Origin of the sequence: Streptomyces sp. NPDC001222 (assembly GCF_042896945.1) — a bacterium.
Classification (GTDB): domain Bacteria; phylum Actinomycetota; class Actinomycetes; order Streptomycetales; family Streptomycetaceae; genus Streptomyces; species Streptomyces gibsoniae.
In genome coordinates this window covers 284,754-341,228 of sequence record NZ_JBIAXT010000002.1, presented here as the reverse complement: position 1 = coordinate 341,228, position 56,475 = coordinate 284,754, and the positions used below count along the sequence as shown (strand labels likewise).

Genomic DNA, 56,475 nt, shown 5'->3' with positions numbered 1-56,475 from the left:
GGCCACCGAGGCCACGGGGTTGGTGCACATGATCCAGCAGGCCTTGATCTCTCCCTCCGCCGTCTTCCGGAACATCTCGACGGTCCCGCGCCCGGTCCCGTCCGCGCGGAGCGTGCCGGCGGGCAGCCCCCACAACTCCTCGACGAACGCCCGCTCCTCGGTCACCAGCACGGACCGCTGCCCCGGGAGTCCGGGCCCCATGTAGCCCATCTCGCGCCCGCCCATGGCATTGGGCTGTCCGGTGAGCGAGAACGGACCGCTGCCCGGGCGGCAGATCGCACCGGTCGCCAGATGGAGATTGACGAGCGCGTTGGTGTTCCAGGTCCCGTGCGTGGACTGGTTGAGCCCCATGGTCCAGCAGCTCGTCCACTCCTTCGCCTCGCCGATGAGCCGCGCCGCCTCCCTGATGTCCCGCTCGGCGAGACCGGTGATCTGCGCGACGGTCGCGGGCGGATAGTCGGCGAGGAAGCCGGGCATCGCCTCCCAGCCCTCGGTGTGCCGGGCGATGAAGGCGTCGTCCGTGTGACCGGACTCGTGCAGGAGCCGCAACAGACCGTTGAGCAGGGCGAGATCGGTCCCGGGCCGGATCTGCAGGAACAGATCGGCCTTCGCCGCGGTCGCGGTGCGCCGGGGATCGACCACGATCAGTTTGGCGCCCGCCTTGACCCGGTCCATCATCCGCAGGAAGAGGATCGGGTGGCAGTCGGCCATGTTGGAGCCGATGACGAGGAAGACGTCCGCCTTGTCCAGGTCGTCGTACGACCCCGGAGGCCCGTCGGCCCCCAGCGACAGCTTGTAGCCCGCCCCCGCGCTCGCCATGCACAACCGCGAGTTGGACTCGATCCGGTTCGTCCGTATGAAGCCCTTGGCGAGCTTGTTCGCCAGATACTGCGCCTCCAGGCTGAGCTGCCCCGAGACATAGAAGGCGACCGCGTCCGGACCGTGCCGGTCCACGATCTCCCGCAGCCGGTGTGCGGTCGCCCGGACCGCCGAGTCGACGGACGCGGGCACCGGCTCCGCACCGCGGTCCGCGCGGACGAGCGCCGTGGTCAGCCGCCCGGGGGCGGCCAGCAGGTCCGCGGTGGTCGCGCCCTTCGTGCACAGCCGGCCGCGGTTGGCGGGGTGCTCCTTGTCGCCGGACGCCTTGACGACGCGACGGCGGCCGTCGGCGCCGGTCGCGACGTCGAGCACGATCCCGCAGCCGACGCCGCAGTACGAGCAGACGGTCCGTATCTGCCGCGCTCCGGGACTGGTGGTCATGACGACGACCGTAGGAACCGGTGGTTACGCGGATGTTATGCGCCTCGATCTTGAGGGGTTACGGGCACTGCACAAGGGGCGCCCGGACGCTGTGAGGGGGCGCGCGGACGGTGCCCGGGGAGCGCGGTGCGGCGGAAGCGGCCACTTCGGTCGGAGTGACCTGTGGGGCCGGAGTGGACGGTGCGGTGGAAGCGGCCACTTCGACGCGGGCGGCGGCCGGAGCGGCGCAAACGGCCACTTCGGCCTCGGTGGGCGGAGCGGCGGAAGGGCCCGAGCGGCCGCCCGGGGCGCCGTGGTCCGGGTCGCGGTCCGGGTCGCGGCCCGTGTCGCTGTTGGGCCGAACGGGTGACCATGCGTAAGAATTGGCCGGTGCAGACGATGAGTGCGAGCCAGCGGGGAGGGCCGGTGAACAGCCACGATGTCACCGACGAACAGTGGGAAGGGCTCGCTCAGGTCGTTCCGTTGCGTGGCCGGGACGCCTGGCCGTCCTCGGTCGGCCACCGGGCCATACCCGAGGCGCCGACCGAGGCGCGCCGCCGTTTTGTGGTTCTGCGGGTCAATGTGTTCGCGGACGCCCGCGAGGTCGCCGAGACACTGATGGGGGGCGTGCCCGTGCTGCTCGACCTCACGGGTGCCGAGACCGAGGTGGCCAAGCGGGTGCTGGACTTCAGCACGGGTGTCGTCTTCGGCCTGGCCAGCGGGATGCACCGGGTCGACCGCAATGTCTTCCTGCTGACCCCGCCCGGGACCGAGGTGCGGGGGCTGATCGAGGGGGCGGGGGTTCCCGGCGTCTGAATCCGGGGTCCTGGCGGTTGAGGGCAGGGCGCCGACGGGGCGTCGGTGGAGAGCGGGCTGGCGTTCATGGGACGCCGACGGTCGTCGGGATGATGTCGGTTGTCGACGTGCGGGTGCTTCGGTCGCCCGATCGTAGGAAGGCCGCGGAGGCGGAACGGTTCGCCCGGCCCGCGGGCCCCTACGGTCCCGGACATGACCGTCTTACCCCCGCTGTATCTGCCGGACGGGTCCGGCTCCGCCGATCCGGGGCCGGGCCGGCCCGAGGCCACCGATCCGGGTACGGACCGGCCCGGGTTCACCGATCCGGGTACGGACCGGCCCGGGTTCACCGATCCGGGTACGGACCGGCCCGGGTTCACCGATCCGGGTACCGACCGGCCCGGGTTCACCGATCCGGGTACGGACCGGCCCGAGGCCACCGATCCGGGTGCGGACCGGTCCAGGACCGCGAGCTCGGTTCCGCACCGGTCCTGCGTCACCGAGCTGCGGTTGTCCGCGTTCGGCGGACACCGGCGGGCCGCCTTCACCCTGGGGCCGTTGACGCTCTTCACCGGTCCCAGCGGCTCGGGCAAGTCCCGGGTGTTGCAGGCCTACGAGGCGCTGGCGCGGCTCGGCGGCGGAGCGGAGCTGGCGGAGGCGTTCCCGGACCCTGCGGGCTGCGTGCCCGAGCGGGCGCGGCCCGACGCCCAGCGGCGGCGGGGCTTCCGCATCGGCTGCACGGCCGACGGCCCCGAGGGACCCGTGCGGCTCGACCTCGCCGTGCAGGCCGAGCCCGAACTGCGCATCGTCGGGGAACGGCTGACCTCCGGCCGGCTGGTCCTGCTGGAGACGGCCCTGCGCGATCCGGGCCGGTCGGCGGTGCAGGCGGCCTGGCACACGGCCGGCTCCGCACCGGTCACCCGCGGCCCGCTCCCGGACGACCGTCTCGGTACCGCCCTGCTGCCGCTGCGCGTGGCGGGCAAGACCGAGGGGCAGCGCCGGGTGCTCGCCGCGGCCGAGCAGATGGTGGTCGCCCTGCGCTCGGTCTTCGCGTGCGATCCGCGCCCCGGCCGGATGCGCGCCCCCGTCCCGGCGGGCGCGGGCCGGCTCCTGCCGGGGTGCGACAACCTCGCGGACGTCCTGTGGCGTACCCGCGCGGAGTGTGCCCGACGGCATGCGCTGCTGGCCTCGGCGGTCGCGGCCGGGTGTGCGGGACGGGTCACCGATCTGCTGGCCGAGCCGCTCGGCGACGGCAGGGTGCGCGCCCTGCTCGACCGGGGTGACGGGCTGCGGACGCCCCTGGAACTGCTGGGCGACGGCGAACTGCGCTATGTGGCCCTGGCGCTGGTGCTCCTCACCGGTCCGGGCGTGCTCGACGTGGACCCGGTGGGGGAGGTCCCGGCGGCGATGCAGACCCTCACCGTGCTGGCGGACGGCCTCGACCGGTGCATGGACCCCGCGCAGACGCGGGAACTGCTGCGGCTGGCGGCACGGATGACCGAACGCGGCCATGTCCGCCTGGTGGGCGCGGTGAGCGAGGCGCGCTGGGCGACGGAGGCGGACGGGGTGACGGTGGTAGACCTGAGCGCGTGACATCAGAGTCCGAGCCCGTGACACCGGAACCCGAGCCCGTGAGACGAGAACCCGAGAACCTCACACCGCGACCCGAGCACCCGACATCGCGACCGGAGAACCTCACACCGCGACCCGAGCACCCGACATCGCGACCGGAGCATCCGACATCGCGGCCCGAGCCCGCGGCACCCGAAGCCGGACGGGGCGAGGGGCTCGATGTGGCCGGGCTGCAGCGCCGCCTCGCCGACTTCGCCGCGGCGCGCGACTGGCAGCCGTACCACACGCCCAAGAACCTGGCGTCCGCGCTGAGCGTCGAGGCCTCTGAACTGGTCGAGATCTTCCAGTGGTTGACGCCGGAGGAGTCGGCGCGGGTGATGGACGACCCGGCGACGGCTCATCGGGTGACGGACGAGGTGGCGGATGTGTTCGCGTATCTGCTCCAACTGTGCGAGGTGCTCGGCATCGACGCGCTGGCGGCGCTCGACGCCAAGATCGACCGCAACGAGGAGAGGTTCCCGGCGCCAGGGACTCACTGAGACGAGACCACCCCGGCCGGATTGGGCGACGCCCGAGCCTCCGCCCCCGGGGGTGAGGGAACCCAGTCCGTCACTCTACGGAGTCATGGGGTTGTCCTCATCTCCCAGGTTGTCCACAGATTTCGGTTCAGCTCTGGCTTTTCGTCCCGCGAGCATTCACTCTGGGTAGTGGACAACGGAGTTCGGGCCAGACGTGCGCAAGCGCGTCGGAACAGAGCGGGGGCAGCGCATGGACGCGGTGCGGCTCATCGTGATGAGCAGGCGCGCCCTGTCGGGGAGTGAGGACGGGGCGAGGATCATGGCGGAGGCGTGGCAGGCCTACGCCCTGGCGCAGGCGATCGGCAGCCGCCTGGCGGTCTCGGGCCCACCCGAACTACGCGGCGAGGCACTGGGGTTGACGGAACTGGCGGGCAGGGGCTGTGGCGTGCTGGACACACCCTCCATCGACGTGGCCGATCTGCGAGCCGCTCAGCTCACGGAGCTGGGCGACGCCCGCAAGGCCCTTCTCGACCTCGGCACGCTCCTCACGGAGCTCGGCATGGCCCTGGTCGCGGTCGCGAGCGCGGCGGGCGAGGAGGGCACGTACTGGCAGTGCATGGAGGCCATAGACGCGGCCGACGAGTCGAGGGACCGGGTCAGAGAGATGCTGCGCAGACTGGCGGCCAAGGACGGGGAGATACGGGAGCGGTACAGAACGGCGGGCTGAGCACACCCTCCGTGGCCCCGGCCAGGCGCGCAGGCTGAGGGTCTCGCGGATGTTTCACCCGACCGATTCCACGGGACCCCGGTGGGACTGCCGAGGCCGCAGGGCGTTCGAGCGTGCAGGATGGAGGCATGGATCTTCGCATCTTCACCGAGCCCCAGCAGGGGGCGAGCTATGACACCCTCCTCTCCGTCGCCAAGGCCACCGAGGAACTGGGCTTCGACGCGTTCTTCCGCTCGGACCACTATCTGAAGATGGGCGACGTGGACGGCCTTCCCGGTCCCACCGACGCCTGGATCACCCTCGCGGGACTCGCCCGCGAGACCAAGCGCATCCGCCTCGGAACCCTGATGACCGCCGCCACCTTCCGTCTCCCCGGTGTCCTCGCCATCCAGGTCGCGCAGGTCGACCAGATGTCCGGGGGCCGGGTCGAACTGGGCATCGGTGCGGGCTGGTTCGACGACGAGCACAAGGCCTACGGCATTCCGTTCCCGAAGGACAAGTTCGCCCGCCTCGAGGAGCAGCTCGCGATCGTCACCGGGCTGTGGGCGACCGAGGCCGGCAAGACCTTCAGCTTCCACGGGAAGTACTACGACCTGACCGACTCGCCCGCTCTGCCCAAGCCCGCCCAGTCCAGGGTCCCGGTGCTCATCGGTGGCCACGGAGCGACCCGCACCCCGCGGCTGGCCGCGCAGTACGCCGACGAGTTCAACATGCCGTTCGCGTCGATCGAGGACAGCGAGCGCCAGTTCGGCCGGGTCCGTGCGGCCGCCGAGCAGGCCGGACGCGCCGCGGACGCACTGACGTACTCGAACGCGCTGGTGGTCTGTGTCGGCAGGGACGACCAGGAGGTGGCCCGCCGCGCCGCCGTGATCGGCCGTGAGGTGGACGAGCTGAAGACCAACGGCCTGGCGGGCACCCCGGCCGAGGTCGTCGACAAGATCGGCCGCTACCAGGAGATCGGCTCCCGCCGTATCTACCTCCAGATCCTCGACCTCGCCGACCTGGACCACCTGGAGCTGATCTCCGCGCAGGTCCAGTCCCAGTTGCGGTAGTCGAAACGAGCCCCCTGCCCGGTCCGGGGCCTCGCCCCGGACCGGAAGGAGCCGGTGGTGGGACAAGCGGTCAGGCCACCGTGCGGATCCGACCACCGGTCCGCTCCCGCAGTGCGGCTTCGAGCCGGTCGCGGGCCTCCGTCTGGGCGGCGATGCGTTCGTCGATGACCGCCAGCCGCTCCAACGCCACCCGCAGGCCCTTGTCCGAGGGCGCCGAGGCAGCCACATCGCCGTCCAGACACGGCAGGAACGCGCGCACGTCGTCCAGGGTGAGCCCGGCGGAGATCAGATGGCGGATGTTGCGGACCCGGACCGCCGCCCGCTCGTCGTAGATGCGGTAGCCGTTGGACGCACGCTCGGAGGAGATCAGCCCGGCCTGCTCGTAGTGCCGCAGCGCACGAGCGGTCGTCCCGGTTGCCCTGGCCAGCTCACCGATCCGCACCCGCTCCACCTCCTGGGCCACTCCTATCACGCGACGACCGCTCCACCGTCGACCGGGAGCACGACTCCCGTGACGAACGACGCCGCCGGTGCGGCGAGCCGGGTGATCGCCCAGGCCACCTCCTCGGGACGGCCGATCCGGCCCAGCGGGGTGTGCGCCAGCTGCCATTCCCGTACCGCGGCCATCCGCTCCGACGTGAGCCCCTGGTGCTGGCCGATGGGGGTGTCGATCGCACCGGGGGCGACCGCCACCACCCGGATGCCGCGAGGTGCCAGCTCCACCGCCCAACTGCGTGTCAGGAGTTCCAGGGCGGTCTTGGTCGCGGCGTAGACCGCGCTGCCGGGCCAGGCCCGCTGCCCCACTGACGTACTGACATTGACGATCACTCCGCGCGCCGTCTCCAGAGACGGCAGCGCGGCCTGGGTCAGCAGAACGGGAGCTATGAGGTTCGTATCGAGCTGGGCTCTGATCAGCTCCGGGCTCAGTGAGCCAAGGGCGCCGCCGCGCACGATGCCGGCGTTGTTGACCATCACGTCGATTCGGCCGTAGGCCTCCGACACGACCCGGACGATCCGTTCGGGTTCCCCCTCGGCGGTGATGTCGGCCGACAGCGGCATGATCCGTTCGTGCCCGGCCGCCGCCTCCTCGAGCGGTTCGCTGCGCCGTCCGATCGCGATCACATGGGCACCCTCGGCGGCAAAGGCACGGGCGGTTGCCCGGCCGATACCGGTGCCGGCCCCGGTGACGACGACAATCCTGCTGCTCTGCGGTGCGGTGAGCTCCATGCCGGTCATCGTGCGACCCTGACGCCGACGGCAAGGTCAAGATCCCGTCGCGGCGGAGGCTCTCCGAACCCCGTCAGGCCGCGCTGTTCGAAATCCGGTGGTCGCGGTGCCCCGGAGCCGGAAGACTCGGTGCATGTTCCTGACGATCAGTACCACCGGCACGGCCGAACGCCCCGCGACCGACCTGGGTTTCCTGCTGCACAAGCACCCCGGCAAGGCGCAGGCGTTCTCGACCTCCTACGGCACCGCGCACGTCCTCTACCCCGAGGCGGACGTCGAGCGCTGCACGGCGGCGCTGCTGCTGGAGGTCGATGCGGTGGCACTGGTCCGGCGCGGCAAGACCAAGGGCCGGGGCGGCGCTCCCGACGCGGCCCTGGCGCAGTACGTCAACGATCGCCCGTACGCGGCGTCCTCCCTGCTCGCCGTGGCGCTGAGCGGTGTGTTCTCGACCGCGATACGGGGCGTGTGCACGACCATGCCCGAGCGCGCCGGGGAGCCGCTGCCCCTGCGCATCGAGATACCCGCCCTGCCCGCCCGGGGCGGCCCAAACCTCGTACAGCAACTGTTCGCGCCGCTCGGCTGGGCGGTCACCGCCGAACCGGTGGCGTTGGACGCCGAGTTCCCTCAGTGGGGTGACTCGCGGTATGTGCGCCTGGTGCTGGAGTCGGAGGCCCTGACCCTGGCCGAGGCCCTGCGCCATCTGTATGTCCTGCTCCCGGTTCTCGACGACGCCAAGCACTACTGGGTCTCCGCCGACGAGGTCGACAAGCTGCTGCGGGCGGGCGAGGGCTGGCTGCCCGGCCATCCGGAACAGAAGCTGATCACCAGCCGCTATCTGTCGCGCCGCTGGTCGCTGACCCGGCAGGCGATCGAGCGGCTGGAACTGGTGCGGCTCGCGGAGACCGACGACAGCGAGGTCGAGGAGATCGACAACGCGGTCGAGGAGATCCAGGACGACGACAGCGACAACGAGACAGGGACCGAGGCAGGGACCGAGGCAGGGGCCGAGACCGGGACCAAGACCGGGACCGAGACCGGGGCCAAGACCGAGACCGACGAGAGGCCGACCCCGCTCGCGGTGCTGCGCCGGGAGGCGATCATCGCCGCGCTCCAGGAGGCCGGTGCCGCCCGCGTCCTCGATCTGGGCTGCGGACAGGGCCAGTTGGTGCAGGCGCTGCTGAAGGACCCCCGGTTCACGGAGATCGTGGGCATGGACGTCTCGGTGCGGGCGCTCACCATCGCGGCCCGGCGCCTGAAGCTGGACCGTATGGGAGAGCGGCAGGCGTCGCGCGTCCGGCTCGTCCAAGGGTCGCTCGCGTACACCGACCGCCGGCTCAAGGGCTATGACGCCGCCGTGCTCAGCGAGGTCGTCGAGCACGTCGACCCGCCGCGGCTGTCCGCCGTGGAGTACTCGGTGTTCGGCGCGGCCCACCCCCGGACGGTGCTGGTGACGACCCCGAACGTCGAGTACAACGTCCGCTGGGAGAGCCTGCCGGCCGGGCATACCCGCCACGGCGACCACCGATTCGAATGGAACCGCGAGGAGTTCCGCGCATGGGCGGACACGGTGGCCGGACGGCACGGCTACGACGTGCGGTTCGTCCCCGTGGGACCCGACGACCCCGAGGTGGGGCCGCCCACCCAGATGGCCGTGTTCACGCTCACCACGAAGGAGGAGAAGGCTTCCCAATGCCGAAATCAAGTCGGCGCAGTGACGGGAGGTGTCACTTGGTAGCACCGTCGGTCACGGATCAGGGCCCACAGAACGTTCACGCGCCGACGGGCGAGAGCGAGCACGGCCTGGACATGGCGTTTGCCCTCGGCACGTTTGCGGTCGTAGAACTTCCGCGAGTTGGGGTCGAACCGGATGCTGACGAGTGCCGAGGTGTAGAAGACCCGCTGCAGGCGTCGGTGGTAGCGCTGGGGTCGGTGGAGGTTACCGATGACCTTGCCGGAGTCGCGTGGTGCGGGGGTCACGCCGGCGAATGCGGCAAGCCGGTCAGGGGTGGGAAAAGCGTCCAGGCTGCCGCCGATGCCGACGAGGAGCTCCGCGCCGAGGATCGCGCCGATGCCGGGCATGGACTGGATCACTTCGGCGAGTTCGTGCTCGCGAAACCGGCCCTCGATGAGCTTGTCCGTCTCGGCGATCTTCTCGTTGAGGGTCATCACCTCCTGCGCGAGGGTGTGCACCATCTTCGCGATCGCCGTCTCGCCTGCGACGGCGGTGTGCTGCCGCTCAGCGGCCTCGACGGCCTTGACGGCAAGAGCCTCGGGGTTGCGGGCCTTGCGGTTGCGCAGCCAGGCAGTGAGTCGGGTCAGGCCGGTGCGGCGGATCGCCGCCGGGGTCTGGTAGCCCGTAAGAAGCAGCAGTGCTCCGGCTGTGCCGATGTCCAAGGCGCGTTCCAATGCGGGAAACATGCTGTTCAGCAGGCCCTTGAGCCGGTTGGTGGTGCGGGTGCGGTCGGCGACCAGATCGACACGGCGCTCGGTGAGCAGCCGCAGCTCGATGCCCGCATCGTCACCGGGCCGAATCGGCTGCAGGTCGCGTCGCATGCGGGCCTGATCGGCGATCACCCGCGCGTCACGGGCGTCGGTCTTGCCCGTCCCGCGGTAACCGTCGGAGGCCCGGTTGACCGCGATGCCGGGGATGTAGACCAGTTCCTGGCTGTGGTTGACGAGCAGGGCGATCAGCAGGCCGGGGCCGCCGCCCGCCATGTCCAAGGCCCAGGTGACCTCTCTGCCGTCTGCGACGTCCAGGACATCTCCGACCAGCTTCAGCAGCTCGGGCTCGTCGTTGGCAACCCGTCGGGACAACAGTGCGTTGCCCTCGTCGTCCAGGACCAGGCAGTGGTGATGGGTCTTGCCGCAGTCGGTCCCGGCCCATATCCGGTTCATCGTGCTCCAGCTCGTCGTGCGTGCAGTACGTACCACGGACGACCTCGCCGGCATTGCTCTACACAGCGACCTGTTCGCATTTCCCAATCGGCGGCCGAGTCGTCGTGGGGAGCCGGGCGGCCAAGCCTACCGAGCCACAGCTGGCAGCCGCATGAAAGCCACACCCAGCTCCCCTGGGTGCCACAACCCTACGAATGGCTGGGGCGGACCCAGGAAGAAGGTAGAGCCGCATGACCGAGACCGACGCCAAGGGGCGCGCCCTGCCCGTGACCGACCTCTCCCTGGTGGTGCTGATCGGCGCGTCCGGATCGGGCAAGTCCACCTTCGCCCGCCGGCACTTCCGGCCGACCGAGGTCATCTCGTCGGACTTCTGCCGCGGGCTGGTCGCCGACGACGAGAACGACCAGAGCGCGAGCCGGGACGCCTTCGACGTGCTGCACTACATCGCGGGCAAGCGCCTCGCGGCGGGCCGCCGCACGGTGGTCGACGCCACCAGCGTGCAGCAGGAGAGCCGCCGCCAGTTGATCGAGCTGGCCAGGCAGTACGACGTGCTGCCGATCGCGATCGTGCTCGACGTGCCGGAGGACGTGTGCGCCGAGCGCAACGCGGCCCGCATCGACCGGGCGGACCTGCCGCGCCGGGTCATCCAGCGTCACACCCGTGAACTGCGTCGCTCACTACGGCACTTGGAGCGCGAGGGCTTCCGCAAGGTGCACATCCTGCGAGGCGTGGCGGAGGTCGAGAACGCGACCGTCGTCACCGAGAAGCGCTTCAACGACCTGACCCACGTCACCGGCCCCTTCGACATCATCGGCGACGTCCACGGCTGCGCGTCCGAACTGGAGGCGCTGCTCGTCAGGTTGGGCTACGTCGACGGCACGCACCCGGAGGGCCGCACCGCCGTCTTCGTCGGCGACCTGGTCGACCGCGGCCCGGACAGCCCGGGCGTGCTGCGCCGGGTGATGTCGATGGTGGCGTCCGGCGACGCGCTGTGCGTGCCCGGCAACCACGAGAACAAGTTCGGGCGCCATCTGCGCGGCCGCAACGTCCAGCACACCCACGGCCTCGCCGAGACCGTCGCGCAGATGGCGGGCGAGAGCGAGGAGTTCAGGCAGCAGGTACGGGAGTTCATCGACGGACTGGTCAGCCACTACGTCCTCGACGGCGGACGGCTGGTGGTGTGCCACGCCGGGCTGCCGGAGAAGTACCACGGCCGCACCTCGGGCCGGGTCCGCTCGCACGCGCTGTACGGTGACACCACGGGCGAGACGGACGAGTTCGGCCTGCCGGTGCGCTATCCCTGGGCGGAGGACTACCGGGGCCGGGCGGCCGTGGTGTACGGACACACCCCGGTCCCGGAGGCAACCTGGCTCAACAACACCATCTGCGTGGACACCGGTGCCGTCTTCGGCGGCAAGCTCACCGCGCTGCGCTGGCCGGAACGGCAACTGGTCGACGTACCGGCCGAGCGGGTCTGGTACGAGCCGGCCCGGCCGCTGCGCAGCGAGGCGCCCGGCGGGCACGACGGCCGGCCGCTGGACCTCGCCGACGTCCAGGGCCGCAGGGTGGTCGAGACCCGGCATGCGGGCCGGGTCTCGGTCCGCGAGGAGAACGCGGCGGCGGCCCTGGAGGTCATGAGCCGCTTCGCGGTGGACCCGCGGCTGCTGCCCTATCTGCCCCCGACGATGGCACCGACCGCGACCAGTCGCGTCGAGGGCTATCTGGAGCACCCGGCCGAGGCCTTCGCGCAGTACCAGGAGGACGGGGTCGCGCGGGTCGTGTGCGAGGAGAAGCACATGGGCTCGCGGGCGGTGGCCCTGGTGTGCCGGGACGCCGAGGCGGCACGGAAGCGCTTCGGTGTCGGCAGTGCCTTCGGTCCGGACGCGGACGGCAGCGGGGACGGCCCCACCGGGTCGCTGTACACCCGTACCGGCCGCCCCTTCTTCGACGACGACACGGTCACCGAGGAGATCCTCGCCCGGCTGCGCGCGGCCATCGGCGAGGCGGCCCTGTGGGAGGAACTCGAGACGGACTGGCTGCTGCTCGACGCCGAGCTGATGCCGTGGTCGCTGAAGGCCTCCGGGCTGCTGCGCTCGCAGTACGCGGCGGTGGGCGCGGCGTCCGGGGCGGTGTTCCCCGGTGCGCTGGCCGCACTGGAGGGCGCGGCGGAGCGGGGCGTGGACGTGACCGGGCTGCTGGCACGTCAGCGTGCGCGGGCGGCGGACGCGGAGGCGTTCACGGCCGCGTACCGCCGCTACTGCTGGACGACCGAGGGGCTGGACGGCGTCCGTCTGGCCCCGTTCCAGCTGCTGGCGGTCCAGGGCCGCAGTCTCGCGGCGGTGCCGCACAACGAGCAACTGGCGCTGATCGACCGGCTGGTCGAGCACGACGGAAGCGGGCTGCTGCAGACGACTCGCCGGCTCTACGTCGACACCGGCGACCCGGAGTCGGTGCGCGCCGGGATCGACTGGTGGCTGGAGATGACCGGGCGCGGCGGCGAGGGCATGGTCGTCAAGCCGGTGGAGGCGGTGGTCAGGAGTGCGGCCGGCCGTCTGGTGCAGCCGGGCGTCAAGTGCCGCGGCCGTGAGTACCTCCGGATCATCTACGGCCCCGAGTACACCCGCCCGGAGAACCTCGCCCGGCTGCGCAACCGGTTCCTGAACCACAAGCGCTCCCTCGCGCTGCGCGAGTACGCCCTCGGCCTGGAGGCCCTGGAGCGCCTCGCGGAGGGCGAGCCGCTGTGGCGGGTCCATGAGGCGGTGTTCGGGGTGCTGGCCCTGGAGTCGGAACCGGTGGACCCCCGGCTGTGACGGAACCGTACTCCTCGGGCCTGGCGTGCCTGCGGACGAGCAGGCCTGAGGAGTACGCACTGTGCGGATCTACATCAGCGCCGACATGGAGGGCATCACCGGACTCGTCGACCGTGACGACGTCCAGCCCACGGACGGGACTACGAGCGCGGCCGGCGCATGCCTGTCGTCGGCCCACCCGTCGCCGTACCGCCGACGGCCACCGGTCGTCAGCCCACCAGCCGCAACCGCTCCCCGCACACCCCCACGCGCACCGTCTGCCCCCACGTCAGCTCCACCGCGTCGCTCTCCATGCCGTCCCCGAAGGCGATCAGCCGGTCCGACTCCACGGTGACCCGGAGCCGCGCGGAGTGGGCGAGTTCGCCGGCCACCAGGGACGTCCCGGTGGCCGGCGACGGCCAGGCCTCGCGGACGAACCACAGCAGGCGTGGCTCCGTGACGCCGGGGAGCGTGAGGGCGCTGCCGCGTTCCTGCCACACCGAGCGAAGCCATCCGGTGGCGCCGGTGCCCGTGCCCACGAGCACCCCGGAGGAGGCCTGGGCCTCGACGACACCCCTGTCGCCGTCGAGGCCCAGGCGGTAACGGGCGGTCTGGTGACCGGCGGCTCCGAGATAGATCTCGTTGAGCGCGACGAGTCGCTGTGTGTCGTCGGCGACGGCCTCGACCATGGTGAGTTCGTCGACCCCGCCGTCCCGGGCCAGGGCGGCGGGCAGCAGGGAGCCCGCGTCCCGCGGCCGGTGCCGTACCAGCACGCCCGGGTTGCGCCCGGGATCCGTGTCGATCCCCACCACCGGCTGGCCCGCGAGATACTTGGCGACGTTCGCCACCAGCCCGTCCTGCCCGACCACGACCACCACGTCCTCGGGCGCGAACAGGAACCGGTCCAGGTCGCGCCGTTCCACCCGGGCCTGCCGCCAGGTCAGCGGCACCGCGGCCGCCACCTCGGCCAGCGCCTGATGTGCCCGCCGGTGGCGCTCCGCCACCTCCTCCAGCGACCGCCCCCGGGACGCCAGGAAGAACGCGGCCTGCCCATGGGTGCCGTGCCGCGCCACCAACTCCTCGTACTCAGTGGCGCGATGGACCAGCACGGCGCGTGGGGCGAGACTCACGCCTGCTCTCCCGAGGACCCGCCCAGCCGGGACAGCAGCCCGGTGAGCACATCCGGCGAGACCGTGACGCTGTCGATGCGCGGCAGGTTCTCGGCCAGCCGGGTCCCGGTCAGCGCGTGCAGCGTCGCGACATCCACCTCCGCGTGCACCCGTAGCCAGGCCGCCTGCGCCTGGGCCCGCGCCTCGCCGACCTCGCGCGCGCCCTCGGCCTCGGCACGAGCGAGCCGTACGGAGCGCGCCGCCTCCGCCTCGGCGAGCCGCTCGGTGCGCCGCGCCTCGGCGTCCGCCAGCCGTACCGTCCGCGCGGCCTCCGCCTCGGCGCGCACCGCGTCCGCCGCCGCCTGCTCCTCCGCCTCGCGCCGTGCGTTCGTACCCCGCTGCTCGACCAACTGCTCCTCGCGCCGGGCCAGTTCGATCCGGCTGGCCAGCTCGTTCTCGGCGATCGCACGTTCCCGCTCGACGGCCACGGCCCGGCGCTCGTACGTCGCCCGGTCCGCGTCCTGCTGGATACGCTCGCGCGCCGGAGTGCGCAGCGCCCGCTCCACCTCGGGCTCCGGCCGCAGCGCGACCACCCGGACCGCGACGACCTCGATCCCCGTCGCGGGCAGCCGGGGCTCGGCGGCGAGCCCGGCCGCGACCCGCTCCCGTACCGCCGCGACGCCGTCGACGAGGGCCGCCGACAGCGGCGTACGGGCCAGGACGTCCAGGGCGTGCTGCTGGGCCGCCTCCGTCAGCAGCGTGGAGAGCTGTTCCAGCGGCGCGCCCCGCCACACTCCGGTGTCCGGATCGACGGAGAAGTCCAGCCGCTCGGCGGCGACGCCCGGGTCGCTGATCCGGTAGGTGACGGTGGCCTGCACCGCGATGTCCTGGAAGTCGGACGTACGGGCGCGGAACGTCATCGCCAGCTCGCGGTCCTCCACCGGGATCTCGGAGAGCGCGGCGGTCAGCGACCGGTACCAGAAGCTGAGCCCCGGCCCGTCGTGGACCAGACGGCCAGCCCGGTGGTGACGGATGTGCGCGGTCGGTGCCCCGCGGAGATGACGCCAGCCGAAGCGTCTGGTGATGTCGGCCATGTGTGCCCAGCCCCCTTGTTCGCAACCCAATTCTCGTCACGGGGACGATAATCAAGGAGGCGGCTTATCGTCAAGTAGACGACATCAATAAGTCCGGCCCGGGCGAACCGAACCGCCCGGTTCTGCAGGAACGAAGGGTGAACACGCGCCCGAATGGTCAGGATGGAGGCATGGGATTCCATGTCGACTCCGAGGCCGGGCGTCTGCGCCGCGTCATCCTCCACCGGCCGGATCTCGAGCTGAAACGGCTCACGCCCAGCAACAAGGACGCGCTCCTCTTCGACGACGTGCTGTGGGTGCGCCGGGCCCGCGCCGAGCACGACGGGTTCGCCGACGTGCTGCGCGACCGCGGGGTGGAGGTCCATCTCTTCGGTGATCTGCTCACCGAGGTCCTGGAGATCCCCGCGGCCCGGGCTCTCGTACTGGACCGTGTCTTCGACGAGAAGGAGTACGGGCCGCTCGCCACCGACCATCTGCGCGCCGCCTTCGAGGCCATGCCCGCCGCCGAGCTGGGCGAGGCCCTCGTCGGAGGCATGACCAAGCGGGAGTTCCTGGAGGTCCACCCGGAGCCGATGTCCGTGCGGTTCCATGTGATGGATCTGGACGACTTCCTGCTGCGCCCGCTTCCCAACCACCTCTTCACCCGCGACACCTCCGCCTGGATCTACGACGGTGTCTCCATCAACGCCATGCGCTGGCCCGCCCGGCAGCGGGAGACCGTCCACTTCGAGGCGATCTACCGGCATCATCCGCTGTTCCGTGACGAGGCCTTCCATCTCTGGTCCGAGGGGCAGGCCGACTACCCCTCCACCATCGAGGGCGGTGACGTGCTGGTCATCGGCAACGGCGCCGTGCTCATCGGCATGAGCGAACGGACCACGCCCCAGGCCGTCGAGATGCTCGCGACCAAGCTCTTCGCCGCGGGATCGGCGCGCTCCATCGTCGCGCTCGACCTGCCCAAGAAACGCGCCCTCATGCACCTCGACACCGTGATGAGCATGGTGGACGCGGACACGTTCACCCAGTACGCGGGGCTCGGCATGCTCCGCTCCTACACCATCGAGCCCGGCGCCGGCGACAAGGAGCTGAAGGTCACCGACCATCCGCCGGAGCACATGCACCGGGCCATCGCCGCATCGCTGGGCCTGAGCGAGATCCGGGTGCTGACCCCGACGCAGGACGTGCATGCGGCCGAGCGGGAGCAGTGGGACGACGGCTGTAATGTCCTCGCCGTCGAACCGGGAGTGGTCATCGCCTATGAGCGGAACTCGACCACCAACACCCATCTGCGCAAACAGGGGATCGAAGTGATCGAGATCCCGGGGAGTGAGCTGGGCAGGGGCCGGGGTGGGCCACGCTGTATGAGCTGCCCGGTGGAGAGGGACGGCGTCTGAGGAGGCCGGAGCGGCCGGGGCGGGCCAAGAGCCGTATATAAATGTGGGGCGTCGTATAGACTTCCATTCGTCCTCTTGTTCGTCCTGCCTCTCGCAACCCCTGGAGCGCCCCATGGCGACAGTCCCGACCGCCCTCGCCGGCCGCCACTTCCTCAAGGAGCTGGACTTCACGGCCGAGGAGTTCCGCTTCCTGGTGGAGCTGGCGGCCGAGCTCAAGGCGGCCAAGAAGGCCGGGACCGAGACGCGCCGTCTGAGCGGCAGGAACATCGCCCTGATCTTCGAGAAGACCTCGACCCGCACCCGGTGCGCCTTCGAGGTCGCCGCCGCCGACCAGGGCGCCCACACCACCTGTCTGGACCCGTCCGGCTCGCAGATCGGGCACAAGGAGTCGGTCAAGGACACCGCCCGGGTGCTCGGCCGGATGTTCGACGCCATCGAGTACCGGGGGCACGGGCAGCGCGTGGTCGAGGAACTGGCCGCCCACGCGGGGGTCCCCGTCTACAACGGCCTCACCGACGAGTGGCACCCCACCCAGATGCTCGCCGACGTGCTCACCATGACCGAGCACTGCACCAAGCCGCTGACCGGCATCGCCTACGCCTACCTCGGCGACGCCCGCTCCAACATGGGCAACTCCTACCTCGTCACCGGCGCCCTGCTCGGCATGGACGTCCGTGTCGTAGCCCCCCGGGCGCTGTGGCCGGACGGGACGGTGGTCGAGGAGGCCCGGCGGCTCGCCGCCGTCTCCGGCGCCCGGATCACGCTCACCGAGGACGTGAAGGACGGCGTGCGCGGCGCCGACTTCGTCGCCACCGACGTATGGGTGTCGATGGGCGAGCCCAAGGAGGTCTGGGACGAGCGCATAGCGCTGCTCGGCCCGTACGCCGTGACCATGGACGTGCTCCGCGCCACCGGCAACGACGACGTGAAGTTCCTGCACTGCCTGCCGGCCTTCCACGACCTCGGCACCGAGGTGGGGCGCGAGATCCACGAGCGGCACGGACTGACCGAGCTGGAGGTCACCGACGAGGTGTTCGAGTCCGCGCACTCCGTCGTCTTCGACGAGGCGGAGAACCGGATGCACACGATCAAGGCCATCCTGGTCGCCACCCTCGCCTGACCGGCGTGCCCGCCGCCACAGCGGAACCCGGCACCCTTCCCGTACGATCCTCGGCGAGCCCGGAACCACCCCTTCCGCGGTTCGTCACGCGACCTCCCCCAAACAGCGCCCGGCAGGCTCTCGGCCTCGCCCGGCCAGGGGACATCCCCCGGTCGCCCCGCACCACGGAAAAGAGCACCACCTTCATGCCCGGCAGCCCCGCCAACCCCTTCCGCATCAAGTCACCCGAGCTGCTCGTCGCCGAGGCCGGCGCCGATCTCGCGGGTCATGGCCTCAAGCGCCATATGGGCCTGTTCCAGCTCGTCTGCTTCGGCGTCGGAGCGATCGTCGGCACCGGCATCTTCGTCGGACTGTCCGACTCGGTCGCCCAGGCCGGGCCCGCGGTCGTGGTCTCCTTCCTGCTCGCGGCCCTCACCTGCGTCTTCACCGCCTTCGCGTTCGCCGAGCTCGGCGGCGCCATCCCGGTCTCCGGGTCCTCGTACTCCTTCGCCTACGCGGGCCTCGGCGAGGGCACGGCGTTCCTCGTCGGCTGGTGCCTGCTGCTGGAGTACGGCGTCTCCGTGTCCGCCGTCGCGGTCGGCTGGAGCCAGTACGTGAACGAGCTGCTGGCCAGCCTCACCGGATGGCAGCTGCCCGCGGCGCTGTCCGCCGGGCCGGGCGACGGCGGAGTGATCAACCTGCCCGCCGTGATCGTCATCGCCCTGGCCTCCGTCCTCCTGGTGCGCGGCGTACGCGAGAGCGCCCGGGCCACCGCCGCCATGGCGGTCCTCAAGCTCGCGATCCTCGTCGCCTTCTGCGCCATCGGCTTCACCGCCTTCAAGCACGGCAACCTGACCCCGTTCACGCCCGCCGGCCTCGGCGGCATCGGCGCCGGCACCACGGCCGCGTTCTTCTCGTACATCGGCTTCGACGCGATCACCACCGCCGGCGAGGAGGCCAAGAACCCCCGCCGGAACATCCCCATCGCGATCCTCGTCTGCATCGGCCTGGTCACCGTGCTGTACTGCGCGGTCGCGCTCGCCGCGATCGGCGCCATCGGCGGCCCCGGGGTCGGCGGCCGGCCCGCGGCGCTGTCGTACGTCGTCAACCAGGTCACCGGCTCCACGGTCGGCGGCGGTGTCATCGCCTTCGGCGCGGTCGTCGCCATCGCCTCGGTCGTGCTCGCGGTGATGTACGGCCAGACCCGCATCCTGATGTCGATGTCCCGCGACGGCCTCGTCCCGCGCGTGTTCGAGCGGGTCTCCCCGAAGACCGCGACCCCGGTCAGCGGCACCCTGATCGTGGCGGTCGTCTTCGCCGTCCCGGCGGCCTTCTCCTCGCTGGACGCGGTGGTCAACCTGTGCACCATCGGCACCCTCGCCACCATGGCCGTGGTCAATGTCGCGGTGATCGCGCTGCGCCGCCGCGAACCCGGCCTCGCCCGCTCCTTCCGGGTCCCGCTGTACCCCGTGATGCCGCTGCTCGGCGTGGGCTTCTGCCTCTACCTCATGTACGAGACCGGCTGGACGACCTGGATGCAGTTCGCGGCCTTCCTGGCCGCCGGCTGCCTGGTCTACGCGTTCTACGGCCGCCGCCACTCCCGGCTGGTGTGCGCACCCGTCACCGCGGACGACGCTGTCGCGGAACCACAGGCAGTCTGAACCACACCGCCTTGCCGGACGCGGTGGGGCGGTGACCGCAGGACGAGCTGAGACTGCGGATCAGCAGCAGCCCGCGCCCGTGCTCCTGCCAGGGGTCGGCGGGCGGCAGGGCGGGCCGGGTCAGATCGCCGGGCGGCACCGGGTCCGGATCGTGCACCTCGACCGTGCAGCCGGTCGGCATCAGCTCGACGACCAGCTCGATCGGTCCCTCGCCCGCCGCGTGCTCCACGGCGTTCGCCACCAGTTCCGCGGTGAGCAGTTCCGCGGTGTCGCTGTCGGCCGGGTGCTCCAGCTCCGCCAGAGCCGTACGGACCAGGGCGCGGGCGACCGGCACCGCCGCGGCGGTGTGCGGCAGCGCGACGCGCCAGGAGGCGGGGGCGGGGGGTTCGTACACGGCGGGTCCGTTCATGGCGCAGGCGGTCCTGCTTTCGATACGAGGCAGCATGGTACGGCGCGCCCCTTACGGGGCGGTCGGCGGGCTTCGCCCGGGACCTGAGAGCTCCGGACAAGAGGTGAGTCCGATCCATCTTGTTCGGAGCTCTTCCGCCCCGGTATCCGGCTGCGTACCCCGGATGACGTCCCGCCGCGCCCACGGGTGGTCGTCGTTACCCGGTTGTCGACGAGGCGTGACGACCTGCGGGCGGCTGTCACAGCGCGCCGTACGACCTGTGTCTCCCCGTTCGGGGTATCGCGCACTCGTGACGACAGTCACCGATCGGTGATAACTTCATCACAGAGCAGCAGTGCGGACAGCCGCCCCCCGACCGAGGAGGCCGCACGTCATGAGTCCCTTCACCGGCTCCGCCGCCCACACCTCCGAGTGGCGTCACCTCAGGTACACCCAGTCCGACGGGGTGGCCACGGTCACCCTGGCCCGCCCCGAGAAACTCAACGCGCTCACCTTCGGCGCCTACGCCGACCTGCGTGATCTGCTCGCCCAGCTGTCCCGGGAGAGGTCCGTGCGGGCCTTGGTGCTGGCCGGCGAGGGACGCGGCTTCTGCTCGGGCGGCGACGTCGAGGAGATCATCGGCGCCACCCTCTCCCTGGACACCGCCCAGCTGCTCGACTTCAACCGCATGACCGGGCAGGTCGTCCGGGCCGTGCGGGAGTGCCCCTTCCCGGTGATCGCCGCCGTGCACGGAGTGGCCGCGGGCGCGGGCGCGGTGCTCGCGCTGGCCGCCGACTTCCGGGTGGCGGACCCCTCCGCCCGCTTCGCGTTCCTCTTCACCCGGGTCGGGCTCTCCGGCGGCGACATGGGTGCCGCCTATCTGCTCCCCAGAGTCGTCGGACTCGGCCACGCCACCCGGCTGCTCATGCTCGGCGAGCCGGTGCGGGCCCCCGAGGCCGAGCGGATCGGACTCATCAGCGAGCTGACCGAGGAGGGGCACGCCGACGAGGCCGCCCAGGCGCTGGCCCGCCGCCTCGCCGACGGCCCGGCACTGGCGTACGCGCAGACGAAGGCGCTGCTCACCGCCGAGCTGGACATGCCGCTCGCCGCGTCCGTCGAACTGGACGCCTCCACCCAGGCCCTGCTGATGAACGGCGAGGACTACGCCGAGTTCCACGCGGCCTTCACCGAGAAGCGGCCCCCGAAATGGCAGGGGAGGTAGCCATGACGACGGCCCCCCGGCCTCTGCGCGTCGCGGTCGTCGGCGGCGGGCCCGGCGGGCTGTACTCCGCCGTCCTGCTCAAGCGTCTGGACCCGGCGCGGGAGGTCACCGTCTGGGAGCGCAACGCCCCCGACGACACCTTCGGCTTCGGTGTCGTGCTGTCCGACGAGACCCTCGGCGGCATCGAGCACGCCGACCCCGTGGTGCACGCGGCCCTGAAGGACGAGTTCGTGCGCTGGGACGACATCGACATCGTGCACCGGGGAGTGCGCCAGACCTCCGGCGGCCACGGCTTCGCCGCACTGGGCAGGCGGCGGCTGCTCCAGATCCTGCACGAGCGCTGCCGCTCGCTCGGCATCGAGCTGCGCTTCAGCACCGAGGCCCCGCACCCGGCCCGGCTGATGAAGGCGTACGACCTGGTGATCGCCGCCGACGGGGTGCGCAGCACCGTCCGCGAGGCCTATGCGCAGGTGTTCCGGCCGACCGTCGAGGAGCATCGCTGCCGGTACATCTGGCTCGCCGCCGACTTCGCCTTCGACGCGTTCCGCTTCGAGATCGCCGAGACCGAACACGGCGTGATGCAACTGCACGGCTACCCGTACGCGGCCGACGCCTCGACCGTCATCGTCGAGATGCGGGAGGAGGTGTGGCGGGCCGCCGGGTTCGACGAGTCGGAGACCGCCGAGACGATCGAGCGCTGCGCCAAGATCTTCACGGACGCGCTCGGCGGCCGGCCCCTGCGCTCCAACAACTCCACCTGGACGACGTTCCGCACGGTGGTGAACGCCCGCTGGTCGCACGACAACCTGGTCCTTCTCGGCGACGCCGCGCACACCGCCCACTTCTCGATCGGCTCCGGCACCAAACTCGCGGTGGAGGACGCGCTGGCGCTGGCCGCCTGCCTGGAGGAGCACACCTCGCTGCGGGACGCCCTCGTCGCCTACGAGGAGGAGCGGCGCCCGGTCGTCGCCTCCACCCAGCGCGCGGCCCGGGCCAGCCTGGAGTGGTTCGAGGACCTGCGGCTCCATCTCGACCAGCCCGCCCGGCAGTTCGCGTTCAATCTGCTCACCCGCAGCCGCCGGGTCACCCACGACAATCTGCGGCTGCGTGACGCGCGCTTCACCGAGGCGGTGGAGGAGGAGTTCGGCTGCCCGCCCGGCACCCCACCCATGTTCACCCCCTTCCGGCTGCGCGGTCTGACCCTGCGCAACCGGGTCATCGTCTCGCCGATGGACATGTACTCGGCGGTGGACGGCGTCCCCGGCGACTTCCACCTCGTCCACCTGGGCGCCCGGGCGCTCGGCGGGGCCGGCCTGGTGATGACCGAGATGGTGTGTGTGAGCGCCGAGGGGCGCATCACCCCGGGCTGCGCCGGTCTCTACACCGGGCGGCAGGCCGAGGCCTGGCGGCGGATCACCGACTTCGTGCACGCCCAGGCACCGGGCACCGCGATCGGCGTGCAGCTCGGACACAGCGGCCGCAAGGGCTCGACCAAGCTGATGTGGGAGGGCATGGACGAACCGCTGGACGAGGGCAACTGGCCTCTGGTGGCCGCCTCCCCGCTTCCGTACAAGACCGGCAGCCAGACGCCCCGCGAGCTGACCCGTGCCCAACTGACCGACATCCGCGAACAGTTCGCGTCCGCCGCCTGCCGGGCCGCCCGCAGCGGCTTCGATCTGCTCGAACTGCACTGCGCCCACGGCTATCTGCTGTCCGGCTTCCTCTCGCCCCTCACCAACCGGCGCACCGACGCCTACGGCGGCAGCCTCGCCGGGCGGCTGCGCTTCCCGCTGGAGGTCTTCGACGCCGTACGCGCGGTGTGGCCCGAGGAACGGCCCATGACCGTACGGATCTCCGCGACCGACTGGGCCGAGGGCGGCACCACCGCCGAGGAGGCCGTCGAGATCGCCCGTGCCTTCGCCGCGCACGGCGCCGACGCGATCGATGTGTCGACCGGCCAGGTGGTGGCCGAGGAGCAGCCGCAGTTCGGACGGTCGTACCAGACGCCGTACGCCGACCGGATCCGTCAGGAGACGGGCATCCCGGTGATCGCGGTGGGCGCGATCTCGTCCTGGGACGACGTCAACTCGCTGATCCTGGCCGGGCGCGCCGATCTGTGCGCCCTCGCCAGACCGCATCTGTACGACCCGCACTGGACGCTGCACGCGGCGGCCGAACAGGGGTACAGCGGACCGGCCGTCGCATGGCCCGCGCCCTATCGCGCCGGCAGCCGCCGCCCGCAGACGGGACGCACGGATGCGCCCAAGCCGCGTCTGGCCTTGGGTGGTTGAGGAGCCGGTCGCCCGGTGGATGAAGCGAGCGTCGCGTCCCGCGGCACCGCCGCGTCATGCCTACGGGCCGGCTCCCGCGAAGACCGCTCCCGCGTCCCGCAGCCGCTCGTGCAGCGCGCGGAAGACCGCGGCGGAGCGGGTGCCCGGCCAGTCCCCGGGGAGCAGCTCGGTGGGCAACCCGGGGTCGACGTACGGCAGATGACGCCAGGAGTCCAGGGCGAGCAGATAGTCGCGGTAGGCCTCCTCCGGCGGGGTGTCCCCGCGGGCCTCCCAGTCGTGCAGCACCCGCGCGTGACGGTCGAGGAACGCCTCGTGCTGCTTGGCGATCCCGGCCAGGTCCCACCAGCGTGCCGCCGCCTGAGCGGTCGGGGTGAAACCGAGGTGCTCACCGCGGAAGAGGTCCACATACGGGTCCAGGCGCAGCCGCTCCAGGGTGTGCCGGGTCTCCTCGTACAGCCGGGCCGGAGCGATCCACACCCCCGGGGCCGCGGTGCCGAAGCCGAGCCCGGCGAGCCGGGAGCGCAGCAGATGCCGCTTCTGCCGCTCCGACTCCGGTACCGAGAACACCGCGAGCACCCAGCCCCCGTCGTCGGGCGGCGTCGTCGCGTACACGCGCCGGTCGCCGTCGTCGAGCAGTTGCAGGGCGTCCGGTGACAGCGCGTACCCCGCCGCGCCCGCGGCCGTGCGCGCGGGGACCAGCAGCCCGCGCCGCTTGAGCCGGGACACCGACGAGCGCACGGAGGGCGCGTCCACCCCGACCGCGGCGAGCAGTCTGATCAGCTCGGCGACCGGCACCGGTCCGGCTGTGAAGCGGCCGTAGGCACCGTAGAACGTCACGATGAGGGAACGGGGAGCGTGCTGATCGGACACGATGATCACTCTAGAACGTCCGCGTCACTCGTGATCACCAAGTGGCGGTACCGGGTGATTGTCCGTCCGCAGCCGGAAGCGCTGGAGCTTGCCCGTCGCCGTGCGGGGCAGCGCGTCCAGGAAGACGAACTCGCGTGGGCACTTGTACGGCGCCAGCTCGGACTTGAGAAAGGCGCGCAGCGCCTCCGGGTCGCGCCGCGCCCCCGGCCGGAGGACCGTGTACGCCACCACCACCTGCCCGCGCGTCTCGTCGGGCCGGCCGACGACCGCCGTCTCGACCACGTCCGGATGCCGCAGCAGCGCCTCCTCGACCTCGGGCCCGGCGATGTTGTACCCGGCCGAGATGATCATGTCGTCGGCGCGCGCCACATAGCGGAAGTAGCCGTCGGGGTCGCGGACATAGGTGTCGCCCGTGATGTTCCAGCCGTCCCGCACGTACTCCCGCTGCCGGGGGTCGGCGAGATAGCGGCAGCCGACCGGGCCGCGCACGGCGAGCAGCCCGGGCTCGCCGTCGGGCAGGGGCGTGCCGTGCGCGTCCTGCACCCGGGCCTGCCACCCCGGCACGGGAACTCCGGTGGTCCCCGGGCGGATCCCGTCGTCGGCGGCGGATATGAAGATGTGCAGCAGTTCGGTCGCGCCGATGCCGTTGATGACGCGCAGTCCCGTGCGCTCGTGCCAGGCCCGCCAGGTGGCGGCGGGAAGGTTCTCCCCGGCCGACACGCACCGCCGCAGCGACGCGATGTCGTGCCGGCCGTGCCCGTCGGCCCTGTCCTCGCTGGTCAGCTCGTCGAGCATCGCGCGGTAGGCGGTCGGGGCGGTGAACAGCACGGAGACCCGGTGCTCGGCGATCGCGGGCAGCAGCTGCCGGGGGCCCGCCTGCTCGAGCAGCAGGGCGCTCGCGCCGGCCCGCAGCGGAAAGACGACGAGCCCGCCGAGCCCGAAGGTGAACCCGAGCGGGGGACTGCCCGCGAAGACGTCGTCGGGGCGGGGCCGGAGCACATGCCGGGAGAAGGTGTCCGCGATGGCGAGCAGATCGCGGTGGAAGTGGATACAGCCCTTCGGGCGGCCCGTGGTGCCCGAGGTGAAGGCGATCAGCGCCACGTCGTCGGCCGCCGTGTCCACCGGTGAGTAGGGTTCCCCGGACGCCGGCAGCCGCAGCAGATCGTCGGGGGAGTCACCGCCGTAGGGCGTGATGCACAGCCCGGGGACCTCGGCCTTGACCAGGTCGTCGACGACGCGGGCGTCGCACAGGGCGCGCCCGACCCGCGCGATCTCGCACAGGGTGCGCAGCTCGTGCGCACGCTGCTGGGCGAGCACGGTGACGGCGACCGCGCCCGCCTTCAGCACCGCGAGCCAGCAGGCGGCGAGCCAGGGAGTGGTGGGCCCGCGCAGCAGGACGCGGTTGCCGGGGACGACGCCGAGGCTGCCGGTGAGCGTGTGCGCGATCCGGTCGACGCGGGCCCGGAGCTGACCGTACGTCCACACGTCCCCGTCCGCCGTACGGAACGCGGGGCGCTCGGCGGCGGTGTCCGCCAGCAGCTCGACGGCGGCGTTGAGCCGTTCGGGGTACTGGAGCTCGGGCAGGTCGAAACGGAGTTCGGGCCACTGCTCGGGCGGCGGCAGGTGGTCCCGGGAGAAGGTGTCCAGGTGGGCGGTGGGGGCGCCGACCGGGTTGGTCGTGCCGACGGCCGCGTGGGCCGTGCCGGTTGTCTCCGCGATACCGGAGGTGTCCGTGGTGCCGACGGCGTCCGGGGCGCTGTCGGGGTCCCTCGGGTCCGTGGCTTCCCTGGCTTCCATGGCGTCTCGCCCCCTTGTCGTGGTGGGCTCGCGCATCGAGCGTATCGTGTTGGTGACGACAGTCAACGGTCCGCGATACGCTCGGGTGGGCAGCCCACCCGCCCCGGTGCGCCGTCAGGGAGAGGGACCGGCAATGACCGCATTCTCGCTCGATCCGGCACAAACCGCCTGGTGCACGGAACTGCGCACCCTGGCCGAGCAGCGGCTGCGCCCGCTCGCGGAGAAGGGTGAGCCGGGCCGCGTCAACCGGGACCTCGTCGCGGAGCTCGGCCGACTCGGACTGCTGGACCGGCTGTTCACCTCGGGCGCGCTGGAGCTGTGCCTGATGAGGGAGTCGCTGGCCCATGCCTGCACGGAGGCGGAGACGGCCCTCGCCCTTCAGGGGCTCGGCGCCCACCCTGTGCACGCCTACGGCACCCCGGACCAGCGCGCCCGCTGGCTCCCCGGTGTCCGTGCGGGGACGACGGTGGCGGCCTTCGCCCTGACCGAGCCGGACGCGGGCTCGGACGCCGCGGCGCTGGCCCTGCGCGCGGATCCGGACGGCACCGCGAACGGCGCGAACAGGAACAGCGACAGCGCCGCGGAAACCGACGACAGCGGTTCCGTGCACGCCGAGCGTGACGGTGAGCGGGGCTGGCGGCTCACGGGCGAGAAGTGCTGGATCTCCAACGCCCCCGAGGCCGACTTCTACACCGTCTTCGCCCGCACCACCCCCGGCGCGGGCGCGCGCGGCGTGACCGCCTTCCTCGTCCCCGCCGACCGTCCCGGACTGACCGGCTCCCCGCTGGAGATGCTCTCGCCGCACCCCGTCGGCGCCCTGGTCTTCGACGCCGTGCCCGTGACCGCCGACGACGTCCTCGGGGAACCCGGCCGGGGCTTCCGGGTCGCCATGGGCACTCTCAATCTCTTCCGGCCGAGCGTCGGCGCCTTCGCGGTCGGCATGGCGCAGTCGGCCCTCGACGCGACCCTGGCGCACACGGCGCGGCGGGACGCGTTCGGCGGCAAACTGAAGGACCTCCAGGCTGTCGCGCACCAGGTCGCCGAGATGGCCCTGCGTACGGAGGCGGCCCGTCTCATGGTCTACGCGGCGGCGACGGCGTACGACGAAGGCGCCCCGGACGTCCCGAAACGGGCCGCGATGGCGAAGCTGCTGGCCACCGAGACCGCGCAGTACGTCGTCGACGCGGCCGTCCAGTTGCACGGCGCCCGCGCCCTGCGCCGCGGCCACCTCCTCGAGCACCTGTACCGCGAGGTGCGCGCGCCCCGGATCTACGAGGGTGCGAGCGAGGTCCAACGCGGCATCGTCGCCAAGGAGTTGTACGCCACCGTGGAGGCCCCGTGACCGTCGAGCACACCGACCCGCCCGAGAGGTCGGTCGGCAACCCGCCCGACCTCTCGCGTATCAACCCGCCCGACCTGTCCCCTCCGGCGGGCTTCTCCCACGCGGTGGTCGCGACCGGGTCCCGGGTGGTGTTCCTGGCCGGGCAGACCGCCCTGGACACGGACGGCAAGGTCGTCGGCTCCAACCTCCCCGAGCAGTTCGAGCGGGCGCTCACCAATCTGCTCACGGCCCTGCGCGCCGCCGGCGGCACCCCCGGCGACCTCGCCCGTGTCACCGTCTACGCCACCGACGTCGCCGACTACCGCGCCCGCGCCCCCGAACTCGGCCGCATCTGGCGGCGACTGGCGGGCCGCGCCTATCCCGCGATGGCCGTCGTGGGAGCGGTGCGCCTCTGGGACGAGGAGGCCCTCGTGGAACTCGACGGCTTCGCGGTGCTTCCGTAATCGTCACCTGCGAGGAACCGGCATACCGTCATGCCCTGCGCGGGGGAGTTTGACAAGTAACTTGGCAAAGTTGCTTGTCGAGTTTTAGGGTGGCGGTCATGAACACGGACCCCGGGCCGCAGCAGTCCACCGTGACCGCGCAGCGCCTCAACGATGCGATGAAGCGACTCCGCGCACGCCTGCGCACGGAATCGGGGCAGCATTCGACCGGTCTGACCGTCACCCAGCTCACCGTGCTCGGCAGCGTGCTGCGGGAGGGCCCGGTCACCGCGGCCCGGCTTGCCGCACTGGAGCACGTCAGCCCGCAGTCCATCGCGCAGAGCCTGGCGGTGCTCAAGGCCGCCGGGCTCGTCCACAGCGAGCCCGACCCGCAGGACGGCCGGAGAAAGCTCATGACGGCCGATCCCTCCGCGACCGAACTGATCGACAATCTGCTCGCGGGACGCGCCTCCTTCCTCGCGCGGGCCATCGACCAGGTCGTCGCCCCGGACGAGCGCAAGGACGTGGAGAAGGCCATCGAGCTGCTGGAGCGCCTCGCCGCGGCCGACCTGAGCGACGGCGGCATATGAAGGCCACCACCGGCCGGGCCGACGCCACGGCGCGCGGTCTGACGCGCAGGCCCTTCGCGTGGACGTTCACCACCCCGCTCTACGTGGGCTCCAGCCTCAACCCGATCAACAGTTCCCTCATCGCGACCGCTCTGGTGCCCATCGCCGGCGAACTGCACATCTCCGTGGGCAGCACCGCCGTGCTGGTCTCCTCGCTCTACCTGGCGAGCGCCGTCGCGCAGCCCACCGCGGGCAAACTGGCGGAGGTGCTCGGCGCGCGCCGGATCTTCCTCTCCGGCATCGTGCTGGTGCTGCTGGGCGGCCTGGTGGGCGGCCTCGGCCGGAACCTGGCGATGCTGACCCTGGCCCGGGCGCTGATCGGCATGGGTACCTCGGCCGGCTTCCCCTGCGCCATGGTGATGATCCGGCGCCGTGCCCAGGAGACCGGTCTCGACGCTCCGCCGGGCGGGGTGCTCGGCGGCATCGCGATCGCGGGCATGGCCACCGCGGCCGTCGGCCCGCCGATCGGCGGACTGCTGGTGGGCGCAGCTGGCTGGCGCTGGGCCTTCCTGATCAACATCCCGGTCACCGTGATCACGCTGGTGACGGCCATGCGATGGCTGCCCGAGGATCCCGCGCTCGACCGCGGGCGCAGCGGCTTTCGTCAGGTCGCCGACCGGATCGACCTGCCCGGCATCCTCGGCTTCGCGGTGTCGATGAGCGCGCTGGTCATCTTTCTGATGGGCCTGCCGCATGCCGACTGGCTCGCGCTCGCCGCCTCCGTGCTGATCGGCGCGCCGACGGTCGTATGGGAGCTACGCAGGGCCGCGCCCTTCTTCGACCTCCGCAGCCTCGCCGCCAACGGCCCCCTCGCCCGCACCTATCTGCGTCAGGCGCTCACCCTGCTCGGCGCCTACACCGTGTTGTACGGCATGACTCAGTGGATGGAGGCCGCGCACGGGATGTCCACCGTCACGGCGGGCCTCCTGCTGCTGCCGATGGGCGCCGTGTCCGCGCTGCTCTCCCGGCCGCTCGCCAGCCGCAACCTGGTGCGTGGACCGCTGATCGCCTCGGCGGTGACCATGCTGCTCGGCTCCGCCGGGATCATGCTGCTCACCTCGCACAGTGCGCAGATCGAGATCGTGCTGGTGTCCCTGGTCTTCGGCGTCACGTCCGCCACCACCACGATCGGGAACCAGACCGCCCTGTACCTCGCGGCACCCCCCGACCAGATCGGCACGGCCTCCGGGTTGTTCCGGACCTTCGGATACCTCGGAACCATCACCTCCGCCGTGATCGGCAGCATCGTCTTCCGCGACGGGGCGAGCGACCACGGCCTGCACGCCCTCGGCACGGTCCTGGTCGTGGCGGGCCTGGCGGTCCTGCTGCTGACGGTCCTGGACCGCCGTCTGATGGGCCGCGACACGAGCCGGTAGACCCATACCTCCGAGCCCCCGACCAACCCGGCAACCAAGACAAATCCAACAACAAAGCCAGAACTCGAGAGCTGAACTCGAGAAGCCACCGAGGAGAACCCGAGTGAGCACCCCCACCCTCCCCCCGATCACCGCTGAGCGCACCGCGCTGCTGGCCATGGACTTCCAGAACGGGATTGTCCCCCTCGCCCCCGACGCCGACGCGCTCGTCGAGCGGGTCAAGGGCGCCATCGCCGACGTCCGCGCCGCCGGCGGCACCATCGGCTACGTCCGCGTCGCCTTCACCGAGGACGACTGGAGCGCGATCCCCGAGACCAACAAGACCTTCAGCGCCGTCGCCGCGGCGAAGATGCTGCACCACGAGGACCCGGCCACCCAGATCGACGAGCGCATCACGCCCGAGGAGGGCGACGTCGTCGTACGCAAGATCCGCTTCGGCTCGGTCTCCACCACCGATCTCCACCAGCAGCTGAGCGACCGCGGCATCGACACCCTGGTGCTCACCGGGATCAGCACCAGCGGCGTCGTCCTGTCCACCCTCATCGACGCCGCCGACCGCGACTACCGCGTCTACGTACTGACCGACGGCATAGCCGACTCCGACCCCGAGACCCACCAGGTGCTGGTCGACAAGGTGTTCCCGAGCCGGGCCCACCTCATCGACACCACCGGACTCCGCGAGCTGCTGCGGTCCGCCTGACACACGGCGACGCAGGGCGGTCGGCTGTCCTGGTGGAGGAACTCGCGTGCGCCGCGGAGCCGGGTCCGCAGTCGCTCCTGTGTGGCGCGACTGTCGAGGCGCACGTCGAGGGCCCCCGGCAGTGAGGTGTCGGCTCGTCGCCCGGCAGGAAGCCGTGTGCTGTCAAGCGCTTCCCGCCGGGCGACGAGCACACCGAGGTCGTGACGGCTCAGGGCGTCCGGCCCGGCGAGGTGGAACACGCCGGCCGCCTCGGACAGCGCGAGCTCTCACAAGGCGGCGGCCAGGTCGACTCCGCGCTTCTTCCGGAAGAGCCGAGGAGACCGGCCGCCTTCACCGCCGGTCGGTGCGACCGGGCGCCGCATCGGCGGGGTCCGACCACACGTCGGGTGGCACAACGCCGACGGATCGTCCGTAGGGGTCGAGGACGTGACCCATGATCTTGTCGTATCGCAGGGTGATCGCCCGGTCGGCGATTTCGAGGCTGGGACAGGTGGTGGCGATCTGGTGCTCGAGGTAGAGGACGTCTTCGACGGAATGCAGTGCGGCCTGCAGGACGAGGTTGTGGGGGCCGCTGATCGCGGCGCAGTTGCGGGTCTGGGGCAGCCGGATCAGGTCGTGGCCGATGTCCGCCAGGTCAGCCGTGGGGACCGTGGCCCAGAAGGTGACGCCGACCGGCCAGCCGCCCAGCGGGCGGGCGAAGTCGCAGCGCAGACGCAGCAGGCCCAGCCGGGTCAACTGGTCCATGCGCCGCTTGACGGTGGAGGCACTGGTGGACAGGGCGTCGGCCAGGGCTTGGTGCGAGGCCCGGCCGTCGTAGGCCAGCTGGTTCATCAGGGTTCACTCTCGAGGGGCACGAGCTGGTCATCGTCGAGGTCGGCCACAGCGACGGCGACGACACCACCGTCCTGCACGTGCCCGACCTCGATCTGGTGGTGGCCGGAGACGTCCTCTACAACGGCGTCCACCAGTAGCTCGGCCAGTCGATGGGCGGCGGGCGCGACGCCTGGCGCCGGGCCATCGAGACCGTCGGGGCCCTGAACCCGCGCTGGATCGTCGCGGGGCACAAGGACAAGACCCTCGACGACGACGCCACCCGCGTCTTCACCGAGACCCGCGCATACCTGGATGCCGCCGACGAGCTCCTGGAGAAGCACGACACCGCTCTCGACTTCTTCAACGCGATGCTCGAACGCTTCCCGAACCGCCGTCTGGGAGCGCTCACCCTGTGGTCCAGTTCCCAGGCGCTCTGCAACTCGCGCGAGCATCCCGAAGACACCCTCCGGCACATGCTCGAAGGCTGGGTGAAGGTTTACCAGCCCTGACAGCCGCGCCACTTCACCGGCTGGACCCTTGAGCGAGCGGGTGGCTACGGCGCCCGGTACAGCACGGAAGTACAGCAACTGCAGCAACCGTCATCGCCCGGCGGGGTCCTTCGGCGCCATCGAAGCGACCGCTATGGCCGCCATTGACCGATCCCCACAGAGCTACGGATCAGAAGGCTTCTGACAGCCACGGCCGACATCAACGACGCCGGACGGGGACGTATGCCAGCGACTCCGTCCGGCCGTCCCATCAGTCGCCGACCGCAGCCGAAGCGGGCCCCGATCGAACCCCTGAAGCGGTGTTCAGAACCGTGACGCGCCACGCGTCGGTCTTCTCCGACTTGGAGCAGGGCCACGACAAATTCGTTGCCCGTGCCTGCGACCACTCCGTCGAAGGAGAACCGAGATACCGGGTTCCGCCCATGGCCCGCATCCGATAGTTCGATGTTCCTCCACCACGTGGAGTCCCATCCCAGCAGCTTCACCACTCGCTGCGCCGCTCGATGGGCATGCCCACGATCACGACGCAGTTGGCCGGGGAAGACCAGGCCACCCGCAGACAGGTAGGTGATGACAGTTCCCGCCTCTTCCTTGTCGGTGGCCGTCAGGGCATCGGCGATGTCAGCGGGGCGGGTCGGCCCCCGAGAACCCTCGATCGCACAGGGATGGCTTCGGCGATCTTCCGGGCTGACTTTCGTCGGCCGAGGCACAGACGATCTCCGGGACGAGGTGCGGCCCTCACTGGTGGAGGGCGGTCACAGCCTTGACTCGGTCATCGAACTCCCGGCCCAAGTCGCTACGCCGACCTCGGTGGGTAACTTGCGGCCCGACCCGCCGTAGTGGGACCGATGTCGGTGGCATGCCCATGGCGGCATCGATTTTCCTGCTGGCTTTGCGGGCGGTTACCTGTGAGCATTGCCTTCATGTGGGGGGTCGAGCGTCGTTCCGCGTACGGTGTTGTGTCTGCGGCTGTGGTCGCAACAGTCATGGCAGTGACCGGCTGCAGCGGGACTCCGTCGCCAGTCGGGGACCCTGATCCAGGGCATCGACGGATGAACGCGATTCAGCCGGTGCTGTCCGTGGTACCGCCGGGCGCGCACGTCACGTTGAAGCAGAGCGTTGAGCCCCAATGGGACTCGTGCGACGGAATCAGGTCGACCTACGGTTGGGATGAGGCGACCGTCAATGTCGACTTCACCGGCGGCGGGTCCGTGCCTACGACAGTTTCGTATGTGCAGGCCGCTATGCGGGGTCTGGGTTGGACGTTCGACGGCTCGATCGCTCAGGGCACGTGGGCGTGGCACAAGAAGTTGGCCGAAGGCGGCCAGGCCTCGGCACAACTGCTCGGTGGACCCGGTGTTGAGCCGCCCGGCTGGACCCTCCAGGCGACAGCGCCACCAGCTACTCACCCGTCCAGCGGCTGCTGAGCGTGACCGGCCGTCGCATCGAAGCGGCTTCCGAAGGCGTTGCAGTACAGCAGAGAAGTGCAGCAACCTCGCCGACCGGCGCCAGCCGCCCATGCCTCTCACAGCCCAACTGATCGGACCAGCAAACCCCAGCGACCACTCCGCTCATGGTTCGCACCGAGAGGTTCATCGTGCCCGTTCGGACCCGACGCAGCGGGGGCTCACGGGGAACAGCGACGCCAACCTCGCTCCGCACCAGGGCAGGGAGTCGCCAGGTCAGGGAGTCGCCAGGTCAGCGGCCATCCGCATACGGCGTCTTCCGAACTGGTGCTCCAAGCCCCAGGCGGCGGCGCTTGACCCGGTCATCGAGACTCCAGCCCAAAGCCGCTCCGACCTTCGTGCGCCCTCTCACCGTCCAGCCTTCTCGCTCACCGATGACCACACGACACGTAAATCGGGCTATTCGCATAGAAAGCACCGCAAAGTCCCTAAAACGACAGTGCGATTGCAGTCAGTGATCACGCGGCCCATCAGCGCAGTGCGACTCGAAGAGGCGGCCCTTCTCGTGGAAGCGAAGGCGCTGATGACGATGCGCGGGAGTCGGAAGGTAAGACAGCGCGGTCCGGGGCTCGGCACAAATCAACCGGCCTGCTGCGACTGATCGACGAACGTCGACCGCCTTCCGCGCCGCGGTCGCCTCCGCGCCCAACCTCGACGTGCAGGTGCCGACCTGTCCTCCGGGTCGATCCAGTTTGAGGCCGGCCCAGCCTCGTCGCTGGTGATGCGGGCGAGGGCCTCGTCGACGACCCTTGGTCGCCCTCCTCGAGAACCGCTGACCGAGAACCGCCTGTCACACCAAGGTGTCGGCCCCCGCCCGCAGTTCGGGCAGGGGCCGATGCACGGCGCGGGGCGTCAGAAGGCGCCGGTGCCGTTCGGAGTGCCGAGTCCGGTCGGTCCGTCGTATCCGGTGCCGGCCGTGCAGAGGTAGCTTCCGCACGATCCGTTCGAGCCCGACGTGACGTCGTTCAGCGCCGAGGTGTGGCTGTACGGGTACGAACCGGCCGTCACGGAAGCGGTGTTCCCCGCCAGCGCGTACACGCTCGCGATGATCGGCGACGAGGCGCTCGTGCCGCCCACCTGGACCCAGCCGTCCGCGCCCGCGACGGCTCCGAGCGAGATCAGCAGGTCGCAGTAGGAGCTGGTGCCACACGTGTTGTACGTGTCGTAGACCGCGACGCCGGTGTTCGGGTCGGCGACCGCGGACACGTCCGCGACCGTACGCTTCGCGCAACCGGTGTCGTGCTGCCAGGAGGGCTTCGCCTCGTACGCCGAGCAGCCGGAACCCGCACCGCTCGTACTGGTGGCCGAACCCCAGGCGGTCTCGCTCCAACCGCGGGAGTTGGACGCCTTGGTGAGTGACGTACCGCCGACGGCGGTGACGTAGGGCGAGGACGCCGGCCACGACACCCCGTAGCCGGAGTCGCCGGAACTGGCGGTGGCGGCGACCCCCGGATGGTTGAAGTGGCTGTCGTCCGAGGTGATGGTGGAGTCCTCGGCGCCGCCCCAGCTGTTGGAGATCGAGACCACTCCCGAGGTGGCGGCGGCCCGGTCCTCGGCCTTCATCAGGTCACTGGCGTTGGCCGAGTTGGCCTCGACGAGCAGGATGTGGCAGCCAGGGCACGTCGCCGAGACCATGTCGAGGTCGAGGCTGATCTCCTCGGCCCAACCGGCGTCAGCGGACGGCAGCGGCGACGCCTGCCCGTTCTGGTTCACTTTGTGGAAGCAGCCGTTCGCCGTCGTGCAGGCCGACAGTCCGTATGCGCTGCGGTACTTGCCGAGGTCCGCCTCGGCGGACGGGTCGTCGTACGCGTCGACGATGGCCACGGTGCGGCCGCCGCCCGACGTCCCGCCGAGGTTGTATGCGGAACGCAGGTCCGACGGCACGTACCCGGCCGTCGTCGGTGACCCCGTGGTCAGCGGCGCCAGCAGGCCGGACGAGGTGCGGTGCGCCCGCATCACGCCGAAACAGCGCGCCTGCCCCGCGTGCGCGGGGTGGGCGCAACCGAAGTCGAGCACCGGCGACGAGGCCGCCCGCGCAGAAACCGCAGCCTGCGCGACACCGGCGTCGACCACACCTCCGGCCAGCACGGTGAATGCGAGAGTGATGAGCCCGGTCAGCAGGGCTGCCGCTCGCCGGGCACGGCGTATGTGAGGAGAGGGGCGGTCATCTCTTTGCGCGGAACGTTGTTCCATCGCGCCTCCTGGAAGTTGTGGGGCACTCATGGGGCACTCGTGGGGGGTGTGCACGGTCGGCCGCCCGGGGGCGGGCCGCCGGGTCGGGACAGGTGTGGGAAATGCATGGCAGTTGAATTCGAGTCAGGCTCGAAGTGCTGCCACCATGCAGCCGCCGCACGCCACCGTCAAGAGCATGTCAACCCCAACCTTCCGTTTTTGCTCCTGTGGTTGCGGCGTTTGACCTTCGCATGGAGATCGGCCGCACACTCGGAGCAGATGCCAGGTCCGTCCATCTGCGGTCTGGCGCTTGGCAGCATCAGGTGATAGGCCAGCGGGATGAGCAGCGTTCAGCACCTGTCGATGAGGATCCTGTGGCGGGACCGACCGTGGGTGCTCAACTAGGCATGTCAGCCGCTATGCCCGTCCAGCCCCATTGCCGGCTTTCACCAGGACGATGATGTCGCCGTTGGGTGTCCTTATGACCGTGTATCCCAGGTAGGTCATCAAGCCGGAGACGGCAGCGCATGCCGGACCTGCGCGAAAAGTTCAGCCACCGCACACGAAACATTCCTCGCCTGTCCGCAGCCGGACCTTTCATGCCCACCCGCACGGGGGCCTCGTGAACGATAAGTGGTGCTGACGAGATCAGCACCACACAGATGTGTTGACCTCATGGCCGCAGGTGATTGGCCGTGACACTTGAAACCCGCTTTGCGCTGGGGAAAGTGGCCCCCGGACGTGGGTCGCGTCGCCTGGCCTCCGGGGGGAGGTACGTGGGCGGCATCGTGCAGGGGCAGGGCCGTTTCCCCCCGGTGACGGGTCTGCCCCTGCACGCCTCTTCCGGTCTACGAGGCAACCCGTTTCACGTACTGCCGACAGCCTTGGCCTGTCGAGCGCGCCTGCGTCCTCATGCGGTACAGCAACTCCACCGACCGTCATGGGCCCATCCTCACTTGCAAAGCACCGGCATGCTCAATTGCTCGCTCCGCCCGTGTCTCGACTACAGCCGAACGGTGATCATCTGATGGCGCTGAAGATGGTCAAGTCGACCTGGCAACGTACGAGATCAGCGCGATGAACCGCCGGACGCACGTCCGGTGGTGCAGCTCGGCGCGCCTGGCACTCCTACCCGATTCCCAAGGTTTGTGGATTGCGGAACTTGCCAGCGTCACGAATCGGCCACGGGTGCCCAAAGGCACTGGTACGTCCGCCGTGGGTGCCGAAGTTCCAGGCGGTCTCTCCTGCGCTGCACTCGATCACTTCACCGGTCTGGACGGCCCTTTGTCCGTGGCGGCCTGAGGGCCTTTGGTCTTCGCTGAAGCCGAAGGGAAGCACATGCAGCGCGTCCCGAATGCCCCATGCCGGGAATCTGCACATCGAATGCCCCAGTCACAACACTTCAGTCGCGGGATCTGCACAAGAACATGCCGGATGGCGTCTGGTTGATGCGGATCGTCAAGTTGGGAACCACTAAGGCGACACCAGCCTTCCTCAGGCCCATGCAGTGTGTAGAGAAGCCGCCCCCAAATCGTGGTCGTGTCTGCACGGATGCGAAGACCGCGCCTCTAACTGCCGTGGCAGGAACACCGTTCGACTGGATGCTCGGCGTCCTCCGTGATTTCATCCTTTGCGCTGCCGGGTCGCGCCGAGGTTCCTGGAACTGGAGCGTTGCGCGCCTGCAACCGTGGCTCGCCGTTTGTCCCCACATGAGCCGCCCCCCTTGACGACATTCATACGAAGGGAAGCCTCACCATGAACTCCGCTCGCCAGGTTCAGACCACTGAGATCTCCGACGCTGAGCTCGACAACGTCTCCGGCGGCCTCAGCCCGCACGCCGGCGTCATCGCCGGGCCCACGGCAGTCAGCGACTCGGCTGTCCTGGCTCAGGTCGACGCAGTCAAGAACGAGGTCCTGGGAGTCGCCGGCGAATACCACCAGGCTGGCGTCTACGTCTCCTTCTGATCGGTAGCCTCCCGCTGCTGAGCCGTCAGCAGTTGTCGGCGATGCTGACAATGAAGCGCCCTTCCTCGGCCCCGGCCGGGGCCGAGGAAGGGCGCCCATGACGTTCCCCCCGCTGAGCTGGACAGCCTGATACTGGGACGGAACGTGCATCAGGCTGGTGTCCGAGCGCGGGGTGGTCAGCGGGCGTGGGCGCGTCCTGGAGGTCGCGCCGGGCTCACGCCGATCTCCCGGGCGACCTCGGTGACCGTCTTCCCCGACGAGTGGACCAGCGCGACCGCGTCGCGCTTGAACTCGGCCGTGCACCCCTTGCGCGTGTTGCTCTTCTTACTCACTACCTGGAACTGCGTCCTCTGCCGCAGGCGGTCCCGGCCGAGGAACCAGCGCCCGCGCCGGAGCCCGCCGCGAAGCAGACCCGCCGTACCGAACCCACCGCCCCGGCTGACCCGACCCCAAGGTTGCCGGGCTCACCTCACAGAGCGCCATCAGAGCAACTCCTGGGGGCCTGATACTGGCCGACCGGGGCAATGTTGCAGGCCGCCTTGGGGCCGCCGAGCCCGTGGCCGCCAATGCCTTCGCCCTCCGGCAGCGGCACCCAGGATGCTGCGGGTCTCCAGCCCGTGGCGCCGGGCGGCGGCCTCCGCGTGAAGCAGGAGGCTGGAGCGGACGCCGGCGTAGCCGAGGGTGAGGGTCTCCCGGTCGGCACGGACCTCCCGCTCCTGGAACGGGCGGACGAGGTCGTCGGGCCGCCATGTGAAGGCGTCAAGCGGGATGTGGAGGGTTCGGGGCCAAATCGGACCACTGGGCGGGGCCTGAGAGACTGCCGAGCATGGATATCGCTCGCAGGAACAACGTCACCGTCACCGGTAACCCTCAGGGGCGGACCGTGGTGCTGGCTCATGGTTTCGGCTGCGATCAGAACATGTGGCGGCTGATGCTGCCTGCCCTGGTCGAGGACTACCGGGTGGTGCTCTTCGACTACGTCGGTGCGGGCCGCTCGGATGCGGCCGCGTTCTCGGAGGGCCGTTACGCCTCCTTGGACGGGTATGCCCGGGACGTGATGGAGGTGTGTGAGGCGGTCGACGTGCGCGACGCGGTGTTCGTGGGCCACTCGGTCAGCGCGATGATCGGGGTTTTGGCCGCCGACATGGCTCCGGAGCGCATCGGGGCGCATGTGATGGTCGCTCCGTCGCCGCGGTACATCGACGACGACGGCTACAAAGGCGGCTTCAGCGCCGAAGACATCGACGAGCTTCTGGCGTCGCTCGAGTCGAACTATCTGGGCTGGTCGGCGGCATTGGCGCCGGTGATCATGGGAAACTCGGACCGGCCCGAACTCGGCGAGGAACTGAAGAACAGCTTCTGTGCCACGGATCCGGACATGGCGCGGGTCTTTGCCCGGACCACGTTCCTGTCGGATTCGCGGGACGAGCTGAAGAGCGTGAGGGTGCCGACCCTGGTGCTGGAGTGCACCGAGGATGCGATCGCTCCACGGGAGGTCGGTGCCTTCGTCCACCAGGCGATTGCTGGCTCGACACTGGTCACCCTCGATGCGACCGGGCACTGCCCGCACCTGTCCGCGCCCGAAGCCACCAACGAGGCCATACTGAGCTTCCTGGCGGACCTGCGATGATGTGCCGCACCAGCGCGCACTCCGATCCGCACGAGGCCGACGACGAGAAAGCTTCCAGTGCGGCGTTCGCCGCCCTGCTGGAGGGCAGCGCGGAGGAGCTGTACGAGAGCGCGCCGTGCGGTTACCTGTCCACACTGATGGACGGCACCATCGCGAAGCTCAACACCACACTGCTCGGATGGCTCGGCCTTGAGCGGGAGGCGGTGGTGGGCCGGATGCGCTTCACCGACCTGCTGACCGTGGGCGGCAGGTTGTATCACGAGACTCACTTCGCGCCGCTACTGCGGATGCAGGGCGAGATCAGCGGTATCGCCTTGGAGATCAAGCGGACCGGCGCCGGCAGGATGCCGGTGCTGGTCTCCTCCGTGGTCAAGCACGGCGATACCGGTGAGCCCGTGCTGATCCGCACCACCGTCTTCGACGCGCGGGATCGCCGCGCCTACGAAGAGGAACTCCTGCGCGGCCGGAAGGCGGCCGAAGAGGCGCGTAAGCAGGCGGAGGCGGACCGGGCCCGGCTGCAGGACGCCCTCGCCGTGCTCCAGCAGTCGCTGCTGCCTGACACCCTGCCGCCGGTACCAGGGGTGGACGCGGCTGCCTACTACCACACGGCCCATCCTGACCGGCTCGGCGGCGACTTCTACGACGTCTTTCCCATCGACGGCAGACGCTTCGGCTTTTTCCTCGGTGATGTGTGCGGCAAGGGCCCCCAGGCGGCCGCGGTCACGTCACTCACTCGATACACCCTGCGCGCCGCCGCCCTGCACGACCCCGACCCCGTCTCCGCGCTGACCACCCTCAACAAGGTGCTCCACGAGCGCTACGCGGCCAGCGGTGACCCGCGTTACTGCACTGCCATCTTCGGCATCCTCGAACCCGACCCCGTCACCGGGCAGGTCGCCGTCCGTCTCGCCTCGGGCGGCCACCCTCCGGTCATCGTCGTACGTGCCGCCGGCACAGCCGACTTCCTGCCCACCCCAGGGGGCCTCCTCGTCGGCATCCTGCCCTCCGCACGCTTCGCCACCGCCACCACCACCCTCGCCCCCGGCGACAGCCTTCTGGTCTACACCGACGGCATCACCGAGGCCCGCACCGGCGAAGACCGCACCAGCCTGTACGGGGACGAGGCCCTGCTCACGTTCGCCGCGGGCCACGCAGGCAAGCCCCCGACTGTTCTGATCGAGGCACTCACCGGCCTGCTGAACAGCTTCGGCGACGGCCTCGACGACGACACCGCCCTGCTCGCCCTCGGCGTCCCAGCCCCCGACCCCAGGACCAGAAACAGCCCATGAGCCCACTGAAGATCACCGCCCGAGACGCTGCCACCGGTCCCGTCGTGGAAATCTTCGGCGAACTCGACTACGCCAGCGCCACCGAACTGCGTGAACTGATCCCCACGATCGACCTCCGACCGGGTCAGCGCCTCGTCCTAGACCTGAGCGGTATGGAATCCTGCGACTCCAGCGGCCTCAGTGCCCTCATCACCGCCCACAACCACGCCCACGCTGCCCGGGCGAACATCGCACTCGCTGCCGTGCCCGCCCACACTCTGCGCATCCTGAGCATCGTCGGTCTCAACCAGATCTTCCCCATCCACCCCGACTGCGAGACCGCCACCCAGTCCTGACACAGGACGATGCGCTCACGTCAGCGACGAGGAACGGCTTGGCCGCTGCTGGTGCTGGGCATGACGCAGGCGCACGCAAGCAGTAGAAGGGGCGTCCTGCGGAACCGCTGCTGCTGACAGCTGGAGTACTAAAAGCTGGTCCACTTCGAAGGGCCTTCCCGCATCATGCGCGGAAAGGTCCTTCGAATAGAGGAGAGGATCGGCGTCAGTGCTTGAGCGCGTCCTTGGTCTTTTCCCTGGGCGCGCGTGCATCGCCCGTGCTCTTTTCCGTCTGTCCTTCGGCGGCCATGCGGTCGTTGCCGACGGCGCTGCCCAGGGCCTCTCCGACCTTGCCCTCGGCCCGTGCGGTCTTCGCCCTGGCCTTCTCGCCGGCAGTCATGGAATGTGCCTCCTTGTGGCCCGGGTGCCGCGTTCGCGGTAGTCCTCCCGTGCCCCGGCTTTCCCTGCACAAACAAGGCGGCAGCGGGGAATGAAGGCAGAATCGCCGGGCACACGACGGCGCAGGAGGTTGATAAATATGGTTCCCCTGCTGCTTGTTCTGCTTCTGGCACTGATCCTTTTCGGCGCCGGGTTCGCCATAAAGGTCCTTTGGTGGGTCGCGGTCGCCGTCCTGGTGCTGTGGCTGCTCGGCTTCGTCATGCGCTCCACTACCGCCGGCGGCGGCCGAGGACGCTGGTACCGATGGTGACCTGAGCCCGCACCTGCACACCCTTTGGTAGGGCCCTGGCCGTCATGGCGGCCAGGGCCCTACCAGCATGCCCAGACAGGCTGTGGCCATGTTCACGGCCCTGTATGAGCGATCCGCGCGGGACGGCAGCGACTTGGTCGATGGGCTGCTGATGTTGTTCCAGATCGCCGTGTGCACCTCGCGGGGAGTCGCCGCCGAGGAGTGGGCTTCTACGAGTCCTAAACCGTGCGCTTGGGCTGGGGCAGGCGTCGAGCCGTGGTAGCGCGCTATCTCGGGGCAGAGCGGATGGCGTCGCTAGTAGGGTGCTGGGCCGCTTCGCCGATTCCCACCCAATCCAGGCGCAGGCTGGCCTCCTCGACCGTACGCGGCCAGATGTTTACGTGATGGGTCTATGTGCGTAGCTTGGGGGCGACCCGAACGACGCCCGCAACCTGTGGGTGGAGCTGGCCACCCGGGCCACAGGCCCGGCGAGGTCACACAACTGGTGGATCAGGCAATCGCCAGTGCGCACGAGGGCATCGCCAATCGCATGCTCTCCGTCGACCTCAGCCAGCAGTAGTTCGCCGTGCCCAGGTGAAGGGTGCGGGCCCGGGGCGTGAGCACGGCGACGACCTCCAGGTGTTGCGGGTCATGACGTTGTTGACGGTGGTTTCGGGGCGGTCGGCGGGGCGGGATCGGTTGTGGACGGTCTGGCGCGGACGACGGCTTGGTCTCCTCGTGGACCGAACAGGTGCAGGATCTCCACGGCGCTCGTGTCCGCGGGGCCGAACCAGTGGGGCTCGGTGGTGTCGAACTCGGCCACTTCGCCGGGCCGCAGCGTGAAGTCCTGCGCCCCGAGGATGAGGCGTAGCCGACCGGCGAGGACGTAGAGCCATTCGTAGCCCTCGTGGGTGACCAGTTCCGGCTGGCGGGGTGCCAGTACCTGCTTGAAGACCTGCACTCGGCCCGGATACTGCGTCAGGGGCACGAGGACGCTCCCGCGCTCCTTGTGAAGGGGCTGGAGGTGCACCCGAGGGTCACCGCTGGCCGGCGCCGCCACCAGCTGGTCGAGTGCGACGTGGTGCGCCCGGGCCAGCGGGATGAGCAGGTCCAGAGTCGGGCTCCGCTTGCCCGATTCCACCCGGGACAGTGTGCTGACGGAGATCCCGGTCGTGGCCGCGAGTGCCTCGAGAGTGAGTCCCCGTTCCCGGCGCAGCCTGCGCAGGCGGGGCCCGATGCCGTCGAGAATCTGCTCCAGCTCCGCGTTCCTGGATCCTGTGTTCATGGAGCCAGTTTTGCAGTGTTCGCAAAATTGATGGGCCGTGGTCGTCGTCCGGTCCGATCCTTGCCGGGCATTGTTCCCGGACATCAGAGGTGGACCTTGACCGCGACGACTCACCCTGTTCGACCCATGCGGAGTGCGCGCAGGCGCTGGACGGTACTGGCCGTCTGCTGCCTGAGCATGTTCCTGGTGGGCCTGGACACCACCATCGTCAATGTCGGTCTGCCGGCCATCGGGCGCGGACTGGATGTCGACACGCGCGGTCTCGAATGGATCGTGGACGCCTACACCCTCGTCCTGGCCAGTCTCCTGATCTCCTCCGGCGCACTGGCGGATCGCTTCGGACGCCGCCGGGTGTTCCAGTGCGGGCTGGCCGTGTTCGGCGCGGCTTCATTGGTCTGCGCGCTCGCCCCGTCGGCGGGCGTACTCATCGCGGCCCGCGCCCTGCAGGGCATCGGCGCCTCGATGCTCAGCCCCGTGGCGCTCGCGATCGTGGTGAACGCGATGCCAGACCCGAAGGAGCGGGCGCAGGCGATCGGCATCTGGGCGTCAGTGTTCGGGCTGAGCATGGCCGCCGGACCCGTCACGGGCGGCGCGCTCCTCGCGGGGCTCGGCTGGCGGGCGCTGTTCTGGATCAACGCACCGGTCATCGCGGCCGCTCTGCTGCTCAGTGCGGTGTTCGTGCCGGAGTCCCGGGCACAGCGGGCGCGGCGGCTCGACCTGCCCGGCCAGGTCCTGCTGACCATGGTCCTTGCAGTCGTGGTCGGCTTCCTGATCGAAGGGCCGCGCATCGGCTGGACGTCGCCTGAGGCGCTGGCGGGATACGCATGGGCTGCCGTGGCGACCGCCGGATTCGTGTGGGTCGAGTCCCGCCGACGCGAGCCGCTGATGGATCTGCGGCTTTTCGGGCGCCCGGTCTTCAGCGGTGCCGTCGTGGGCGCGGTGGCGGCCTTCGTCGCCCTGAACATGACTTTGCTGCTGAACACCCTCTACCTGCAGCACACCCGGGAATGGACGCCGCTGGCCGCCGGCGTGGCGACCTTGCCCTTGGCCGTCGGAGCGACCGTCTGCGCCCCCTGGTCCGGCCGTATGGTCGGCCGCACGGGACCGCGACTGCCGCTGCTCCTTGCCGGCGGTTTCATCACGGTCGGCGGGCTCTGCCTGGTCCGGCTCACCCCGCACACGAGCGTGCTCCTGCTTCTGGCCGCATACTCGCTCATCGGCATCGGGTTCGGCTTCGCCAACGCCCCGATCACCAACACCGCGGTCAATGGACTGCCACCCGCCCGTGCCGGCGTGGCCGGGGCGATCACGTCCACCGCACGGCAACTCGGCTCCGCCCTCGGCATCGCTCTCGCCGGCGGCCTGGTCACGGCCACCAGCCCGACGGGGCTCGCACACGCGTCCCGCCCGGGCTGGATCCTGGTCGCCACCTGTGGCGTCCTGCTCCTCCTCGTCGCCCACCTATCACGGCCGAGGCTGGCCACCGCGGGCCCCGTCTACCCACGAGCGCGGTGAGCCGCGTGACTCACCGCAACGCACCGTTGTCCGTTGACGGGCGCCGCCGCCTCGTCGAGCGCTGCCGAACTCGCCCCATTGCTCAGGTCGTCGCTGGGATCGGTAGCTCCCGGGCCTGTGCCTCAAAGTGGGTGGACCGCTATCGCAGATTCGGCGAGATCGGGCTCTTGGACCGCTCCTCGCCGCCACGACACCCACCGACGGCCACCCCGGACGGAGTAGTAGCCCAGGTCGAGGGTGCTCCGACGCGCCCCCAAGTGGTCGGCAGCCCGCATCCCGTTCGAGCTCACACGAGCCGGGACACCCATCAGCCGACGGACCGTGAGCCGACATCTGGCCCGGCTGGGGCTGAACCGGCGCCGGTTCGTCGACGCAAACGGGGCGAGGAACAGGGAACCCCAAAGGATCACTGCTCGTCGACCAGGTCACATGGTCCACGTCGATGTCAGGAAAGAGGCCGGCACCAGCGGATCACGCCGTACCCCCCACGGCACAACGGCAAGGTCGAGCGCTACAACCGGATCCTGGCGGAAGAATTCCCGCATGCCGTGCACGCCGTGCAGCCTCTTCACCGGGATGCCGAGGACGCGCTGCAGACCGGTGTGGAGGGCCACTTCGGCGACAGCTCTCCGTGAAGCTGACGGATACTCAAGCATCTCTGACGTGCCGTCAACGATGCCAGATCATCTTGCACGTGCGTTGCCCAAGGTGCTGAAAAACAGCAGTGATCAGTGGAGGGTCGTGAAGGTGAGTATCCGCAGGTCAGCTGCCATGTTGAGGTGTCGTGCCCCTTGCCTTCAAGGGACACGACACCGCGCCGGTCAGATGTTCCGGAAGGGACCAGTCAGCCCCGTGACCTGCCACGATGGATGGTCGTGGGTTGCTGACCTGCAGGAATGACCTTTCAGCTGTTTCGTGTACGTACCCGTTGATGCAGCTGGAAGTCCCAGGAAAGTCCCAGGGAACTCCCCGTGTCAGGAGCCACTCTTTCGACTCTATGCTGGTGTGCGGGTGCTGTGTGGGCTGGTGTCCGTGCATCGGTGGTACTTCGGCATGGTCATCATTGGGACGGCCCGGCGTTCGCGGGTGACGGCACCTCGGACGGGTCCGCCGGGTCTCCGGCGCCGGTGGAGGGCGGCAGGCGACGGGTCGGCTCCGGACCGAACGCGCAGTTCGACGTACCGCGAACGACTGGTCACTCCTGTCCGACAGGCCAAGGCACTGGAGTTGGTCGAGCGCCTGGTTGCCGAGGGACGCCTGCCGCTTCGCCAACCGCGCGCGGTTCATGGCATCGAGCGGCTGTAGGAGACCCCGGCGCCAGTCACCAACCGGTTGTTCGCATTGTCGGGAAATCAGCGTGCGCGCACGACGCCGACGAGCTTGCCCAGTCCGGCCCCGGCGTCACCGACAGCGGTGGCATCATATTGTCGGTGAGGTGCAAGATTCGCCTGTCCGCAGCCGGTGTTCACCTGTTCGACCGCGTCTCCGGGATGAACGTGCTGCTCGACGAGGTGCCTGTTCCCGCTGAGCAGTTCTCCCGTGCTCCGCGGTACCTGTCCGTCGCGCTGACCAACGCCTGCGAGCTGCACTGTGCCTACTGCTACGCGCCCAAGCACGCCGCCACGCTCGGCAGGGAGCGTGTGCTGGCATGGGCGGTCGAACTCGATGCCGCCGGGTGCCTCGGTGTCGGTTTCGGAGGCGGGGAACCGACCGCGTACCGCCGCTTCGCCCAGTTGTGTTCGAACATAGCCCAGTCCACGTCTATGGCGGTGACCTTCACGACCCATGGGCACCGGCTCACACCCGAGCTCGTCGAATCCCTGCGCGGAGCCGTGCACTTCGTCCGTCTGTCAGTCGACGGGATTGGAGCCACCTACGAGCGGCTCCGCGGCCGACCGTTCGCGGCCGTGGTCCAGGCGGCCGGGTTGCTCGGCTCCCTCGCCCCATTCGGCATCAACGCCGTCATCAATGCCAACACGGTCGGCGAACTGGATGACCTCGCCGAGTTCGCCGACAAGGTCGGCGCGTCTGAACTTCTGCTCCTGCCGGAGCAGCCGACCGCGGCAACCCCCGGTATCAGTGACGCCGAGGCGCAGCGCCTCGTCGAGTGGGCCGCGACCGCCAGGACCGGGGTTCGGCTTGCGATCTCCCGTACTGGTCTAGAGGCCGCGCTGCCCACCGCGGAGGCCGTCCCAGGCGAGCACCCCCTCGACGCGCACATGCACGTCGACGCGACTGGCGTCCTGCGCCCCCACGCGTATGCGCCCACGGGAGTGTCAGTTGAGGGCTCCATCATGGAAGCCGTGCAGGCGCTGAGGGAGGCACGATGAGGATCTGGAACGGATACGGCTCGGAGCACTCGATGGACCTGGTTCTGATCGGCCGATTCCAGACGGTCACCGGCGCGAAGGCAGCGGAGGAGCGCATGGAGGCCCTGCAGGCGCTAGCCGAGGCCGCGTGGTCCGACGACGACTGGCGGAGCTCTGACGAGCGCATGCCTCCCGAACTCGGGGAAGCACTGCGCGAAATGAAGCTGTACGACATGGGGCGGTACGACGTCGACAACTACGCGTTTGATCACAGCGTCACCCGCGAAGGCGAGACGGTCCGGATCTGGACCGACGAGTCCGATGTCCAGGGATTCCTGAAGGTGCTCCTCCATTACGGCGCGAAGGTCGAGGTCTTCTCGCGCCACGAATGGGACGAGGACGCGATCACGCGGTCGGATGCGAGTAACCGGAGCGACGGTGGATCTGACTGATCTGGCACGCTTGCCCGGCGCCGCCGACCAGAACTTCGAAGCGCTCACGCGGGCCATCGTCTCCCGTCGCTATGGTGCGCTGGGCACGATGCGGGAGCGCCGCAACCAGCCCGGCGTCGAGTTCTATCTGCACGTCGACCATGCCGGTGCTCTGGGCGACCCCGGCCGGATCTGGGGGTGGTCGTGCAAATGGTTCATCCTCAACAGCAAGAATGAGCTCAGCGCAGGCCAGCGCACGCAGATCGAGGACTCGCTCTCCAAGGCGATTGAGCACGTCGCCGGACTGACCGACTTCGTCCTCTGTCTTCCAGAGCGGCCCGCCAAGGGGGACGAGGAATGGATCAACGGACTCAGTCGACAGGGTGTCCGCGTCAAACTCTGGTCCACCGAGAACTACGACGCCCAGCTCGCCGGACATGACGAGCTCCGCTCTACCTTCTTCGGTGAACTCGCCCTCACCGCAGACGTACTGGCGCAAGTCCACAAGCGATCTGTTGCGCCCGTCGAGGCCCGGTGGACGCCACGGCTGCACACCTCCCACCACGTGGAGCACCGCATCGACCGGGCCTTGTTGCGCCCGGCGTCGTTCGAGTGGCTGCAGCAGCGCACCGACGACATCGCAGCCCGGATCCAGGCACTGCGCGCAGCCCTCAACGGCCTCGACACCACCTTCCGCCAAGGCGCCGTCGAGATTGCCGACGACCTGGACCGGTTCGTCGATGACCTGCGGGAGGTCCTTGACGCCGGCAGGAGCCTCCGGCCCTGGGAGGTTCGCGAGCGCCTCGCCGAACAGCGGCCGCCCGCGACCTCTCCCCGCACGCTGCGACGCCTGGTGCTCAGACTGAGGCAGCGACGCCTGCCCGAGGCGTTGCTGGTCACCGGCCTCGGCGCGGAGATCCGCGACATCGTCCAGTGGCTGCACGACACACGGGCAGACATCGAAGCCCCCCTACTCGCCGTCATCGCCGCCGCGGGACAGGGCAAGACGCACCTCGCCGCGCAGATGACCTCACCGAACGACCAGCCCACGGCAGGAGTCTTCATCCAGGGCGGAAACCTGCGCGCTGGCGGGACCCTCGACGACCTCGCGCGACGGATCCCCGGACTGAAGGTCGACCACTTCGAGGACCTCCTGGAAGCGCTCAACTCAGCCGGCAACCGCGCCGGCTGCCGGATTCCGTTGATCATCGACGGCCTGAACGAGGCCGAGCGGCCCTCGGAGTGGAGGACACTGCTCGCCGGATTGGCACCGGCCTTGGGCGGTTACCCTCACGTGGCGGTGATCGTCACCCTCCGCGAAGCACTCGCTGACCAGGCTCTTCCGAAGGACACGGTGCCTCTGGAACTGGAGTGGCAGCGCGCGGAAGTCGATGACATCCTCCGCATCTACTTCCGCCACTACCTGATCAACCCGGCCGATGCCTGGCTACCGATCGGGGAGTTCCACAACCCGTTGTTCGTCCGCATGTACTGCGAGGCCGCGAATCACGACCGCCGAGTGCCGGTAGGCGTGGAGGCGCTGCCTCAGTCCCTCATCGGCGTCTTCGAGCTGTACCGCGAGGGCGTGGTCGAGCGGCTGGCCCATGACCCGGCCCGCATCCCGGTGCCGGCCGACCAGATCCAGCGCCGCCTCACTGCTCTGGCGAGATACATGTGGACGCACAACGTCCGTCGGCTTCCGTTCGACGAAGCGCGAAGAATCCTCGACGCCGACCAGTCGAACTGGGATGAAAGCCTGTTCCGGCGCCTCGTAGAGGAAGGAGTGGTCTTCCGCGAGGAGATTAGGGGTTCCGACGACACTGAGTGCGGCTTCGTTTTTGATCGCCTCGCCGGATACCTGATTGCCGACGCGATTCTGGTGCGCATGCCCTACGCGGAGGTCAACGAGCAGCTCGCGGAGGCGGCTCTCTGGCAGTCTCTCCTGGGCGACCATGCGCACCCCCTCGGCGAGGACATCCTCATCGGCCTCATCTCACTGGTGCCACGCCGCTTCACCAGACACCACCTGTGGCGCGTCGCCCCGGATGAGCATCGTTCGTTGGTGCTCGCCCAGGAACTCAATACCGAGTCTGGCTTTCTCGACGACGAAACTGTCGACGCGCTCGCAACCGCGCTCGTTACCGGACATCCCAGCAAGAGGAAGGGCAGGTCCGCATTCGACCGTCTGTGGGAGGTCCGCAGGTCCGCTCCGCACCGCCTGAACGCCGCTTTCCTCGACCAGGTCCTGCGCCAACTGCCTCTCCCTCAACGCGACCTGCGCTGGACCGAATGGGCTCGAGGCCGGGCTCCAGGCCGGCTCACGGCAGACCTGGAACGAGCGATCGACAGGTGGACCGGAAGCGGCATTCGCGCCGAGAGGGACGACCTGGACGCGCAGGCTATTGCCTGGCTGCTGACTTCCACGGACACGAGCATGCGGGACCTGGCGACGAAAGCTCTCCAGCGCTACGGTCGTCCGGAACCCAAGCGGCTGTTTGATCTCGCCGCTCGGATGCTCGATGTCGACGACCCCTACGTCGTCGAACGCCTCGTCGCCGCCGCGTTCGGGGCCGCCAGCGCCCACCAGATGCCCGATCCCGGCGGACCGCTCGAAGGCGCGCTGCGGGATTGGCTGGTGCAGCTGCGCGATCGCTTCCTCGACGGCGGGACCACACCCACCTCGCACGAGCAACTGCGCGGCTATGTACGGGCCACCTATGAATTCGCCGGCGCACTCCACCCAGCCGCCGTCCCGGACGGGGTTGATGCCTTCGCGCCGAGGTTCGCCGTCGTGGCGCCCGCCGAGGTAATGGAGGACGACGACCCCAACGCCGAGGAGTGCGACCGCACCTTCGGGATGGACTTCGAGAACTACATCATCGGGGCTGCCATCAATGGCAGAGACAACTACGACTTCGACCACCCCGACTACCGCAGGGCCCGCGCCGAGGTCATGGCCCGCGTCTGGGGACTGGGCTGGCGTGAGAAGGAATTCGGCAGCGTCGACCAGTCCATTGCCGCGAACGCCGAACGGCCTTACAGCACCAAAAGGAGGGTGGAGCGGTACGGTAAGAAGTACGGCTGGATCGCCTACCACGAGATGATCGGTCGCCTCGTGGACATCGGCCGCGCACCAGCTCCCTTCGGGGACGCAGAACGCTTGATGCCTGACATCGACCCGACCTTTCCCGATAGGCCCCCGGCGGCGCCCATGCCCCTTCCACTGTGGGCGCCTGTGGAGCCCACCGACGACCAGACCTGGCTCACCTCGGGGACGGTGGCGGTTCCGGACGAGCTCTGGTCACCCATGGAAATCCACGGAGTGGACGGCGGCTGGCTTCTAGTCGAGGGGTATCTGGACCATCGCCACGCCGGGCGGACCGTTTTCGGATTTTTCCGCACCCTCCTGCTGGAGCCGGAGGACGCGGAACCCGCCGAGCGGCTCGCCAGTGACTGTCAGTATCTGGGAAACCACTTCTTCCCTCCGCTGCCGACGGTCCGCGACGTGCTGGCCGCTGAGATGCCCTGGAGCCCTCGATTCGAGTTGAACTTCGACGACGATGCCCCAGGCGCCCTCCCGCACCGAGCGCTGCGTCGCGATTGGCAGGACGACAGCATCGAGTTCGGCCAGGTCGCCGTGGATTTCGCCCCCGACAGCACTTCGGAGATCGGGCTCGGCGGGAGCTACGACGTGCCATCGTTTGACTTCGCCGCCCGATTCGACCTGCGCCAACTGCCCGGCAGTGTGGACCTCGTGGGTCTGGACGGTCGGCGCGCCTCCGCAGTCTTCCGCGTGGACAAGCCCTGGCGAGGCCACCTGCTCTTCCTGCGCCGCGACCTCGTCGAGGACTTCGCCGCTGATCGCCGGATCATGCAGGTGGCCTGGGGCGAACGCGAGGTAGCCGTCGACTGGCACTCTGTTCCTTCCTGGGTACGCGCGGCGCAGCGCAGCCACGCGAACGTGTGGCGTCACATCCGGCTGCTCGGGGCGGATCAGAGCAGCGCCGAGAACTAACGGGCCGTACGCCGCCAGAGCGCCTGGCTGGGCGGCGGCCTCCGGCAGATGCACACCGAGGGCCTGCCCGGCGGGCTTGTCGTCGGACAAGCCCGCGACCGATTGCTTTCCCGCGTACTCATTCCTTGCTCTCTTGCTCTGGCCGCTGGCAGATGCGGTCTCGTCCGGATGTGATCAGTCGATGTCCGGATTATCGGCCTCTTCGAGGAGACGGGCCGCGAGGTCGTCGGCCCACTCCAAGGCCCAAGCGCGGAGAGCGGTGATGGCGGCGTCATCGAGCCCATAGGCGGCGAAGGCTTCGTCGTCGGTCCACTCGGCGCCCGTGAGGTTCGACTGCAGATCCTCGCGCTCGAAGCGGCCGCGGGCGTGGCGGCGGCCGAACTCCTCGAGCTCGACATTGGTCCAGCGGCGGGAGGCTGCGAACACGTCGATCAGGTCGCGGGGCGCTCCGCGGTCGGCGAGGGCGCGGACCTTGGTCCCGATCACGTCCTCCTCCGCGAGGACGGGCCCGTACGGGCTCTGGGCGACCGGCCGCCAGAAGATCTCCTTGAGGATGTCGACTTCGCAGTCCTGCCCGGTGGCAGGGTCGGTCACGGTGAAGCGGGCGGACAGCGGGGCGGTCTCCAGCGCGTGCACCTTCCAGCCGCGGGCTTCCAGGCCGGCGCGGAGCGTTGCCGCGATGTCGGCCATGGGCGCCGGGTTCTCGGTGGCGACATCGAGGTCCTGGCTGGGGCGGTTGACGAGGCGGTGCGCCCGCACGGCGTACCCACCGGTGAGAACCAGGGGATACGGCGAGCCGAGCGCGATCACATCCGCCAGGAGCCGCGTGTGCAGCTCCGGCATGTCCGTCACGCGGCTGCCCGGGTGCGGGAGGCGAGCTGGGGGAAGGCGTCCTCCCACACGGAGCGCACGGTGCGGCCGACGAGTGTGCGCAGCACCGGCCACAGCTGGAGGAGCAGGCCCTGGTTGAGGTAGCGGGGCAGGTCGTCGCGCAGGCCCTCGTGCAGCACGGTGCGGTACAGGCCCATGCGCTGGCGCGGCTTGTCCAGGTCGTACGAGGTCATCCCGGACCAGGCCATGTGCAACGGCAGCTCCACGACCCCCTGGGCGGGGCCGTGCAACTCCTCCAGCGACTCCGGCAGACGGCGCCGGAACTTCTCCCGGTACAGCGCGAGGTCCTCGACGTCCGTGCCAGAGAGGTCCATCGGCGCGGGGGCGGGGTGCTGTGAGCTGGAGGACATGACTCCATTATGACGGCCGGGATGTGGTGCGGGCCATGATGTGCGAGCCGGTGTCTGGAGCGAACAGTGCGGGCCCGTGCCGGGTGAGCATGGTTGTGGCAGCGTGTTCTGCCCCGAGCAGAGGCGTGGGCTGCCGGTCATGACGCTCGTCTGACGCTCTGGGCGCCCGCACGCGGGGCAGTGAGCCGGGAAAAGGTCCTGACCTGGTCCTTTTTCCGGACTCGCTCCGGCCCACAAGATAGACACCTTCGGTTCCGATCAAAAGTCCCAGAAAAGTCCCAGAGGCACCGCCACGCCCCCTCTTGCCTCGCGTTTACGCAGGTCAGAAGGGGTATGACGGCGTCTTTTCCGAGGACCTTCAGATGTCCCGGAACGTCTCGATCTGTGCGCCGACCGAGTTGAGTCGTTCGGCGAGGTCCTCGTAGCCGCGGTTGATGACGTAGACGTTGCGCAGCACCGAGGTGCCCTCGGCCGCCATCATCGCCAGCAGGACCACCACGGCGGGCCGCAGGGCCGGCGGGCACATCATCTCGGCGGCGCGCCAGCGGGTCGGGCCCTCCACCAGGACGCGGTGCGGGTCGAGGAGTTGCAGCCGTCCGCCGAGCCGGTTGAGGTCGGTGAGGTAGATGGCCCGGTTGTCGTACACCCAGTCGTGGATCAGCGTCTTGCCCTGCGCGGCGGCCGCGATGGCCGCGAAGAACGGGACGTTGTCGATGTTCAGGCCGGGGAACGGCATCGGGTGGATCTTGTCGATCGGCGCCTCCAGCTTGGAGGGCCGTACGGTGAGGTCGACCAGCCGCGTGCGGCCGTTGTCCGCCACGTACTCGGGGCTGCGGTCGTGGTCGAGCCCCATCTCCTCCAGCACCGCCAGCTCGATCTCCAGGAACTCGATCGGCACGCGGCGCACGGTCAGTTCGGACTCGGTGACGACCGCGGCGGCCAGCAGGCTCATCGCCTCGACCGGGTCCTCGGAGGGGGAGTAGTCGACGTCGACGTCGATGTTGGGCACACCGTGCACCGTGAGCGTGGTGGTGCCGATGCCCTCGACCGCGACGCCGAGTGCCTCCAGGAAGAAGCACAGGTCCTGGACCATGTAGTTGGAGGACGCGTTGCGGATGACCGTGACCCCGTCGTGGCGGGCGGCGGCCAGCAGCGCGTTCTCGGTCACGGTGTCGCCGCGCTCGGTCAGCACGATCGGGCGGCCGGGGGCGACGGTCCGGTCCACCACCGCGTGGTAGTGCCCCTCGGTGGCGGTGACGTCCAGCCCGAACCGGCGCAGGGCGATCATGTGCGGCTCGACGGTACGCGTACCGAGGTCGCAGCCGCCCGCGTACGGCAGCCTGAAGCGGTCCATACGGTGCAGCAGCGGCCCGAGGAACATGATGATGGACCGCGTGCGGCGGGCGGCCTCGGCGTCGATGGCCTCCAGGTCGAGGTCCGCGGGCGGCACGATCTCCAGATCGATCCCCTCGTTGATCCACCGGGTGCGGACGCCGATCGAGGCCAGCACCTCCAGGAGGCGGTACACCTCCTCGATGCGGGCGACCCGGCGCAACACGGTGCGCCCCTTGTTCAGCAGCGAGGCGCACAGCAGGGCCACGCAGGCGTTCTTGCTTGTCTTGACGTCGATGGCGCCCGAGAGCCGACGGCCGCCGACCACCCGCAGATGCATGGGACCCGCATAGCCCAGGGACACGATTTCGCTGTCCAGGGCCTCGCCGATCCTGGCGATCATCTCAAGGCTGAGGTTCTGGTTGCCGCGCTCGATCCGGTTGACGGCGCTCTGACTGGTGCCGAGCGCCTCGGCGAGCTGCGCCTGAGTCCAGCCGCGGTGCTGCCGGGCGTCACGGATGAGCCTGCCGATACGTACGAGGTAGTCGTCTGACATGTGACTGAGGTTATCTCAGATATGAGATGGCGCCTCTTGGGGGGTCCATTCGGGTGATGCTTCATCAACGGCGCCTGGTGGAACGGGTTCGACGCCAGCCGAAAGGTCCCGGCAAATCCATCGATATCGTACGACGTCCGGTACTGCTGTGCGTGTGGCGCGGCCCGTGGTGGCCTCCGGTGGTGAGGGACCAGGAGTGCCTGTTGATGTTCAGGCGCACCCCCGGAAGGATCCGGAAGCTCTTGCGGAACGTGAGTGGCATGCAGATGCCTCCTTTTCTCGCTCGCCCGACCCGGGTCGGATGTCCCGGCTCACTCGGATACCCCGGCTCGGCCGATTGATGACAGGCGGGGTGAGTGGAGGGGTGCATGGAGGGCCCCTGGGGGGATCTTCCGGACCCCGGGGGGCCTTCCGGGGCCCCGGGGGTGGCTCCGGCATGACCGAGCCGCACCCATGTACTAGAGTTATCTCGACATCGAGATATCTGCCGAAGCGCACCACAGCCGACGCTCCAGTAAGGGTTACCTAACTTAGCCTTACCTCAGCGGATCGGTCCAGCTGTCGTGGCGGCAGCATTGCGGTGGTACGCGCACATCAATGAAGGAGACTGTCGTGTCGGCGAACAGCTTCGACGCCCGCAGCACGCTGCAGGTGGGCGACGAGTCGTACGAGATCTTCCGGCTGAACAAGGTGGAGGGCTCGGCCCGCCTTCCGTACAGCCTCAAGGTCCTGCTGGAGAACCTGCTCCGCACCGAGGACGGCGCCAACATCACCGCCGACCACATCCGTGCCCTCGGCGACTGGGACTCCCAGGCCCAGCCGTCGCAGGAGATCCAGTTCACGCCGGCCCGCGTGATCATGCAGGACTTCACGGGTGTTCCCTGCGTCGTGGACCTCGCCACCATGCGCGAGGCCGTGAAGGAGCTGGGCGGCGACCCGGCGAAGATCAACCCGCTGGCCCCGGCCGAGCTGGTCATCGACCACTCCGTCATCGCCGACAAGTTCGGCACGAACGAAGCCTTCAAGCAGAACGTCGAGCTGGAGTACGGCCGCAACAAGGAGCGCTACCAGTTCCTGCGCTGGGGCCAGACCGCCTTCGACGAGTTCAAGGTCGTCCCGCCGGGCACCGGCATCGTCCACCAGGTGAACATCGAGCACCTGGCCCGCACGGTCATGGTGCGCAACGGCCAGGCCTACCCCGACACCCTGGTCGGCACCGACTCCCACACCACCATGGTCAACGGCCTCGGCGTCCTCGGCTGGGGCGTCGGCGGCATCGAGGCCGAGGCCGCCATGCTCGGCCAGCCGGTCTCCATGCTCATCCCGCGCGTCGTCGGCTTCAAGCTGACCGGTGAGCTCAAGCCCGGCACCACCGCCACCGACCTGGTGCTCACCATCACCGAGATGCTCCGCAAGCACGGTGTGGTCGGCAAGTTCGTCGAGTTCTACGGCGAGGGTGTGGCGGCCACGAGCCTCGCCAACCGCGCCACCATCGGCAACATGTCGCCGGAGTTCGGCTCCACCGCCGCGATCTTCCCGATCGACGACGAGACCCTGAACTACCTGCGCCTGACCGGCCGCAGCGACCAGCAGGTCGCGCTCGTCGAGGCCTACGCCAAGGAGCAGGGCCTCTGGCTGGACCCGAAGGCCGAGCCCGACTTCTCCGAGAAGCTGGAGCTGGACCTGTCGACGGTCGTCCCGTCGATCGCCGGCCCGAAGCGTCCGCAGGACCGTATCGTCCTCGCGAACGCCGCCGAGCAGTTCAAGCAGGATGTCCGCAACTACGTGGACGTCGTGGACGAGGCCGGCGTCGAGTCCTTCCCGGCCTCGGACGCCCCGGCCCTCCGCCCCAACGGCGCCCCGTCCAACCCGGTCCAGGTCACCGCCCCCGACGGCACGAGCTACACGCTCGACCACGGCGCGGTCACCGTCGCGGCCATCACCTCCTGCACCAACACCTCCAACCCGTACGTCATGGTCGCTGCCGCGCTGGTGGCCAAGAAGGCGGTCGAGAAGGGCCTGACCCGCAAGCCCTGGGTCAAGACCACCCTCGCCCCGGGTTCCAAGGTCGTCACCGACTACTTCGAGAAGGCGGGCCTGACCCCGTATCTCGACAAGGTCGGCTTCAACCTGGTCGGTTACGGCTGCACCACCTGCATCGGCAACTCCGGCCCGCTGCCGGAGGAGGTCTCCAAGGCCGTCAACGACCACGACCTCGCGGTCACCTCGGTCCTCTCCGGCAACCGGAACTTCGAGGGCCGGATCAACCCCGACGTCAAGATGAACTACCTGGCGTCCCCGCCGCTGGTCGTCGCGTACGCCCTCGCCGGCTCCATGAAGGTGGACATCACCAGGGACGCCCTGGGCACCGACCAGGACGGCAACCCGGTCCACCTGAAGGACATCTGGCCGACCGAGGCCGAGGTGAACGACGTCGTCGCCAACGCCATCGGCGAGGACATGTTCAACAAGTCCTACCAGGACGTCTTCGCGGGCGACGCCCAGTGGCAGTCCCTGCCGATCCCGACCGGCAACACCTTCGAGTGGGACGCCGAGTCGACGTACGTCCGCAAGCCCCCGTACTTCGAGGGCATGCAGATGGAGCCGGCCCCGGTCACCGACATCGCCGGTGCCCGCGTCCTCGCGAAGCTGGGCGACTCGGTCACCACCGACCACATCTCCCCGGCCGGTGCGATCAAGGCCGACACCCCGGCCGGCAAGTACCTCACCGAGCACG

Annotated in this window: 48 protein-coding genes and 3 pseudogenes (2 of these 51 running past the window's edge); 30 read left to right on the top strand and 21 right to left on the bottom strand. The window is 69.8% G+C overall.

The genetic code is table 11. The annotated features are described in order from the left end of the window. A protein-coding gene (locus tag ACFY2Z_RS04555; protein ID WP_390742686.1) for a molybdopterin-dependent oxidoreductase crosses the window boundary here: on the bottom strand, positions 1-1,260 show its beginning. 2,934 nt of this gene lie to the left of the window's left edge; 1,260 of the gene's 4,194 nt are visible here — the first part of the coding sequence; the start codon lies at positions 1,258-1,260; the stop codon falls past the left edge of the window. A gap of 378 nt (positions 1,261-1,638) precedes the next feature. Between ACFY2Z_RS04555 and ACFY2Z_RS04550 the strand changes: the two genes are divergently transcribed. The 5 genes from ACFY2Z_RS04550 (at position 1,639) to ACFY2Z_RS04530 (ending at position 5,903) form a co-directional block, all read left to right on the top strand. Next, positions 1,639-2,055, top strand: a complete 417-nt coding sequence (locus ACFY2Z_RS04550) for a cell division protein SepF (RefSeq protein WP_390742685.1) — start codon at positions 1,639-1,641, stop codon at positions 2,053-2,055. A 192-nt stretch (positions 2,056-2,247) separates the two neighbouring features. Next, complete coding sequence (locus tag ACFY2Z_RS04545; protein WP_390742684.1) at positions 2,248-3,627, top strand: ATP-binding protein; 1,380 nt, start codon at positions 2,248-2,250, stop codon at positions 3,625-3,627. Between the two features lie 200 nt (positions 3,628-3,827). After that, a complete protein-coding gene (locus ACFY2Z_RS04540; protein WP_311692075.1) occupies positions 3,828-4,145 on the top strand; it encodes a nucleotide pyrophosphohydrolase in 318 nt (105 codons plus the stop codon). Positions 4,146-4,374: 229 nt separating this feature from the next. Next, on the top strand, positions 4,375-4,851 hold the full coding sequence (locus ACFY2Z_RS04535) for a DUF6099 family protein (protein ID WP_390742911.1): 477 nt from the start codon (positions 4,375-4,377) through the stop codon (positions 4,849-4,851). A 128-nt stretch (positions 4,852-4,979) separates the two neighbouring features. Beyond that, positions 4,980-5,903, top strand: a complete 924-nt coding sequence (locus ACFY2Z_RS04530) for an LLM class F420-dependent oxidoreductase (protein WP_390742683.1) — start codon at positions 4,980-4,982, stop codon at positions 5,901-5,903. A gap of 70 nt (positions 5,904-5,973) precedes the next feature. Here the strand turns inward: ACFY2Z_RS04530 and ACFY2Z_RS04525 are convergent, their stop codons facing one another. Both ACFY2Z_RS04525 and ACFY2Z_RS04520 read right to left on the bottom strand, forming a co-directional pair. Beyond that, positions 5,974-6,345, bottom strand: a complete 372-nt coding sequence (locus ACFY2Z_RS04525; RefSeq protein WP_390742910.1) for a MerR family transcriptional regulator — start codon at positions 6,343-6,345, stop codon at positions 5,974-5,976. A gap of 26 nt (positions 6,346-6,371) precedes the next feature. After that, positions 6,372-7,139: an SDR family NAD(P)-dependent oxidoreductase gene (locus ACFY2Z_RS04520; protein ID WP_390742682.1), complete on the bottom strand. Its 768-nt coding sequence runs from the start codon at positions 7,137-7,139 to the stop codon at positions 6,372-6,374. A 124-nt stretch (positions 7,140-7,263) separates the two neighbouring features. On the opposite strand from ACFY2Z_RS04520, the gene ACFY2Z_RS04515 reads away from it, so the two are divergent. Further along, positions 7,264-8,865, top strand: coding sequence for a 3' terminal RNA ribose 2'-O-methyltransferase Hen1 (locus ACFY2Z_RS04515; protein ID WP_390742681.1), 1,602 nt, complete (start codon positions 7,264-7,266; stop codon positions 8,863-8,865). On the opposite strand, the gene ACFY2Z_RS04510 is transcribed toward ACFY2Z_RS04515, so the two are convergent. Continuing rightward, a complete protein-coding gene (locus ACFY2Z_RS04510; RefSeq protein WP_390742680.1) occupies positions 8,829-10,025 on the bottom strand; it encodes an IS110 family transposase in 1,197 nt (398 codons plus the stop codon). The genes ACFY2Z_RS04515 and ACFY2Z_RS04510 overlap by 37 nt on opposite strands. Before the next feature lie 230 nt (positions 10,026-10,255). Here ACFY2Z_RS04510 and ACFY2Z_RS04505 point away from each other — a divergent pair, with 230 nt between their 5' ends. Further along, positions 10,256-12,835 carry a polynucleotide kinase-phosphatase gene (locus ACFY2Z_RS04505; protein ID WP_390742679.1) on the top strand — a complete coding sequence of 860 codons (2,580 nt, stop codon included), beginning with the start codon at positions 10,256-10,258 and terminating at the stop codon, positions 12,833-12,835. Between the two features lie 209 nt (positions 12,836-13,044). Here the strand turns inward: ACFY2Z_RS04505 and ACFY2Z_RS04500 are convergent, their stop codons facing one another. Together ACFY2Z_RS04500 and ACFY2Z_RS04495 are read right to left on the bottom strand one after the other, a co-directional pair. Then, entirely contained in the window at positions 13,045-13,944 is a 900-nt protein-coding gene (locus tag ACFY2Z_RS04500) for a hypothetical protein (protein WP_390742678.1), read from the bottom strand. Further along, the gene (locus ACFY2Z_RS04495; protein ID WP_390742677.1) at positions 13,941-15,017 is read right to left on the bottom strand and encodes an SPFH domain-containing protein; all 1,077 of its coding nucleotides are present in this window, start codon (positions 15,015-15,017) and stop codon (positions 13,941-13,943) included. The genes ACFY2Z_RS04500 and ACFY2Z_RS04495 overlap by 4 nt, the downstream gene beginning before the upstream one ends. Positions 15,018-15,187: 170 nt before the next feature. Here ACFY2Z_RS04495 and ACFY2Z_RS04490 point away from each other — a divergent pair, with 170 nt between their 5' ends. The 3 genes from ACFY2Z_RS04490 to ACFY2Z_RS04480 all read left to right on the top strand — a co-directional run bounded on the left by ACFY2Z_RS04490 (position 15,188) and on the right by ACFY2Z_RS04480 (position 19,171). Beyond that, positions 15,188-16,411, top strand: a complete 1,224-nt coding sequence (locus tag ACFY2Z_RS04490; RefSeq protein ID WP_311692093.1) for an arginine deiminase — start codon at positions 15,188-15,190, stop codon at positions 16,409-16,411. A gap of 112 nt (positions 16,412-16,523) precedes the next feature. Further along, entirely contained in the window at positions 16,524-17,531 is a 1,008-nt protein-coding gene (gene argF, locus ACFY2Z_RS04485) for an ornithine carbamoyltransferase (protein WP_390742676.1), read from the top strand. A 185-nt stretch (positions 17,532-17,716) separates the two neighbouring features. Further along, positions 17,717-19,171, top strand: coding sequence for an amino acid permease (locus tag ACFY2Z_RS04480; RefSeq protein WP_390742675.1), 1,455 nt, complete (start codon positions 17,717-17,719; stop codon positions 19,169-19,171). On the opposite strand, the gene ACFY2Z_RS04475 is transcribed toward ACFY2Z_RS04480, so the two are convergent. Next, positions 19,131-19,580, bottom strand: a complete 450-nt coding sequence (locus ACFY2Z_RS04475; RefSeq protein WP_390742674.1) for an ATP-binding protein — start codon at positions 19,578-19,580, stop codon at positions 19,131-19,133. The two genes, ACFY2Z_RS04480 and ACFY2Z_RS04475, sit on opposite strands and share 41 nt — an antisense overlap. A gap of 373 nt (positions 19,581-19,953) precedes the next feature. Between ACFY2Z_RS04475 and ACFY2Z_RS04470 the strand changes: the two genes are divergently transcribed. Then, on the top strand, positions 19,954-20,781 hold the full coding sequence (locus ACFY2Z_RS04470) for an enoyl-CoA hydratase family protein (RefSeq protein ID WP_390742673.1): 828 nt from the start codon (positions 19,954-19,956) through the stop codon (positions 20,779-20,781). Between the two features lie 2 nt (positions 20,782-20,783). Next, positions 20,784-23,072: a bifunctional salicylyl-CoA 5-hydroxylase/oxidoreductase gene (locus tag ACFY2Z_RS04465; RefSeq protein ID WP_390742672.1), complete on the top strand. Its 2,289-nt coding sequence runs from the start codon at positions 20,784-20,786 to the stop codon at positions 23,070-23,072. 60 nt (positions 23,073-23,132) lie between these two features. Here ACFY2Z_RS04465 and ACFY2Z_RS04460 read toward each other — a convergent pair whose 3' ends face one another. Both ACFY2Z_RS04460 and ACFY2Z_RS04455 read right to left on the bottom strand, forming a co-directional pair. Continuing rightward, positions 23,133-23,951 (bottom strand): PaaX family transcriptional regulator C-terminal domain-containing protein, encoded by an 819-nt coding sequence (locus ACFY2Z_RS04460; protein WP_390742671.1) that lies wholly within the window; start codon positions 23,949-23,951, stop codon positions 23,133-23,135. 15 nt (positions 23,952-23,966) lie between these two features. Continuing rightward, positions 23,967-25,739 carry an AMP-binding protein gene (locus ACFY2Z_RS04455; protein ID WP_390742670.1) on the bottom strand — a complete coding sequence of 591 codons (1,773 nt, stop codon included), beginning with the start codon at positions 25,737-25,739 and terminating at the stop codon, positions 23,967-23,969. Between the two features lie 133 nt (positions 25,740-25,872). Here ACFY2Z_RS04455 and ACFY2Z_RS04450 point away from each other — a divergent pair, with 133 nt between their 5' ends. The 5 genes from ACFY2Z_RS04450 (at position 25,873) to ACFY2Z_RS04430 (ending at position 30,208) form a co-directional block, all read left to right on the top strand. Continuing rightward, complete coding sequence (locus ACFY2Z_RS04450) at positions 25,873-27,081, top strand: acyl-CoA dehydrogenase family protein (protein ID WP_390742669.1); 1,209 nt, start codon at positions 25,873-25,875, stop codon at positions 27,079-27,081. Next, positions 27,078-27,524 carry a RidA family protein gene (locus ACFY2Z_RS04445; protein WP_390742668.1) on the top strand — a complete coding sequence of 149 codons (447 nt, stop codon included), beginning with the start codon at positions 27,078-27,080 and terminating at the stop codon, positions 27,522-27,524. Before ACFY2Z_RS04450 ends, ACFY2Z_RS04445 begins: the two co-directional genes overlap by 4 nt. A gap of 98 nt (positions 27,525-27,622) precedes the next feature. Continuing rightward, complete coding sequence (locus tag ACFY2Z_RS04440; RefSeq protein ID WP_390742667.1) at positions 27,623-28,093, top strand: MarR family winged helix-turn-helix transcriptional regulator; 471 nt, start codon at positions 27,623-27,625, stop codon at positions 28,091-28,093. Beyond that, positions 28,090-29,508, top strand: a complete 1,419-nt coding sequence (locus ACFY2Z_RS04435; protein ID WP_390742666.1) for an MFS transporter — start codon at positions 28,090-28,092, stop codon at positions 29,506-29,508. Before ACFY2Z_RS04440 ends, ACFY2Z_RS04435 begins: the two co-directional genes overlap by 4 nt. A 103-nt stretch (positions 29,509-29,611) precedes the next feature. Beyond that, positions 29,612-30,208, top strand: a complete 597-nt coding sequence (locus tag ACFY2Z_RS04430) for a cysteine hydrolase family protein (protein ID WP_390742665.1) — start codon at positions 29,612-29,614, stop codon at positions 30,206-30,208. Between the two features lie 35 nt (positions 30,209-30,243). On the opposite strand, the pseudogene ACFY2Z_RS04425 reads toward ACFY2Z_RS04430, so the two are convergent. The 3 genes and pseudogenes from ACFY2Z_RS04425 to ACFY2Z_RS04415 form a co-directional block, all read right to left on the bottom strand. Further along, a pseudogene (locus ACFY2Z_RS04425) lies at positions 30,244-30,495 on the bottom strand (dTDP-4-dehydrorhamnose reductase); the annotation flags it as partial. A 43-nt stretch (positions 30,496-30,538) separates the two neighbouring features. Further along, a complete protein-coding gene (locus ACFY2Z_RS04420; RefSeq protein ID WP_390742664.1) occupies positions 30,539-31,039 on the bottom strand; it encodes an AsnC family transcriptional regulator in 501 nt (166 codons plus the stop codon). Next, a complete protein-coding gene (locus tag ACFY2Z_RS04415) occupies positions 31,039-31,173 on the bottom strand; it encodes a hypothetical protein (RefSeq protein WP_390742663.1) in 135 nt (44 codons plus the stop codon). Before ACFY2Z_RS04415 ends, ACFY2Z_RS04420 begins: the two co-directional genes overlap by 1 nt. Before the next feature lie 18 nt (positions 31,174-31,191). Between ACFY2Z_RS04415 and ACFY2Z_RS04410 the strand changes: the two genes are divergently transcribed. Both ACFY2Z_RS04410 and ACFY2Z_RS04405 read left to right on the top strand, forming a co-directional pair. Continuing rightward, positions 31,192-31,530: a hypothetical protein gene (locus ACFY2Z_RS04410; protein WP_390742662.1), complete on the top strand. Its 339-nt coding sequence runs from the start codon at positions 31,192-31,194 to the stop codon at positions 31,528-31,530. Positions 31,531-32,582: 1,052 nt separating this feature from the next. Beyond that, the gene (locus tag ACFY2Z_RS04405) at positions 32,583-32,957 is read left to right on the top strand and encodes a hypothetical protein (RefSeq protein ID WP_390742661.1); all 375 of its coding nucleotides are present in this window, start codon (positions 32,583-32,585) and stop codon (positions 32,955-32,957) included. An 891-nt stretch (positions 32,958-33,848) separates the two neighbouring features. Here the strand turns inward: ACFY2Z_RS04405 and ACFY2Z_RS04400 are convergent. Beyond that, positions 33,849-35,189, bottom strand: coding sequence for a peptidase S8 (locus ACFY2Z_RS04400; RefSeq protein WP_390742660.1), 1,341 nt, complete (start codon positions 35,187-35,189; stop codon positions 33,849-33,851). A 1,734-nt stretch (positions 35,190-36,923) separates the two neighbouring features. Between ACFY2Z_RS04400 and ACFY2Z_RS04395 the strand changes: the two genes are divergently transcribed. After that, positions 36,924-37,133: a hypothetical protein gene (locus ACFY2Z_RS04395; protein ID WP_390742659.1), complete on the top strand. Its 210-nt coding sequence runs from the start codon at positions 36,924-36,926 to the stop codon at positions 37,131-37,133. Between the two features lie 176 nt (positions 37,134-37,309). Here the strand turns inward: ACFY2Z_RS04395 and ACFY2Z_RS04390 are convergent, their stop codons facing one another. Together ACFY2Z_RS04390 and ACFY2Z_RS04385 are read right to left on the bottom strand one after the other, a co-directional pair. Then, a complete protein-coding gene (locus ACFY2Z_RS04390) occupies positions 37,310-37,465 on the bottom strand; it encodes a transposase (RefSeq protein ID WP_390742658.1) in 156 nt (51 codons plus the stop codon). 261 nt (positions 37,466-37,726) lie between these two features. Continuing rightward, positions 37,727-37,873: pseudogene (locus ACFY2Z_RS04385) on the bottom strand (4-hydroxy-2-oxovalerate aldolase); the annotation flags it as partial. An 86-nt stretch (positions 37,874-37,959) separates the two neighbouring features. Here ACFY2Z_RS04385 and ACFY2Z_RS04380 point away from each other — a divergent pair. From ACFY2Z_RS04380 to ACFY2Z_RS04370, 3 genes are read left to right on the top strand one after another with little or no spacing between them, the layout of a single operon-like run. Next, positions 37,960-38,763, top strand: coding sequence for an alpha/beta fold hydrolase (locus tag ACFY2Z_RS04380; RefSeq protein WP_390742657.1), 804 nt, complete (start codon positions 37,960-37,962; stop codon positions 38,761-38,763). After that, positions 38,763-40,052 (top strand): PP2C family protein-serine/threonine phosphatase, encoded by a 1,290-nt coding sequence (locus ACFY2Z_RS04375; protein ID WP_390742909.1) that lies wholly within the window; start codon positions 38,763-38,765, stop codon positions 40,050-40,052. Before ACFY2Z_RS04380 ends, ACFY2Z_RS04375 begins: the two co-directional genes overlap by 1 nt. After that, the gene (locus ACFY2Z_RS04370; protein ID WP_390742656.1) at positions 40,049-40,387 is read left to right on the top strand and encodes an STAS domain-containing protein; all 339 of its coding nucleotides are present in this window, start codon (positions 40,049-40,051) and stop codon (positions 40,385-40,387) included. Before ACFY2Z_RS04375 ends, ACFY2Z_RS04370 begins: the two co-directional genes overlap by 4 nt. Positions 40,388-40,592: 205 nt before the next feature. Here the strand turns inward: ACFY2Z_RS04370 and ACFY2Z_RS04365 are convergent, their stop codons facing one another. Further along, entirely contained in the window at positions 40,593-40,766 is a 174-nt protein-coding gene (locus tag ACFY2Z_RS04365) for a CsbD family protein (RefSeq protein WP_390742655.1), read from the bottom strand. Between the two features lie 138 nt (positions 40,767-40,904). Here ACFY2Z_RS04365 and ACFY2Z_RS04360 point away from each other — a divergent pair, with 138 nt between their 5' ends. Next, positions 40,905-41,075, top strand: a complete 171-nt coding sequence (locus tag ACFY2Z_RS04360; protein ID WP_014673915.1) for a hypothetical protein — start codon at positions 40,905-40,907, stop codon at positions 41,073-41,075. Between the two features lie 628 nt (positions 41,076-41,703). Here ACFY2Z_RS04360 and ACFY2Z_RS04355 read toward each other — a convergent pair. Then, entirely contained in the window at positions 41,704-42,339 is a 636-nt protein-coding gene (locus tag ACFY2Z_RS04355) for a helix-turn-helix domain-containing protein (RefSeq protein WP_390742654.1), read from the bottom strand. 126 nt (positions 42,340-42,465) lie between these two features. On the opposite strand from ACFY2Z_RS04355, the gene ACFY2Z_RS04350 reads away from it, so the two are divergent. The 5 genes and pseudogenes from ACFY2Z_RS04350 to ACFY2Z_RS04330 all read left to right on the top strand — a co-directional run bounded on the left by ACFY2Z_RS04350 (position 42,466) and on the right by ACFY2Z_RS04330 (position 50,609). Beyond that, entirely contained in the window at positions 42,466-43,854 is a 1,389-nt protein-coding gene (locus ACFY2Z_RS04350) for an MFS transporter (RefSeq protein WP_390742653.1), read from the top strand. Positions 43,855-43,859: 5 nt separating this feature from the next. Next, positions 43,860-44,450, top strand: a pseudogene (locus ACFY2Z_RS04345) (helix-turn-helix domain-containing protein); the annotation flags it as partial. 834 nt (positions 44,451-45,284) lie between these two features. After that, positions 45,285-46,184 carry a radical SAM protein gene (locus ACFY2Z_RS04340; protein WP_390742652.1) on the top strand — a complete coding sequence of 300 codons (900 nt, stop codon included), beginning with the start codon at positions 45,285-45,287 and terminating at the stop codon, positions 46,182-46,184. Between the two features lie 32 nt (positions 46,185-46,216). After that, the gene (locus ACFY2Z_RS04335; protein ID WP_390742651.1) at positions 46,217-46,615 is read left to right on the top strand and encodes a DUF6375 family protein; all 399 of its coding nucleotides are present in this window, start codon (positions 46,217-46,219) and stop codon (positions 46,613-46,615) included. Beyond that, entirely contained in the window at positions 46,602-50,609 is a 4,008-nt protein-coding gene (locus ACFY2Z_RS04330; protein WP_390742650.1) for an NACHT domain-containing protein, read from the top strand. The genes ACFY2Z_RS04335 and ACFY2Z_RS04330 overlap by 14 nt, the downstream gene beginning before the upstream one ends. 174 nt (positions 50,610-50,783) lie before the next feature. Here ACFY2Z_RS04330 and ACFY2Z_RS04325 read toward each other — a convergent pair whose 3' ends face one another. The 4 genes from ACFY2Z_RS04325 to ACFY2Z_RS04310 form a co-directional block, all read right to left on the bottom strand. Then, positions 50,784-51,452, bottom strand: a complete 669-nt coding sequence (locus ACFY2Z_RS04325; RefSeq protein WP_390742649.1) for a nucleotidyl transferase AbiEii/AbiGii toxin family protein — start codon at positions 51,450-51,452, stop codon at positions 50,784-50,786. Between the two features lie 5 nt (positions 51,453-51,457). Beyond that, positions 51,458-51,850 carry a hypothetical protein gene (locus ACFY2Z_RS04320; protein ID WP_390742648.1) on the bottom strand — a complete coding sequence of 131 codons (393 nt, stop codon included), beginning with the start codon at positions 51,848-51,850 and terminating at the stop codon, positions 51,458-51,460. A gap of 358 nt (positions 51,851-52,208) precedes the next feature. After that, complete coding sequence (locus tag ACFY2Z_RS04315) at positions 52,209-53,738, bottom strand: helix-turn-helix domain-containing protein (protein WP_390742647.1); 1,530 nt, start codon at positions 53,736-53,738, stop codon at positions 52,209-52,211. Positions 53,739-53,802: 64 nt separating this feature from the next. After that, positions 53,803-54,000: a DUF4236 domain-containing protein gene (locus tag ACFY2Z_RS04310; RefSeq protein WP_390742646.1), complete on the bottom strand. Its 198-nt coding sequence runs from the start codon at positions 53,998-54,000 to the stop codon at positions 53,803-53,805. Between the two features lie 350 nt (positions 54,001-54,350). Between ACFY2Z_RS04310 and acnA the strand changes: the two genes are divergently transcribed. Next, positions 54,351-56,475, top strand: partial view of an aconitate hydratase AcnA gene (acnA, locus tag ACFY2Z_RS04305; protein ID WP_390742645.1) — the 5' portion only. It continues 593 nt past the right edge of the window; the window shows 2,125 of its 2,718 coding nt (coding positions 1-2,125); it begins with the start codon at positions 54,351-54,353; the stop codon falls past the right edge of the window.

Coding starts and splice junctions, on each gene's coding strand:
- ACFY2Z_RS04535 (WP_390742911.1), top strand. CDS start 4,375: ATGGACGCGGTGCGGCTCATCGTGATGAGCAGGCGCGCCCTGTCGGGG.
- ACFY2Z_RS04410 (WP_390742662.1), top strand. CDS start 31,192: ATGGGCGGCGGGCGCGACGCCTGGCGCCGGGCCATCGAGACCGTCGGG.
- ACFY2Z_RS04370 (WP_390742656.1), top strand. CDS start 40,049: ATGAGCCCACTGAAGATCACCGCCCGAGACGCTGCCACCGGTCCCGTC.
- ACFY2Z_RS04325 (WP_390742649.1), bottom strand. CDS start 51,452: ATGCCGGAGCTGCACACGCGGCTCCTGGCGGATGTGATCGCGCTCGGC.
- ACFY2Z_RS04550 (WP_390742685.1), top strand. CDS start 1,639: ATGAGTGCGAGCCAGCGGGGAGGGCCGGTGAACAGCCACGATGTCACC.
- ACFY2Z_RS04520 (WP_390742682.1), bottom strand. CDS start 7,139: ATGACCGGCATGGAGCTCACCGCACCGCAGAGCAGCAGGATTGTCGTC.
- ACFY2Z_RS04455 (WP_390742670.1), bottom strand. CDS start 25,739: ATGGAAGCCAGGGAAGCCACGGACCCGAGGGACCCCGACAGCGCCCCG.
- ACFY2Z_RS04350 (WP_390742653.1), top strand. CDS start 42,466: ATGCGGAGTGCGCGCAGGCGCTGGACGGTACTGGCCGTCTGCTGCCTG.
- ACFY2Z_RS04360 (WP_014673915.1), top strand. CDS start 40,905: ATGGTTCCCCTGCTGCTTGTTCTGCTTCTGGCACTGATCCTTTTCGGC.
- ACFY2Z_RS04515 (WP_390742681.1), top strand. CDS start 7,264: ATGTTCCTGACGATCAGTACCACCGGCACGGCCGAACGCCCCGCGACC.
- ACFY2Z_RS04435 (WP_390742666.1), top strand. CDS start 28,090: ATGAAGGCCACCACCGGCCGGGCCGACGCCACGGCGCGCGGTCTGACG.
- ACFY2Z_RS04480 (WP_390742675.1), top strand. CDS start 17,717: ATGCCCGGCAGCCCCGCCAACCCCTTCCGCATCAAGTCACCCGAGCTG.
- ACFY2Z_RS04335 (WP_390742651.1), top strand. CDS start 46,217: ATGGACCTGGTTCTGATCGGCCGATTCCAGACGGTCACCGGCGCGAAG.
- ACFY2Z_RS04375 (WP_390742909.1), top strand. CDS start 38,763: ATGTGCCGCACCAGCGCGCACTCCGATCCGCACGAGGCCGACGACGAG.
- ACFY2Z_RS04380 (WP_390742657.1), top strand. CDS start 37,960: ATGGATATCGCTCGCAGGAACAACGTCACCGTCACCGGTAACCCTCAG.
- ACFY2Z_RS04315 (WP_390742647.1), bottom strand. CDS start 53,738: ATGTCAGACGACTACCTCGTACGTATCGGCAGGCTCATCCGTGACGCC.
- ACFY2Z_RS04510 (WP_390742680.1), bottom strand. CDS start 10,025: ATGAACCGGATATGGGCCGGGACCGACTGCGGCAAGACCCATCACCAC.
- ACFY2Z_RS04440 (WP_390742667.1), top strand. CDS start 27,623: ATGAACACGGACCCCGGGCCGCAGCAGTCCACCGTGACCGCGCAGCGC.
- ACFY2Z_RS04400 (WP_390742660.1), bottom strand. CDS start 35,189: ATGGAACAACGTTCCGCGCAAAGAGATGACCGCCCCTCTCCTCACATA.
- ACFY2Z_RS04450 (WP_390742669.1), top strand. CDS start 25,873: ATGACCGCATTCTCGCTCGATCCGGCACAAACCGCCTGGTGCACGGAA.
- ACFY2Z_RS04490 (WP_311692093.1), top strand. CDS start 15,188: ATGGGATTCCATGTCGACTCCGAGGCCGGGCGTCTGCGCCGCGTCATC.
- ACFY2Z_RS04405 (WP_390742661.1), top strand. CDS start 32,583: ATGAACGCGATTCAGCCGGTGCTGTCCGTGGTACCGCCGGGCGCGCAC.
- ACFY2Z_RS04545 (WP_390742684.1), top strand. CDS start 2,248: ATGACCGTCTTACCCCCGCTGTATCTGCCGGACGGGTCCGGCTCCGCC.
- ACFY2Z_RS04320 (WP_390742648.1), bottom strand. CDS start 51,850: ATGTCCTCCAGCTCACAGCACCCCGCCCCCGCGCCGATGGACCTCTCT.
- ACFY2Z_RS04365 (WP_390742655.1), bottom strand. CDS start 40,766: ATGACTGCCGGCGAGAAGGCCAGGGCGAAGACCGCACGGGCCGAGGGC.
- ACFY2Z_RS04465 (WP_390742672.1), top strand. CDS start 20,784: ATGACGACGGCCCCCCGGCCTCTGCGCGTCGCGGTCGTCGGCGGCGGG.
- ACFY2Z_RS04475 (WP_390742674.1), bottom strand. CDS start 19,580: ATGAACGGACCCGCCGTGTACGAACCCCCCGCCCCCGCCTCCTGGCGC.
- ACFY2Z_RS04530 (WP_390742683.1), top strand. CDS start 4,980: ATGGATCTTCGCATCTTCACCGAGCCCCAGCAGGGGGCGAGCTATGAC.
- ACFY2Z_RS04395 (WP_390742659.1), top strand. CDS start 36,924: ATGAACTCCGCTCGCCAGGTTCAGACCACTGAGATCTCCGACGCTGAG.
- ACFY2Z_RS04495 (WP_390742677.1), bottom strand. CDS start 15,017: ATGGCCGACATCACCAGACGCTTCGGCTGGCGTCATCTCCGCGGGGCA.
- argF (WP_390742676.1), top strand. CDS start 16,524: ATGGCGACAGTCCCGACCGCCCTCGCCGGCCGCCACTTCCTCAAGGAG.
- ACFY2Z_RS04470 (WP_390742673.1), top strand. CDS start 19,954: ATGAGTCCCTTCACCGGCTCCGCCGCCCACACCTCCGAGTGGCGTCAC.
- ACFY2Z_RS04505 (WP_390742679.1), top strand. CDS start 10,256: ATGACCGAGACCGACGCCAAGGGGCGCGCCCTGCCCGTGACCGACCTC.
- ACFY2Z_RS04310 (WP_390742646.1), bottom strand. CDS start 54,000: ATGCCACTCACGTTCCGCAAGAGCTTCCGGATCCTTCCGGGGGTGCGC.
- ACFY2Z_RS04420 (WP_390742664.1), bottom strand. CDS start 31,039: ATGAACCAGCTGGCCTACGACGGCCGGGCCTCGCACCAAGCCCTGGCC.
- ACFY2Z_RS04355 (WP_390742654.1), bottom strand. CDS start 42,339: ATGAACACAGGATCCAGGAACGCGGAGCTGGAGCAGATTCTCGACGGC.